The following is a 55444-nucleotide window of genomic DNA, read 5'->3' as shown; positions in this document are numbered from 1 at the left end:
CTCGACCACATCTCGTTCGAAGAGATGCTCGAGATGGCGGCGTGCGGTGCCAAGATCCTGATGCTGCGCTGCGTGGAATACGCGCGCCGATACAACGTTCCAGTTCATGTGCGCTCGTCGTACTCGACTAAGTCGGGCACCATCGTGTCCGGCTCGATGGAGGACATCCCCGTGGAAGAAGCAATCCTCACCGGCGTCGCTCACGACCGCAGCGAAGCGCAGGTCACCGTGGTCGGCATCGAGGACAAGCCCGGATACGCCGCCAAGGTGTTCCGTGCCGTCGCCGACGCCGAGATCAACATCGACATGGTGCTGCAGGGCGTCTCCGCCAGTGAGACCGGCAAGACCGACATCACCTTCACCCTCCCGAAGGAACTCGGCGAGGTCGCGGTCACCGAGTTGGGCAAGCTGCGTGACGAGCTCGGCTTCACCGAGGTCGTGCTCGACGACAACATCGGCAAGGTCTCTCTCGTCGGTGCGGGCATGAAGAGCCATCCGGGCGTCACCGCGACGTTCTGCGAGTCCCTCAGCGAGGCCGGCATCAACATCGAGCTGATCTCCACCTCGGAGATCCGCATCTCGGTGCTGGTCCGCGAGTCGGACCTCGACCACGCCGTGCAGGTTCTTCACGAAGCCTTCGGCCTGGGCGCCGAAGAGGACGCCGTCGTGTACGGCGGAACCGGACGATAGGAGTCGCGAAGATGGGTATTCGACTCGGAGTAGTCGGCGCCACCGGCCAGGTCGGCGGCGTCATGCGTCAGCTCCTCGAAGAACGGAACTTCCCGGTCGACGAGATCCGGTTCTTCGCCTCGCCGCGGTCGGCGGGCAAGAAGCTGCCGTGGCGCGGCGGGGAAGTAGTCGTCGAAGACGCGACCACGGCGGATCCGACCGGTCTCGACATCGCGCTGTTCTCGGCCGGCGGCACCATGTCGAAGGTCCAGGCCCCGCGCTTCGCGGCGGCCGGTGTGACCGTCATCGACAACTCGTCGGCGTGGCGCAAGGACCCCGACGTGCCGCTGATCGTGTCCGAGGTGAACGGCGAGCTCGCCAAGAACCCACCCAAGGGCATCATCGCCAACCCGAACTGCACCACCATGGCGGCCATGCCGGTGCTCAAGCCGCTGCACGACGCCAAGGGCCTGCAGCGTCTGATCGTCTCCAGCTACCAGGCGGTGTCCGGCAGTGGACTGTCCGGTGTCAAGGAACTCGCCGGTCAGGTCCGTGCGGGCGTCGAGGACGCTGAGAAGCTGGTCTACGACGGCCACGCGGTCGATCTCGGCGAGACGATCAACTACGTCGCGCCGATCGCGTTCAACGTGGTTCCGCTCGCGGGCAACATCGTCGACGACGGCACCGGCGAGACCGACGAGGACCAGAAGCTGCGCAACGAGTCGCGACGCATCCTGGGTATCCCGGAGCTGCTCGTCAGCGGCACCTGCGTGCGCGTCCCGGTCTTCACCGGTCACTCGCTCTCGATCAACGCGGAGTTCGCCGAGGCGGTGACCCCGGACGAGGCTCGGGCGATCCTCGCCGACGCCGCGGGCGTCCGCGTCGCCGACGTGCCGAATCCGCTCGACGCCGCGGGCGGCGACGTCTCGCTCGTCGGCCGCATCCGCCAGGATCCGGGAGCACCCGACGGTCGTGGGCTCGCGCTCTTCGTCTCCGGCGACAACCTTCGCAAGGGAGCTGCGCTCAACACGATTCAGATCGCTGAGCTGTTGGTGTAGCACCTTTCGCGGCTCGCGTCGTTCACCGGCGCTCCTCCGTGACCTACGCGTCCCCGTGACGGCACCTGCTGGACCATTCGTCCACGACTTGCTGTCACGGGGACGCTTGCGTCAGTACGTCGCGCACTGCCGACTCGAGCGGGCTTCTTGCAAAGTCACGGAATACCGGCTGAGTGGGCCTCGCATTGGTCAAAATTGGGACTTACCAACGGGTAACTTATGGCGTAGATTACTTGCGTGAGAAAAATTCGGGGATTCGTCTCGTCTAATCATTCATCCATCGCCGGGGGCGCGAAGCGCGTCGGTGCGATCGCAGCGGTCGGCGCCGTGGTGGCGACCGGTCTCGTGGCCGGCAACGCGACTGCGGCGCGCGACTTCTACCAGCCGCCCGCGCGCCTGTCCGACAAGCCCGGGTCGGTGGTCCGCACCCAGCCGACTGAACTCCTGCTTCAGATCCCGGGCGTCCGCAATCAGTGGCCGGGCACCGCGACGCGGATCATGTACACCACCACGCGTCAGGACGGTGCGCCCACCGCGGTGACCGGCGCCGTCGTCGAGCCGACCGCCGCATGGCGCGGCAAGGGTCCGCGTCCGACCGTCGTGTTGGCGCCGGGCACCGTGGGCCAGGGCGATCAGTGCGCGGGATCGAAGATGCTGTCGCTGCCGATGTCGATCGATCCGGCCAAGCCGAGCCTCGGCGTCAACTACTCGGGTCTCGAGATGAACCTCTTCCTGCTCAACGGCGTCCGCGTGGTGCTGACCGACTACGTCGGCATGGGCACCCCGGGCATCCACACCTACGTGAACCGTCTCGAGTCGGGCCGTGCCGTGCTCGACGCCGCGCGCGCCGGTCTCGCCGTAGCGAAGGCGCCGAAGGACGCGCCCGTGGCGTTCTCCGGATACTCGCAGGGCGGTGGCGCCGCGGCGTCGGCAGCCGAGCTGGCCTCCACCTACGCGTCCGACCTCAACGTCAAGGCCACTTACGCGGGAGCGCCTCCCGCCGATCTCAACAAGGTGATCGATCAGATCGACGGCACGTTCATCTCCGGTGCGATCGGCTACGCGATCAACGGTCTCGCCGCGCGCTACCCGGCGCTCGATCCGATCCTGGCTAAGGAGACCAACGCCACCGGCCGACAGGCGCTCAAGGAGGTGTCGACGCAGTGCATCGGTGACACCGGTTTGACGCACGGCTTCCAGCGGACCAGCCAGTGGACGCGCGACGGCAAGTCGCTCAGCGCCGTGATCAAGAAGTACCCCGAGGTCCAGAAGACGGTCGACGATCAGCGGATCGGCCGCCTGAAGCCGAATGCGCCGGTACTTCTGTCGACCGGTGTCAGCGACGACGTCATCCCGCACGGCCAGGTGGTCCAGCTGTACCGCGACTGGAAGAACCAGGGCGCGGACGTCCGGCTCGACAACGACTTCACGCCGCCGATCTTCCCCGGCATGGTCGTCAACCACGCGCTGCCGATGTTGTTCAAGATGCTGCCGGCGACGAGTTTCATCCTCGCTGAGTTGAACAGCTGACCAGTCTTTTGTCCGTGAGGTCTCGCGCGCGGAGTTGATCGTGTGATCGACTGATGCGCATGACTGTCTTCAAGCGTTTCCTGATCGCTGCCGCGGTGGCGGTCGTCGGGCTCGCCACGGTGTGTGAATCGACCGCCGTGGCGAGCCCTGCCGTTCCGAGCTCCGGCCCCGCCTGGACGTCACTGATGCATGGTGACCCGGAGTCGTCGGACAGCACGGCGTACCGCGGTCCGGGCAAGAACGGCCACGTGGTCGCCTCGAGCGTCCCCGGGGGAGTCTGTGCCGCGACCTTCGTCGGCTCCGACGGCTACCCGATCTCGTTGTGCACGGCGTACGTCGCCGGCACACCTCCGCAGTTCGCCACACCGGTCGTCACCATGTTCGACCCCCGCACGGCGCAGGTCGTCGCACGGCTGCCGCTGACCAAGGGCAAGCTGCTCGGCGGGGTGTACGGCTTCCTCGACAACGAGAACCGCGTCGTCGTCGCCGATGGCTCCGGTCGAATCCTGCGGGTCGGCCATCACCGGGCCGGTGCGGGCTGGACCCTCAGGATCGACGAGGCGACCGACGTCTCGAAGCAGATCGGCGGCGACGGCATCACCGGGCTCGCTCCCGATTACCAGGGGCGCACCTGGTTCGCGACCACCGGCGGTGTCATCGGAACCGTGCTGCCCGACGGTCGGATCGGCGCCACTCATCTGCCGAAGGGCGAGGAACTCGGCAACGGTCTCACGATCCGGCGATCGGGGGCGTCCGTGCTGACCACGCACGCTCTGTACGAGATGCAGGCCGACGCGAACGGCGTGCCGCGTACGGTGTGGCGCCGCGCCTACGACAGCGGTGCCGCCCGCAAACCGGGGCAGCTGACCTGGGGATCGGGAACCACCCCGACGTACTTCGGGCCGGGCGGCGACGGCTGGGTCGCCATCGTCGACAGTGCCGCGGTGCCCAATCTGATCGTCTACAACTCCGACGACGGCTCGCAGGTGTGCCGCACCCGCGCGTTCGCGGCGGCGAACCAGGGCACGGAGAACTCGCCGATGGCCTGGGGCGACAGCCTCGTCATCCCGAGCACGTACGGCTTCCAGTACCCGCCGATGGCGGTCAGCGGTGGCCCGAGCGATCCGGCGTTCGCGCCTTTCCGCGGGGGCATGACGCGCATCGACGTCCGTGACGGCGAGTGCAAGCGAGTCTGGGAGAACACCACCGACCGGATGGCCACCCTGCCGCGGCTCTCGCGCGCGGACGGCATGATCCACGGACTCGCGTACGGGCCTTATCTTCCCGTCCCGCAGCAGGTGGGCCCGGTGAACTACGTGGCGGTCGATTTCCAGACCGGCCGCCGGGTGGTCACCCGCCAGGTCGGCGTCGCTCCCGCGGACGAGCCGATGCAGCTCACCGGCATGATCGCCCCCGGCGGCGTGCTCTGGCAGGGCACCATCACCCGGATGCTGAAGATCGCGTCGTAGCCGCAGCGGGATCGTCTGCCATCATCGAGGGCATGAGCACTCCCGGACCGTTCGACGACCCCGACGGCGATCGGATCCCCACGCAGGCCGAACTCGACGCCGAAGATCTCGCTGAGATCGCACGCAAGTCGAAGGACAGCGATCTCACCAGCCGGTACCCGAGCCGCCCCGTCGACCCCGGGCCACCGCCCGTCGCGCTGACTCGCGACGCGCGGGTGGTCTGGGGGATCGGGGCCCTCGCCTGTGCCGCCTGGATGGTGTACGGGTTCGCGAATCTGTCGTGGCTCGAGGGTCTGATGGCGCAGCGTCTGCAGCCCGGACTGCAGACGCTGCCCGGGGTGGACCCGGAGGCGAAGGCGCTCTCGATGGCCTCCTTCTGGACACCTGCGCTGCTGATCGGCATCCCCGTGTTCACCGCGCTCGGCTACCCGCTGCTCTTCGGCATCGTCGCATCGCACAGCCGGAACCTGCGCAGCATCTACCTGTCGGTCATCACGGTGACCGTGCTCTTCACGATCGTCGGCGCCGACCTCCTGTTCCACTACGACGAGGTCTCACCGGTCCTGCGGGTGCTGGCGTGGGTGCAGTGCGGTGCGTTGATCCTGTCCGGACTGATCACCCTTCGACGGCCGGTCAACGAGTGGCTGCCGAAGTCGATGGCGATGAAGCCCTTCCGCCGACCGTCCGGCGAGTAGCTTGGAAAGGCGGGTGCGCGAATCGTGAGAGACGGTCCGCCCCGCCATCGAGCTGACAGAACCTAAGGAGAACGCAATGACCGTGTCCCCCGTGTACCACGTCTCGTCGACCTCTACCGGCGGCGGCCGCGACAGCGAGGTGGTGTCCGAGTCGGGCCGGATCGATCTGGTGCTCGCGCCGCCCGTGGAGATGGGCGGCAACGGCGACGGCAGCAACCCCGAGGAGCTCTTCTCCGCGGGATACGCCGCCTGCTTCATGGGGGCGCTCCGGCACGTCGCCAAGACCAAGGGCGCGACGCTGACCGATGAGACGGCGGTCAAGGTGACTGTCGGGATCGGCGGCGACGATGCCGACGGCGGCTTCGGACTCACCGCGGACATCGATGTCTACCTGCCGGGACTGGAGACCGCGGAGGCCGCCGAGCTCGCGCAGGCAGCCCACGGTTTCTGCCCGTACTCGAAGGCCACGCGCGGCAATATTGCGAGCACTGTCACATCGCGCGTGTGATTCGCGGCACGAGGCCCGGTACGGTGAACTCTCGTGAACAACTGGGCTATCGTCGCCGCGGCCGGAGTGCTGGCGGCCACCATCGCGACCATCGCATACGTTCGATACCGACAGAATGAGACCGTAGCGCTCAAGCGGGACACCGATCTCGCCGTGTCGTTGCGGGAGCTGGCGGGGGCCGACGCCGTCCGGCTGGCGGCTGTGGACGAGTTCGAGACCGCGGTCTACGAGCGACTGTTCTACACCCGGGCGATCGGCCCGCGGGTTCGATCGGCCGCGTGGGCGCTCCTGGGCGCCGTGCTGTCGGCGTCGGCGGTGCTGCTGCTCGACGGCGGCGACGCCACCGTCGGCGTCGTCGCCTGGGCGGCGTCCATCGTGCTGGCGATCGGGTTCACCCTCGCCGCTGTGGTCTACGCGGTGCTCGCCGTGTACGCGGCGCTCACCACGCCGCGCGTCTCCTTCGCCGATTCGTACGCCGCCGATTCGGAGTGACGCCGGTCCGGACGTCCGTCGGGTGAGAGACGTCAATCCGTCGAGACGAATTGTGGTGAGCTTCCTGTCGCGAACGTGATTCGGGTGGAAGAATTTTCACCGAGGACCGTCTCGTGTTCTCTCCGCGTCGGACCACGGAAACACCGTTCTGTTCCCTGGTGCCTCGCGTACCAATGGAAGGGGAGCAGTCATGACGTTGTCTGTCGATCAGTTGGCGGCCGTGCCGGAGTCGGCGGACCGCCGGGATCCGATGGAGATCCTCAAGACACAGGACCGGACAAGGCTGCAGGGGCTCGTTCCGGTGCGACATCATCGGATGGCGGAGACGCCGTTCACCTTCTACCGCGGTGCCGCCGCCGTGATGGCCTCCGACCTCTCGCTGACGCCCGACAGCGGTGTCATCACCCAACTCTGCGGTGATGCGCACCTGAGCAACTTCGGCATGTTCCGTTCGCCCGAGCGGGCGATGGTGTTCGATCTCAACGACTTCGACGAGACGCATCCCGGACCGTTCGAGGGGGACGTCAAGCGGCTCGCGGCGAGCCTCATGATCGGTTCGCAGGCGAACGGATTCGACGAGGCCACCGCGCGCGGAGCCGCTCGGCAGGGGGCCAAGGCCTATCGCAAGCGCATGGTCGCGAGCGCCGGGCGCACCGCGCTCGACTGCTGGTACGCCCGTGTCGACGCCGACGAGGTGGCGGCCGACCTGGGCGATCGGTTCGACACGGCCACGTCGTCCCACACTCAGAAGGTGCTGCAGAAGGCCCGGCACCGGGACAGCGCGCAGGCGCTGGAGAAGCTCTGCTACTTCGATCTCGCGGGCGCGCACATCAAGAGCGATCCGCCGCTGCTGGTGCCGGCGAACGAGGTGACCGTCGGAATGTCGAAGGCGGAGATGAACGCCGCGTTCATCGACGGCTTCGCGCGATACCGGGAGACCCTGCCCGGTCACGTCGCCGAACTGTTCTCGCAGTACACCTTCATCGAGGCCGCACGGAAGGTCGTCGGCGTCGGCAGTGTCGGGACTCGCTGCTGGATCGCGCTCTTCGGCGGCAAGCACGCGACGGATCCGCTCTTCCTCCAGTTCAAGGAGGCGTCGGAATCAGTTCTCGCGCCCTACGTTCCGGGGCACGAGTACGGGAACCAGGGGCATCGGGTGGTGTTCGGGCAGCAACTGCTGCAGGCTTCGAGCGACATCTTTCTCGGCTGGGTTCAGGCCGTCGCCTTCGAGGGCGCCACGGACACCGACTTCTACGTCCGGCAGTTGCGCGACGGCAAGGGGTCGGTGGTCGTCGAGGCGCTGTCACCGGAGGGTATGGAGTATTACGCCAAGCTGTGCGGCGAGGTGCTGGCGCATGCGCACGCCCGTACTGCGGCACGTCACGAGATCGCTGAGTACCTGTCGGGTGTCGGCAAGGCCTTCGACGCGGCGATCGCGGACTTCTCGGTGGAGTACAGCCGGATCAACCTGAACGATCACACGCGCCTCGTCGCGGCGATCGAGGACGGGCAGTTGAGCTCCGATGCGCTCGAAACCGCGTCCTGACCTGGCGATTTAATAGTTCGGCCACCTTCGTTGTAATCTATTCCAGGTTACACACGGGGTATGGCGCAGCTTGGTAGCGCGCTTCGTTCGGGACGAAGAGGTCGTGGGTTCGAATCCCGCTACCCCGACGCTTTGGTTGAGAAGCAGTAGAGGCCCCCGGCCTGCAGAGATGCAGACCGGGGGCCTCCTCGTATCGGTGGCGCGGACTTCCGCACGCGGCCGTCGCCATTGTGCCGTTGATGGTGACCACCAGGTGGTCACGCTCAACGGCATAAGCACCCGCGAGGTGGAAGAGGGCCCCGCGGAAGGCTGGGGAACGTCGAGAGTGTCCGAACTCCCATGACGCAAAGCGGACCGTGTCTTGTTTTGTTGTCACGGTCCTGATTGACTGGAGACGTCCGCCGCTAACTAATGCAAGCGGACGCCGCCCCGTCTGGCGGTTGCTCTGGGGAGGGTAGTGAACCGGACGGGCGCGAAGAGCGGTCCGTCCCGCTCCTGTCTAAGGGGAGGGAGCCGGACGGACCGCTGCCTCGTCTCGATCGGCCTCCACCGGCAACTGACGGATCACGCGCGCCGGATTGCCTGCGGCGAAGACATGGTCGGGCAGATCGCGAGTCACCACGCTGCCCGCTCCGACGACGGTGTTGCGCCCGATCGTCACGCCGGGGCACACGATCACGCCGCCGCCGAACCACACGTTGTCGCCGATGGCGATCGGTGCGGCGGACTCCCAGCGCGACCGCCGAGCCCGATGGTCGTCCATCGGGTGCAGGGCGGTCAGCAGCTGGACCCGCGGGCCGATCGAGCAGTCGTCGCCGATGGTGATCGGCGCGCAGTCGAGCAGGATCGCGTCGTAGTTCAGGAAGCTGTTGCGGCCGATGGTGATGTGCGTGCCGTAGTCGCACTGGAATCGCGGCATCACCCAGCTGTCGTCACCGAGGCCGCCGAGCAGTTCGCGGAGGATCTCGGTCCGTTGTGCGTCCTGATCGGCCGTCGTGGCGTTGAAGCGGTCGAGGAGTCGCTGGCAGGCTCTCCGTATGCCGACGAGTTCCGGGTCGCCGTCGGCGTAGAGCTCGCCCGACAGCATCAGTTCCCGGTTGGTCGGCACGCCGTCGGCGATCAGCTGAGCTGGCTCGCGAGCTGAGGCAGGGACTGCTGGACGACGTCCTCGTCCCCGCCGTTGGAGACCGCGGTGAGCGTCAGCAACGACGCCTCCGGGCGGCAGCAGAACCGCGCGGGAGCGTACGGCGACGTCCCGAGGCCGGCACTCACGTGCAGCTTCATCGTCGAGCCCCAGTTCGACACGCCCTTGACGCGGGAGCGGTCGAGGTGGCAGTTCGTCACCAGAGCTCCGTAGCCGGGAAGGCACAGCTGCCCGCCGTGCGTGTGCCCGGCCAGGACGAGGTCGTAGCCGTCGTCGGCGAACGCGTCGAGGACCCGCGGCTCGGGGGAGTGCGTCAGACCGAGACGGAGCTGGGCGAGGGGATTCGGCCGCCCGGCGACAGACTCGTAGCGGTCACGCTCGATGTGCGGGTCGTCGACACCGGCGGCGACGACCCGCACCGCGCCCACTTCGAGTTCGCGGACCGTATGGGTGGCGTCGAGCCATCCGCGCTCGGTGAACGCCGCACGCAGGTCCTGCCACGGCAGCGGTTCGCCGTGGGTGCGCGTGTGGTTCTTCTTGAAGTACTTGAACGGATTCTTCGGCTTCGGGCCGAAGTAGTCGTTGGAGCCGAACACGAACAGTCCCGGCCGCGACAGCAGGCCGCCGAGCGACTGAACCACGGCGGGCACCGCGCTGGGATGCGCGAGATTGTCGCCGGTGTTGATCACCAGATCGGGCTCGAGTCGTTCGAGCTCGGAGATCCACGCCTGCTTGAGATGCTGATTGGGCATCATGTGGATGTCACTGATGTGCAGAACGCGCAGCGGCGACGATCCGGGCTCGAGCACCGGCAGCGTCGCATGACGCAATGCGAACGCATTGCGCTCGATCACCGTCGAGTACACCAGACCGGCCGCAGCCGCACCGGCGGCACCGACCGCCACGCGGGCGAGGGTGGAGGAATCACGCGAGGCGGGCGACGACGCGCCGAATCCGGGAACTGAAGCCATGGGCTTCAGGATACGCGTCGAGCGGCGGCCGGGACCCGCGTGCGCTCAGCCTCCGGGAACCTCGATGACCACCGGTCCGACGCCCGGAACCTGCACAGTCTTCTCCGCCGGCTTCTGGTCGCCGCCGTCCGTGCCCGCGGTCTTGCCCCGGCCGTTGCTCACGTACATCGCGATGGTGCTTCCCGGCATCGCGCTGTCGGACGGCGCGGTGAAGACCACGGTGCCCTTGGGTCTGGTGCTGTCCACTTCGAGTTCGGTGACCTTGAATCCGGCCTCCTGGAGTCGGGAGGTCGCCTGACTGGCCGGCAGACCGCTGACTTGCGGGATACGTCCGCGGTCGCTGCCCGCCACGTACTGCGGATCCGTGGGCGGCATCGTCACCGGTCCGAACTTGGTGGCGATGGGACCGATCGCCGAGAACCATGTGCGCGCCGGCTCGTAGCCGCCGTACAGATTGCCGTCGTAGCACTGGCGCAGCGGGCCGGTGCAGATGCCGGCGGGGTGCGAGCCGTCGTTGTAGGTGTACACGGCCGCGGCCATCTGATTGGTGAATCCGACGAACGCCGCCGAGCGGTGCGCCTCGGTGGTGCCGGTCTTACCCGACAGCGGCAGCTTCCAGCCGGCCGCGGATGCCGCGGCCGCCGACGTGCCGCCGCCCTTGTCGTCCTCGCTCATCGCGTTCGCCAGGGTGTTGGCCAACCCGGATTCGACGACCTGCTCGCACTTGGGCGGGTTGAACGGAACGTTGACCATCGCCCGCTGACCGTTCTGATCCAGCACGGCGTTGCCGTACTGATCGCGCTTGACCTGCTGGATCGACGCGACCGGGTTGGGCGGGCACCAGGTTCCGCCGGAGGCGAGGGTAGCGGCGACGTTCGACAGTTCGAGCGCGTTGACCGCGAACGGACCGAGGGTGAAGGAACCGAAGTTGCCCTTCTTCACGTACTCGGCGAGGCTCTCGTCGCCGACCCCGGACGTGCCCGGCTCGTTGTACGACCGAAGCCCCAGTCGCACCGCCATGTCCACGGCGGGCTTCACGCCGACCTGCTGCAGCAGTTGGACGAACGTGGTGTTCGGTGAGGTGGCGAGCGCCTGGGTCACCGAGGCCGAGCCCGGGTACGCACCGGCATTCTTGACGCAGTAGGCGTTCACCGGACAGCCGAAGGCCCCGTTGCTGTCACCCATGCCGTACACCGCCACGTTCGACGGAATCGGCAGCACGCTACCGGTTCCCAGACCCTTCTCCATCGCGGCCGCGGTGGTGAACAGCTTGAAGACCGACCCCGCGCCGTCGCCGACGAGTGAGAAGGGCTGCGGCTGAACGGTCTCGTCGCGGCTGCTGTTGAGGCCGTAGTCGCGACTGGAGGCCATGGCGAGGACGTCATGGGAGTCCTTGCCGGGTTTGATGATGCTCATCACCGTGGCGATGCCGTCGGTGTCCGGCGCGGTGTGCTGCTGCGCGGAACGGACCGCGTTGGCCTGCACCTGGGGATCGAGGGTGGTGCGGATGAGGTAGCCGCCGCGCATCACCTGGGCGCGGGGGATCCCGTTGTCCGCGAGGTACTGCAGCACATAGTCACAGAAGAAGCCGTTGTTCTTCGCCGAGATGCAGCCCTGGACAGGGGTCTTCGGAGCGGGCAGCACGCCGAGCGGCTTCTGCTTCGCCGCCTCGAGTTCGGCGCGGCGCTCGGGGAAGTTCTCGATCATCGTGTCGAGCACCGTGTTCCGGCGAGTCGTGGTGGCCTGCGGGTCGGTGTACGGATTCAAGCCGGAGCTCGACTGCACCATGCCGGCCAGCATCGCGGCCTGCTCGACGGTCAGTTCCTTGGCGGAGTGCCCGAAGTAGGTCTGTGCAGCGGCCTCCACACCGTAGGCGTTGTTGCCGAACGGGACGACGTTCAGATAGCGGGTGACGATCTGCTTCTTCGCATCCTGTTTGGCCGCGGCGTCGTCCAGGCCCTTCTCCCGCTTGGCCTGGTCGGTCAGGGTCTGCTCCAGCGTCAGCGCCATCCGGACCTCGCGCAGCTTGCGCGCGGGCGTGGTCTCCGTCGCCGCCTCGCGCTCGGCCTCGGTCCGCGCCAGCACCAGCAGCTGATAGTTCTTGATGTACTGCTGATCGAGCGTCGAGGCGCCCTGCTGCACCTCGCCCGACGACGAGTTCTTCAGCGCCGCACGGATCGTGCCCTTCCAGTCGACGCCGTCGTGCTCGAGGAATCGCCGGTCCTCGATCGAGATGATCGCGCGGATCATGTCCTGCGAGATGTCGTTGTACCCCACCTGATAGCGGTACTGGTCGTACAGCACGGCTATCGGATCCCCGTTGACATCGGTCACCGTGGTGACTTCGGGGACGGTTCCGCCCAGCAGCTCGGACGACGAATTCTCCATCGTGGCGGCCGCGCGATTCGACAGCACGCCGATTCCGGTGGCGATGGGGAAGAGCAGTCCGGCCACGAGGACGGCGGCCATCACGACGGCGACGGCCAGGCCTGCGAGGTTCGAAGTCTTGCGCACGACCGCCAGGATACGTGTGATCCCCCACTGTGCGGCGAATCGACCTGCGGCAATGTTGCCCGGATCGGCGCGGAGCGCAGAACAATAGCCGACCGACTTGCGCTGTATCGGCCTCCTCAATAGATTGGAGACGTGAGCTACCTAACAAATGAACTCGTTGGTAGGTACGAGTCACAGCAGGATCTTATGCATGCACCGCATGTCGATGGGTTTGTGAAAGGCGGGAACGCGCAATGACTCTGGCGCCCTTGTCCACCGTTGATTCAGAAGCTCGACTGGCCTGGGTCTCTCAGGCACGTTGTCGTGGAGGCGACCCGGACGATCTCTTCGTCCGCGGAGCTGCTCAGCGGAAGGCCGCAACGATCTGCAGACACTGTCCGGTTCAGCTCGAGTGCGGTGCGGACGCGCTCGACAACCGGGTCGAGTTCGGTGTCTGGGGCGGAATGACGGAGCGCCAGCGGCGTGCTCTGCTCCGCCAACATCCCGAGGTGACGTCGTGGGCGGCGTTCTTCGAAGCACAGCGCCGTCGTCAGCGGCTCGGCGCCGTCCCCGACCAGAACTGACACGAAGAGCCCGGCACCAGCCGGGCTCTTCGTCGTAGGTGGGGTCGGGGGCCGTCAGCCGCGACTGGTGATCTGCTCGGCCACGGCGCGCAGGGCCGATGCGTCGGCCACCTCGAACGGCAAGGCCGGCACGCCGACCAGCGGCACGCTCGGATGCGACGACGTGAACCGCTGAAGCAGGTGCACTTCACGCTTGGCGGTGGCGGCTCGTTCCACGTGCACTCGCAGCGCGCCGCGAGTCAGGTCGTCGTCGACCGTGGCCAGGGCGTTCTCGGCCGCGGCCGCACTCAGCGACGTCAACGTCGGGTGAGTGCGGTTGACGATCAGGCCGGTCAGCGGCATCGAGTCCTTCGACAGTCGTTCCACGAAGAACGACGCCTCGCGGAGGGCATCGGGTTCGGGTGCGGCGATCACGACGAACTCGGTCCCCGGCTGCTTCAACAGCTCGTAGGTGCGATTGGCGCGCTCCTGGAATCCGCCGAACATCGAGTCGAGGGACTGCACGAACGTGGCGACGTCGCGCAGGATATCGCCGCCGACGATGGTCGAGATGCCGCGCATGGCCATGCTCATCGCCCCGGTCAGCACCCGGCTCACACCCCGGCCGCCGCCGACGAGCATCTTCATCAGACGACCCGACAGGAACGAGCCGAGACGGGCGGGCGCGTCGAGGAAGTCGAGCGCGTTCCGCGACGGCGGCGTGTCGACGATGATCAGGTCCCAGCGGTCCTCGTCGAGGAGCCGGCTCAGCTTCTCCATCGCCATGTACTCCTGCGTGCCGGAGAACGACGAGGCCACGGTCTGGTAGAAGCTGTTGTTCATGATCGACTCGGCGCGCTCGGGCGTCGAATGCTCGATGACCATGTCGTCGAACGTGCGGCGCATGTCGAGCATCATCGCGTCGAGAGTCCCGACGCCCGCCTCACCGGCACGGTCGAGCGGGACCGGCTGCGGCTCGTTGGTCAGTTCGTTCATCCCCAACGACTGCGCCAGCCGGCGAGCCGGATCGATGGTGAGTACCGCGACCTTGCGGCCGTGCTCGGCGGCGTGCAACGCCATGGATGCCGCGGTCGTGGTCTTGCCGACACCGCCGGAACCGCAGCACACCACGACGCGGGTCTTCGGGTCGGCGAGCACCGAGCCCATCTTGAGGTCGGGCATCACGCACCAGCTTCCTTGAGCACGGCGGACAGTTCGTAGAGCGCGCCGAGGTCGACGCCGTTCTCGACCGTCGGCAGTTCCACCTGGGCGGCCTCGACGTCGTCGAGCTCGGCGCGCGCGATGTGCTGCGCCTGCAGCCGGGCCGCGTAGTCGATGGTCTCGGTGAGCAGCCCGGCGAGATCCTCCTCCGACAGCCGGATGCCGGCGTCGGCGAGGCTCTTCTCGATACGCGCCGAGTCGATGCGGCCTTCGGCGATCGCGTCGGCCTGATCCTCGGGAAGGTACGGCGGATTGGCGCGGTTGACGACGATCGCGCCGATGCGCAGGTCCTTCGCCCGCAGTTCGGCGACGGCTTCGATCGTCTCCTGCACCGGCATGGCCTCGAGCAGGGTGCAGAGGTGCACCACTGTCTCAGGGGAATGTAGGAGTGCGGCAACACCTTCGGACTGATTGCGGATCGGCCCGCTCTTCGCCAGGTCGCGCATCGCAGTCGTCACGTCGAGGAAGTTGCCGATGCGGCCGGTCGGCGGCGAGTCGACGACGATCGCGTCGTACGTGCGTGCGCCGCTCTTGTCGGCGGCGATCACGCGTTCCTTGATCTTGCCGGTCACCAGAACGTCTTTGAGGCCGGGCGCCACGGTCGTGACGAAGTCGATGGCGCCGACCTTCTTGATCGCGCGGCCCGCGAACCCCAGGTTGTAGAACATGTCGAGGTATTCGAGCAGAGCGTGCTCGATCTGCAGCGCGAGAGCCCAGACCGATCCGCCGCCGTCCATCGCGACCAGTTGGGTGTCGGTCGGCGGAAGCGGTGGGACGTCGAAGAGCTGGGCGATGGCCTGTCGCTCCTCGCATTCGACGAGCAGCACCGTCTTGCCCTCGGAGGCGAGGGTGAGCGCCAGGGCGGCGGCCACCGTCGTCTTGCCGGTGCCGCCCTTGCCGGACACGAAATGCAGACGAGCGTCGCGTGCATCGTCCGGCCACATCCCGGAGCCGTCGCTGTGAACTTCGTTGACCACGTCGATCACCTTATCGACCGTGTCTACCGAGTCCGCGTTCAACCGTTAAGGTTGGCACCATGAGTGAAGTCACCGCCTGGGAATACGTCACAGTTCCTCTCCTCACGCACGCGACCAAGCAGATCCTGGATCAGTGGGGCGCGGACGGCTGGGAACTCGTCAGCGTCCTGCCCGGTCCCACCGGTGAGCAGCACGTCGCGTACCTCAAGCGGCCGAAGGCCTGACCGATGAGCGAACAGTGGTCACAGCGTCTCGCTGAGCTCGGCATCGAACTGCCCGCCGTGGTCAAGCCGGTCGGCAGCTACACCCCGGCGCTGCGCGTCGGCGACCTCGTCTACACGTCCGGCCAGATCCCGGTCACCGATGGACAGGTCAGCATCACCGGCAAGGTGTCCGAAGGTGCCGAAGGCATCGTCACTCCCGAGCAGGCGAACGCCGCGGCGCGGCTGTGTGCGCTGAACGCGCTGGCCGCGGTCCACGCCGAGGTGGGCATCGATTCGGTGGTCCGGGTGGTCAAGGTGGTCGGATTCGTCGCCTCCGCACCGGGATTCACCGGACAGCCCGGCGTCGTCAACGGCGCGTCCGATCTCCTCGGGGAGATCTTCGGTGACGCGGGGGTGCACGCGCGCTCCGCGGTGGGTGTCGCGGAGCTGCCGCTGGGCGTCCCCGTCGAGGTGGAGATCGTCGTCCAGGTCAAGTGATCCGGTGACCACGGGAGCCCGCCGGCTGCGGACGTCAGCGCCGCCGGAGGAGCAGGAGGCGACCATCCTCGCCTGCGCTCGTCGCGAGTTCGCCGAGGTCGGAGTCCGCCGGGCCAGCATGGACGCGGTGGCCCGGGCCGCCGGAGTCTCCCGCAGCACCCTCTACCGGCGTTTCCCGAACAAGGACGCCCTGCTGGCGAAAGTCGGTGAGGTGATCGGTTTCGAGACGATCCGGCACCTCGCCGGCGCAGTCCGCGGGCTCTCCGCACGCGATGCGGTGGTCGAGGCGTTCGTCGAGTACACCCGGATCTTCGACGAGGATCCGCTGGTGCGCAGGCTCCTCGTCGAAGAACCGGACGTCGCCGAGGTGCTGGTCAGTCAGACGTCTCGCACGGCCGGAGACTTCCTCGAATCCTCGAGCGCGGCGGTCGCGAGCACCCTGCGGCGCGCCGGTGCGACTATGTCCGACGACGACCTGGCGCTGGCCGCCGAGCACTTCGTGCGTATCGCCTTCTCGCTCGCCCAGATCCGGACCCGACGTCTCGACCTCGGTGACGTACAGGCGATCCGCGACTACGCGACGAGGTTTCTGGCGCCGATGGTGTCCTGACCGGCCGATCCAGACGGCGACCGAACGTCTGCTCGGTACTGTGGGGGAATGTCTGCGAGTACGTCCGCTCCGGTCCCCGAGAATCCCGTGCACCCCGCATACGGTGTGCCGCGCGAGGTCACACCGTTCGCCTCGGTGGTGCTCTGTGACAATCCGGGATCGTTCGAACTCGACGGCACGAACACCTGGATTCTGCGGGCGCCCGGATCACCGACCGCCGTGGTGCTCGACCCCGGGCCGGCCAAGCACGGCAAGCACGTGAAGAAGGTGGCCGAGGTCGCAGGCGAGGTCGAGCTCGTCTTGATCAGCCACCGGCACCACGACCACGTCGGTGCCTGCAAGAAGATGCGCAAGCTCAGCGGCGCACCGCAGCGTGCGTACACCGACGAGTACTCCGTCGGCGCGCCGAGGCTGCGCGACCGCGAGGTGATCGAGGCGGCCGGACTCACCATCACCGTCCTCCACACTCCCGGGCACACAGCGGACTCCACGAGCTTTCTGGTCGAGTGGGAGGGGCAGCGGGCGCTCCTGAGCGGCGACACCATCCTCGGCTTCGGCACCACCGTGCTCGATCCGACCGACGGCACCCTCGCCGACTACTTCAACTCGTTGAACCGGCTGATCGTCGAGGCCTCAGACGCGGCACTGCTGCCCGCGCACGGGCCCGACCACCCCGAGCTGGGACCGATCGCCCGGTACTACAAGACGCATCGCGAGGAACGGCTCGCCCAGATCGTGGCCGCGCTCGACGACCTCGGCGTCTCGCCGGAGAAGGCCAAGCCGATGAAGGTGGTCCGGTCGGTGTACGCAGACGTCGACAAGAAGCTGTGGCCGGCGGCCAAGATGTCGGTGAAGGCGCAGCTGGAGTATCTAAGGGCGTTGTAGCGCGACGGCGCGACGGAGTCGCGGGTTGAGCCGATTCACGAGGCCGAAGGCCGAGAATCGGTCGAAACCACGTGAGGTGCGCTGGGAGTCCCGTTGCCGAGACAGATAGTGAGGTGCGCTGGGAGTCCCAGCGCACCTCACTCATCTATATCTCTGCGGCTTCCAGCGTGTCTCACCAGGTTTCGACCGACGCCTCGGCCTTCGGCCTCGGAAGTCGGCTCAACCCGCGACTCCGTCGCGAATCCGCGACTCCGTCGCGCCGTCGCGTCAGCGGGCCCGGCGCGCCAGACGCTCGGAGTCCGCGATGAGAACGCTCTTGCCCTCCAGGCGGAGCCAGCCGCGCTGGGCGAAGTCGGCGAGCGCCTTGTTGACCGTCTCGCGCGAGGCGCCGACCAGCTGGGCGATCTCTTCCTGGGTCAGGTCGTGGGTGACGCGCAGTGCGCCGCCCTCCTGCGTGCCGAAGCGCTGAGCGAGCTGCAGCAGCTGCTTGGCGACGCGACCCGGAACGTCGGTGAAGATCAGGTCCGCGAGGTTGTTGTTGGTGCGTCGCAGGCGACGCGCCAGAACGCGGAGGAGCTGCTCGGCGATCTCCGGGCGGTCCTTGATCCACTTGCGCAGCGCGTCGCGGTCCATCGTGACGGCGCGGACCTCGGTCACCGTCGTCGCCGACGACGTGCGGGGACCGGGGTCGAAGATCGACAGCTCGCCGAACATGTCCGACGGGCCCATGATCGTGAGCAGGTTCTCGCGACCGTCCGGGGAACGGCGGCCGAGCTTCACCTTGCCGGACAGGATGATGTAGAGACGGTCGCCGGGCTCGCCCTCGTGGAAGATCACATGACCGCGCGGAAACTCGACCGGCTGAAGTTCCTTCGCCAGAGCAGCGACGGCGGTGGGTTCGACACCTTGGAAAATGCCTGCCCGTGCTAGTACTTCTTCCACCTAAAGAACCTCTCTCAATTACATTTGCCGCGTCCAGTGACAAAGACTACGTGAAAAATCATAGATGTTGGATTGGTCACTGTACGTATTAGTAGACAACTACCGCGCGTCGTACGTGCAGGCGGGTGCGGTGAACATGCCTCCGGAACCCGGCGACGACCGTCAGGAGGCGCGGGTGGTCTCCGATTCGTCGGATTCGAGGGGCGGGCTGTTGCGGCGACTGCGGAGCTCGTCCAGCGCCGCAGGCAAGCCGTCCTTCGCGAGATTGCTCACCGCCGCGTCGTCGGCGGACTCGAGGAACTCCTCGACGTGTGCGGGTCCCACCGAGAGACGATCCAGGCTGTCCTGCACCTTCTCCATCGCGAGTGCGAAGAGCATCAGCACAGCGGGGAAGAGAAGTCCGGCCAGTCCTTGCATGAGAAACAGTAAACACCGGGCCCGTGGGGGTCTACCAAACCGAGAAGGCTCTCGTCACCGAGTTGTGACCTGCGGTTACGCGAGGTCGCGGGTTCGGCACGGCCCGTCTTTCCGCGCACGACGGCTAACCTGGTCTGTTGTGAGTGGACGCAAGGAGGAGACCAGGCTGGGCCTGGTCCGGCGGGCGCGGCGGATGAACAGATCGCTGGAAGCGGCCTTCCCGCACGTCTACTGCGAATTGGATTTCACCACGCCGCTCGAACTGTCGGTCGCGACCATCCTCTCTGCGCAGTGCACCGACGTCCGGGTCAACCAGGTCACCCCGGCCCTGTTCGCTCGCTACCCCGACGCGCGGTCGTACGCCGAGGCCGACCGCACCGAGCTCGAGGAGATGATCCGATCCACCGGTTTCTACCGGAACAAGGCGAACTCGATCATCGGACTCGGACAGGCTCTGGTCTCGCGATACGGCGGCGAGGTTCCGAACCGGCTCAAAGATCTGGTGACGCTGCCCGGATTCGGGCGCAAGACCGCGAACGTGGTCCTCGGCAACGCGTTCGGAGTCCCCGGAATCACCGTCGACACGCACTTCGGACGACTGGTGCGGCGCTGGAACTGGACGCAGGAGACGGACCCGGTGAAGGTGGAGCGGGAGATCGGCGAGCTCTTCGAGAAGCGCGACTGGACCGACCTCTCGCACCGGATCATCTTTCACGGCAGGCGGGTGTGCCATGCGCGCAAGCCCGCCTGCGGAGTGTGCGTTCTCGCGAAGGACTGCCCGTCGTACGGGGAGGGCCCGACCGACAAGCATCAGGCCGCGGCGCTGGTGAAGGGGCCGGAGACCGAGCATCTGCTCGAACTGGCCGGAGTGACTGCTGGAGTGACTGAGTGAAGATCCTGAAAGAGCCTGCCGCGAGGGCAACGCTGGCGTTCGTCATCGTCGCGGCCGCGCTGATCGTGGCGCTGTGGCCGCGCAGCGGTCCCGGCGACACGTCGTCGGGCAGCGGTTCGCCCGCGGCGTCGTCGACCCAGGGGATCACCGATCAGCAGGTCTCGGACGACGAACTGAGCAAGGCACGCGCGGCGGCGGCGCTCGCACCGTGTCCCGACGGCCCCGGACCGGCGGTGCCCGATGCCGTCCTCGCGGGCGTGACCGTGCCCTGCATGGCCACCGGGGCTCCGGTGGACCTCGGGGTCACCACCGCGGGCAAACCACTCGTCATCAACATGTGGGCGGTGTGGTGCCTGCCGTGCCGCCGCGAACTGCCGATCTTCGACGACTTCTCCAAGCGGGCCGGCGACAGTCTGAACGTCCTCGCGGTGCATGCCAGAGAAGGCGGTGACAAGCCCTATTTCGTGCTCAAGTTCCTTGAGGAGGTCGGTGTTCATCTGCCGGTCGTCACCGATCCGGACGGTGCGGTCGCCAAGGCGATCGGGGCGCCGCGGGTGTTCCCGTCGACGGTGATGATCCGGGCCGACGGGACGGTCGCCAAGGTGCTCCCGCAAGTCTTCGAGTCGGAAGCCGAACTGGCCGAGGCGGTTCGGGAGAACCTCGGTGTCGACGTCGGGGCCGCTCAGTGAACCGGGTGCCGGTCGGGGCGCTCGTCGCCCGGGAACAGATCCCGCCGTGGCTGCGTCGGGTGACCGACGATCCCGAGGTGGTCAACGAGAAGGTCCTGAACCGTGGCGGCGGCCGGGCACGACTGGTCGCCGGACTGCGCGGCCAGCGAGCGGCCGCCGTACTCGTCCTGTTCGCCGGATCCTTCGACGCCGACCCCTACTCGGCGGGCGGACTGCCCGCCGACGCGGACGTCCTGCTCACCGAACGGGCGGCGACTCTCCGCACCCACGGCGGCCAGATCGCGTTCCCCGGAGGGAGCCGCGATCCCGGCGACGACTACCCGGTCGGCACCGCCATGCGGGAGGCCTGGGAGGAGACCGGACTCTCGGACGACGGCGTCACCGTCCTGGCCAACCTGCCGGCCTTCCCGGTGCCGTCGGGCTTCGAGGTGCACCCGGTGCTCGCGCACTGGGAGCGGCCCAGCCCGGTCTACGCCGTCGACCACGGTGAGACCGCCCGGGTCACGCGAGTGAACCTCCGGGAACTGCTGGCGCCCGAGAACCGTTTCCAGGTCAGCCGATCCCTGGTCGGCGCGACCGTCTACAAGGGACCTGCGTTCCTCTACGACGGCATGCTGGTGTGGGGATTCACCGGCGGGCTGATCGCTGCGATCAGTGAGGCCGCAGGCTGGGACGTCCCGTGGGACACCGATGACGTGCGCCCGCTGGAGCAGATGATCGCGGAGACCGGTGGTCGGCAGGTGTCGGGGTTCCCCACCCCGCCGGACGGCGATGTGGCCGCTGACGTGAACGGAGACCGATGAGCGGATCGGTGTGGGTCGACCTGGTGATCCTCGGCGTGGCCCTGCTGGCCGCGATCAGCGGATACCGCCAGGGTGCGGCGGCGTCGGCCCTGGCGTTCCTGGGAGTCGTGCTCGGTGCGGTGGCCGGGATCCTGCTGGCGCCGGTGGTGATCGAGCGGTTCGACGACCAACGGCTACGGCTCCTGATCGGGGTGCTGCTGATCGTCGTCCTCGTGGTGATCGGCGAGGTGGCGGGCATGGTCCTCGGGCGCGCGGCCCGCAGCAGTATTCACTCGCCGAGCATTCGGCGCGTCGACAGTTGGGTCGGGTCGGTCCTGCAGGCGGTCGCCATCATCATCGCGGCCTGGCTCCTGGCCTTCCCGCTCCGCAGTTCGGAGGAGTTGAGCATCTCCTCGGCCATCGACGACTCCGCCGTGATCCAGACCGTCGACAAGGTGGCACCGCAGTGGGTGCGGAATCTGCCGGACGAGTTCACCAGTCTTGTCGAGAGCTCGGGGCTGAAAGAGGTCATCGGGCCGTTCGGGCAGACGCAGGTCGCGAACGTCGGGCCGCCGGACACCGGTCTCGCGGCGCAGCCGGCGGTGCGCTCGGTGCGTCCGAGCGTCATCAAGATCACCGGCGTCGCCCACAGCTGCGGTCAGGCGCTGGAAGGCAGCGGATTCGTCGTCTCTCCGGAGCGCGTGATGACGAATGCGCACGTGGTCGCCGGCACGGACACGGTCAGCGTGCAGACCTCGAACGGCAGGGAACTGGACGCGACCGTCGTCTGGTTCAACTCGCGCAACGACATCGCGGTCCTCGACGTGCCCGGACTGCGGGCGCCCGCGCTCAAGTTCGCGTCGAATCAGGCGCAGACGGGCGACGACGCCATCGCGCTCGGCTACCCCGAGAACGGGCCGTTCACGGTCACGCCCCTGCGAGTCCGGAACACCGTGGAGTTGAACGGACCCGACATCTACCAGAGTGCCCGGCCGGTCCAGCGTCAGGTGTACACCGTGCGCGGCAACATCCGGTCCGGAAACTCCGGCGGCCCGATGATCACCCCGGACGGCGAAGTGCTCGGCGTGGTCTTCGGCGCGGCAGAGGATCCGACCGAGGACACCGGCTTCGTTCTGACCGCCGCGCAGGTGCAGAGCGACCTCGCGGCCTCCGAGCAGAACGACTCCGAGGTGAGCACGAAGCAGTGCGTGTCCGGGTGATCGGTCGACGCAGGCGGAGGCCGGCGGCAGCATGACCACCTTCCGGCCGCGACCTCACGTTCGGCCGATGCGGACCGTCTACCGAGCATCACCATGACTGCCGCAGACCTGCCCTACGTCCTGACCGCTGCCGACGGCACCGGTTACCGATCTGCGGTGAAGGGTGTCTGGGGCGGGCACCGCCGCGGAAAGATCTACGGCCGCCTCGACTGCTCCGCCGCACTGCGGGCCATCGCCCGCGGCGGATACGTCAGTCACCGCGTCTTCTTCATCGACGAGCAGACCGCGATCGCCGCAGGCTATCGGCCGTGCGGCGTCTGCTGTGTCGACGAGTACCGCCGATGGAAGGCAGCCCGGCGGACAGGCCGATGACGGCGACTCCGGCCACCCGCGGGCATCGCGGAACTACCGCTCGAGCAACTCCAGCAGCATTGCGTTGAATTCGTCCGGAGTCTCCTGGTGCGCGAAATGGCCGGCGCCGGTGATGGTCCGGTAGTCCATGTCGGCGGCCCAGCGGCGACTGCCCGCCATCAGCGAGTCGAGGATGTAGGCGTCATCGTGGCCGCGGACCGCGAGGAGCGGGACCTCGAGGCGCTCGTCCATCAGGTCCATGAACCGCCAGCCGTCGTTGCGGAACTGCGAACGGAAGGCCCAGCGGCGGTACTCCAGACTGCAGTGTGCGACGCCGGGGATCTGGATGGCGAGGCGATTGCGGGAGACGGCCTCGGCGAAGTCGCCGGTGGTACGCCAGTGGGCTCCGGAGCGTTCGCGGAAGTACTCGTCGACGAAGGCGCCGTCGCCGCGAGTGAGGCGGCGTTCGCCGATGCGCGGCAGCTGATTGTGCAGGAAGGGCGCCAGGAAGGCCGACCGCTCCTCGGAGTTGAACAGCACGCCTTGTTTGAGGGCGCGGGGATGCGGCGACGACACGACCGCGACTCGGTCGACCACCGCCGGATGCAGCGTCGCGGTGGCCCAGCAGACCAGGCCGCCGTCGGCGTGGCCCACCAGGGTGGCGTTCGTGTGGCCCAGTGCGCGGATCAGCGCGTTGGTGTCGCCGGCTAGCGTCCATCCGTCGTAGCCGCGCGGCGGCTTGTCGGAATCGCCGTAGCCGCGGAGGTCGACGGCGACCGCGCGGTAGCCGGCCTCGGTCAGCGCCGCGAGCTGATGCCGCCACGACCACCAGAACTCGGCGAAGCCGTGCAGCAGCAGCACCAGCGGACGATCGGCGACGAACCGCTGCGTCTCCACGGCGTGGAAGCGGAGCCCGTTCGCGCGGACGTCGAAGTGCCGCCACGGCCCGTCGAAGCGGACCAGGGTCGGATCGGGGGGAACGCTAGTCAATCTGGCAGAGGATCGATCAGCCGCGCATCGGATCGCGCGCAGGCGGAATCTGCGGATGCGCCATCCCGCCGGTCGACTCGTGGTGGCCCGGAAGCACCGTCGCCAACTCGTTGACGGATTCGATGGTCTTCTCCGGCGCCTTGAGACGTTTGAAGAACACGTATCCGACGACGATCAGGACGATCGACACGATCAGCAGCAGCAGGAAGACGATGCCGAACGCGGCCCAGGTGGGGAGCCACACGTCGAGCAGGAAACCGAGGAAGACGAAGAAGAAGAGGCTCGCGTACAGCAGCAGGACGCCGGCGACGATCATCAGACCGCTGCCCGCACCGGCCTTCTTGGCCTCGCGGACCAGTTCGGACTTCGCCAGGGCGATCTCCGCGCGGAACAGGGTCGACGCGCTCGCGGTCGCATCCTTGACCAGGTTGCCGATCGTCGGCTCACCGCCCGGGCCGAGGTTCGCGTCCGACATGGGGATCGACGGAACGCGGGGAGCGTTGCTCGGTTCACTCGGCCAGGTGTCGGAATTTCCGCTCACGAATACTCCCTTGAAGATCGTTGGTCGGTCTCATGTTGCCACGTCGGGTCGTAGCGCGAAACGACACCGCCGACCCGGGCAGGTCGGCGGTGTCGTCAGAGGTGTCCTCAGAAGTCAGTTCTTGCGTGCGCGAATGGCTTCGAACACCGAGGGATCGACGAGCGTCGACGTGTCGCCCAACTCCCGTCCCTCCGCGACGTCCTTCAGCAGTCGGCGCATGATCTTGCCCGACCGGGTCTTCGGCAATTCGGGGACGATGTTGATCTCGCGGGGCTTCGCGATCGGCGAGATGTCGACCGAGACCTGCTCCCGAAGCTCGGCGATGAGCGTGTCGCCGGAGGCGTCCGCGCCCTCCATGAGGATGACGAACGCGACGATGCCCTGACCGGTGGTCTCGTCCGCCGCGCCGATCACGGCGGCTTCGGCGACCGCGGAGTGCGCGACGAGTGCGGATTCGACCTCCGACGTGGAGATGCGGTGCCCGGACACGTTCATCACGTCGTCCACGCGGCCGAGGACCCAGAGTGCGTGGTCCTCGTCGTACCGGGCGCCGTCGCCTGCGAAGTACCAGCCCTGATCGGCGAACCGCGACCAGTAGGTCTCCTTGAAGCGCTCCTCGTCGCCCCAGATGCCGCGGAGCATGCCCGGCCACGGCTTGTCGAGGACCAGGTAGCCCTGCTCGCCGTCGGGTACCGCGTTGCCCGCGTCGTCGACCACGTTGGCGCTGATGCCCGGAAGCGGCCGCATGGCCGATCCGGGCTTGGTCTCGGTGACGCCGGGCAGCGGCGAGATCATGATGCCGCCGGTCTCCGTCTGCCACCAGGTGTCGACGATCGGGCAGCGACTGCCGCCGATCACCTCGTGGTACCAGCGCCAGGCCTCGGGGTTGATCGGCTCGCCGACGCTGCCGAGCAGGCGCAACGACGACAGGTCGTGGGCGTCGGGGATCTCGCGTCCCCACTTCATGAACGTGCGGATCAGCGTCGGCGCGATGTAATAGGTGGTGACGCCGTACTTCTCGATCACCTGGAAGTGGCGGTGCTCGTTCGGTGTGTTCGGGGTGCCCTCGTAGATGACCTCGGTGGCACCGTTCGAGAGCGGCCCGTAGACGAGGTAGGAGTGGCCGGTGACCCAGCCGATGTCGGCGCCGCACCAGAAGACGTCGCGACCCTCCTTGTGGTCGAAGACGTTGTGGAAGGTGTAGCTGGCCTGCGTCAGGTAGCCGCCCGACGAGTGGACGATGCCCTTCGGCTTGCCGGTGGTGCCGGAGGTGTACAGCAGGAACAGCGGATGCTCGGCGTCGAAGGCCTCGGGCTCGTGGTGCGGCGACGACTCGCCGACGGTGTCGTCCCACCAGACGTCACGTCCCTCGACCCAGTTCAGATCCGGGTCGTGATTGGTACGGCGGACCACCAGCACCTTCTCGACGGACTTCGCCGCGTCCGCGCCGGTGCCGAGGGCCTCGTCGACGGCTTCCTTGAGCGGTGCGGGCTTACCGCGCCGGTACTGGCCGTCGGTGGTGACGACGACCTTGGCCTCCGCGTCGTCGACGCGCGAGCGGAGCGCGGTGGCGCTGAAACCGGCGAACACCACCGAGTGCGTGAGTCCGAGGCGGGCGCACGCCAGCATCGACACGATGGCCTCGGGGACCATCGGCATGTAGATCGCGACGCGGTCGCCGGTCTGCAGACCGATCGAGGCGAGGTAGTTGGCCGCGCGGGAGACCTCGTCCTTGAGCTGGCTGTAGGTGATGTCGCGGGAGTCGCCGGGCTCGCCGACCCAGTGGATGGCGACGCGGTCGCCCTTGCCCGCGTCGACGTGGCGGTCGACGCAGTTGTAGGCGACGTTCAGCTTGCCGCCGACGAACCACTTCGCGAAGGGGGCGTTCGACCAGTCGAGCACCTCGCCGAACGGGGTGTCCCAGTCCAGCCTGCGGGCCTGCTCGGCCCAGAACTCGAGTGGATCGGCCTCGGCGCGGTCGTACATCTGGGCCGTGGCGTTCGCATTCGCGGCGAAATCGGGAGACGGCGGGTAGACCTGGTTAGCGCTCGAGGACATCGTCGTTTGCCTTTCCTGTATTCGGTCGGTCGAGGTCTCGGTACGAGACCGGCTCGGTCTGCGAGGACGCAGAGACTTCTAGTGTGAAGGTAATCACGGTCGTCCGACAGTGTGACGGCGAGACGGTTGCATGCGGGTTGCGCGCGATGAACGGTCGATCGTCAGCGGTCGGCGGCAGTCGTGAGTGAGCGTACGACGCCGACGCCGCCGGGGACGGTCGGATGACCACCCACCGGACTACTCTTGACCGAGTGAGTTCAGATCCGCTGTCGCCGCTGCTCGACCTCCCCGGTGTCCGGGAGGCGTCCGATCGGGCCCGTGATGCCGTCAGTGCCGCGCACCGTCACCCGATCAACCTGCGGCAGTGGGACAAGACGTCCAGGGAGGCCTCGTGGCGTGCGGGCCGGGCGTCGGCGGCCATCGACGGCGGAACCACCGACATCTCCCGCGACGACCTCGGCGATCCGATCGCGGCGGGCGCGATCCGCGTGGCCCAGTCGCTCGACAGCGACGCCATCGATCAGGCCGTCGCCGTCTTCCGCCGTGCGCCGGCTCAGGCCCTGGCCCGCCTGCACACCCTCGCCGCCTCGGATCTGGTGGACGATCCGGAACTGCTCGGGCGACCGCGCGCCGAGCCGCACATCGCGCAGCGCCTGGATCTACTCGGACAGCTCATCACCGGCGGCACCGCGGCGCCCGCGCCGGTGCTCGCCGCGGTGGTCCACGGCGAACTGCTGGTGCTGGCGCCCTTCACCGAGGCGAACGGCGTCGTCGCGCGGGCCGCGTCGCGGCTGGTCTCGGCGATGACCGGACTGGATCCGCACCTGCTCGGCGTCCCCGAGGTGACCTGGCTCAAGCGGCTCGGCGAGTACCGGGAACTCTCGGCGCAGTTCGCGACCGGCGACCCCGACGCCATCGCCGCGTGGATCGTCCTCTGCTGTGACGCGATGGAGGCGGGCGGCGCGGAGGCGACGTCGATCGCGGACGCCGCGCGCGGCTGAATCGGCCGTCGGAGCGACTGACTTGGGTCGACTGACCCGCACACATATTTGCGGGCGGCCTCCCGACCCGGATCAACCGGTTCGGATTGCCGCCCGCAAGCACGGACTCAAGTGACCATGGCGTGCATATGTGGGTTGTGTGACTCGCCTCGGCGAGGGACTGCTGGCATCTCGACGTGAATCGTGAGGTTCGGGTTGTCGGTCCGAAGGAGATTTCACAAATGATGTCTGCAATGTCGCAGGCGCACAACACTTCTGCCAATGCGGCGCGCTCCGCGTGGGTGCTTGCCGCCCGTGCTGGGAACTTGCCGATCCGGGGGCTTCGACCCTTCTCTTCCGGGAGAAGCTGTTGCCGTTCGGGGCTCCGTAACTCATTTGTACATGGTGATCGGCATCACATCAAGCCCTTCCGGAAAATTCTTACGCGGCTTCTGACCTGGTGTTTCTCGTGTGTCGCAGTTGGTAGACGAGGGCCGCTGCGGCGACTGCCCCAATTCCGGTGGCACACAATGCGGTACGGGTCAGCACGGGCTTCGAGGCCCACGGCGCCGGGGTTGTCGGACTGGGGAAATCGAGTATCTCCCAACCGTTTTCGATCGCATGGTGGCGCAGTGAGCGATCCGGATTGACCGCCGCCGGGTGTCCGACGGCGCTCAGCATCGGCAGGTCGGTGCTGGAGTCGGAGTACGCATAGCACTCGTCGAGGCGGTAACCGCGTTCGGCGGCTAGCTCGCGCATCGCGACGGCCTTGTTCTCGCCGTAGCAGTAGAAGTCGAGGTCGCCCGAGTAGTGGCCGTCCTCGATGTGCATGATGCTGGCGCGGACGACGTCGACGCCGAGCAGCGCGCCGATGGGCTCCACCATCTCGATGCCGGACGCGGAGATCAGCACGATCTCGTGGCCGGCCCGGCGGTGCTCGTCGATCAGCACGGCGGCCTCGCTGAAAATGGCGGGTCGGACCACCTCGTCGAGCGTCTCGGAGACGATCTCGCGTACCTGGGCGGCGTCCCAGCCCCGGCTCATGTCGGTGACGTGCTTGCGCAGTCGTTCCACTTGCTGAGCTTCGGCGGAGGTGAGCAGGAACTGGAGCTGCGCGACGGCCGACCGCAGCATCGCCCGGCGCGTGAGGAGGCCGCCCTCGAAGAACGGGCGGGTGAAGGCGAGGGCGCTGGACCGCGCGATCACGGTCTTGTCGAGGTCGAAGAACGCCGCGATGGGACGGGATGACGTCGAGGTCACACGCCGAATCCTACGACGGCCGGATGCCACGGATCGGTGTGACCTAGAAAACACTGGAAGGAGATAGTTGGTATTGCAATGTTCGCGTCAGCGCGTGTAGCTTGTAAGTATCCGGTTCACGCCGGTAGCTTTCAGCCCGACCCCCCGGGGCTGAAACGCTGATGACCCCGGCCTCCTCCCCCCTGGCCGGGGTCGTCCTATATCTGCAGGAAGTTCTGTTCCGGCAGGTCCGCACGTGAGTGCGTAGACGAATCTCTCCAAGTGTCTCACGATCCGCACCTTTCCGTAGTAGCTTCAGACCACCATGCATCCGATCGGATGCGCGTCGTCTACGAGTTCGGAATCTGATGAAGCGAATCGGACGCCTCGTCCTGTTGTTCTGTGCGGTGCTCCTCGGAGTGTCTGTCGCGGTGTCGGCCCCCGCGGGAGCCGAGCCCAAGCTGCCGGAGAACTACAACTTCTTCGGTGGGATCCCGTACGAGTTGCAGCATCCCGGTGGCTCGCTGCCGGGTTCCAACGACTTCGGCTGCAAACCCACCGCGGAGCATCCGCGACCCGTGGTCCTCGTCCACGGGACCGGTGGCGCACGGACCACCAACTGGGGCTCGTACGTGCCGATGCTCAAGAACCGCGGCTACTGCGTCTTCGCGCTGACCTACGGGGCCCTGCCCGGGATGCCGTGGCCGTTGACCGCGGTCGGCGGCATGGACCGGATCGACGTCAGCGCCGGTCAACTGCAGAAGTTCGTGGCGAAGGTGCTCTCCGCGACCGGCGCGAAGACCGTCGATCTCATCGGGCACTCGCAGGGCACCTATATGCCGACGTACTACCTCAAGTACCTCGGCGGCGCCGACAAGGTCACCAATTACGTCTCCCTCGCCCCGCTGTGGAAGGGGACCGGGTCGGTGAGCCCGGCGATGAACCAGCTCGGTCGCCTGCTGGGCGACGTCCCCATGCCGATGTGCATCGGCTGCGGCGGGATGCTGCAGGGGTCGTCGATGCACAAGAAGATCTGGTCCGGCGGAAGCCCGTACGTCAAGGGCGTCCGCTACACGAACATCATGACGAAGTACGACGAGTTGGTGGTGCCGTACACCGCGGGCTACGTCCCCGGACGAGCCGGCGAGACCGTGCGCAACGTCGTCGTGCAGGACACCTGCGCACAGGATTACAGCGACCACCTGGCCATCGCAGGATCCAGGCGGGCCGCCTACATCGCGCTCAACGCTCTCGATCCGGAGCATCCGGTGACGGTGCCGTGCGAGTTCGTGCCGCCGTTCACCGGACAGTCGTGAGCGACGGGCCGTCGGTGCCGGAACCTGTGGACAGCGTGCTTTCCTGATCGACGGGCGCGGGCCAGGCTCGGTGCATGACCGATGTGCTGCTGGTGCTGGCCGACGAGAGCCTCCACGACGATCTCGCGCGCTGCAGTGCGGCGGCCGGGTACACGATGGTGCTCGGCGATCCTCGGCAGTGCAGGCACCAGTGGCTCCGGGCGGGTGCGGTCGTGGCCGACTCCGATGCGCTGGGGGTGCTTGCGCACCTCGACCTGCCTCAGCGGGGCGGACTTCTCGCGGTCGGCTCCTCGGACGGTGACGCACGGCTGTGGCGGTCGGGCCTGACGCTCGGCGCGGACGGCGGATTCCTGCTGCCGGACGACGAGGCGGGGCTGGTCGCCATGCTGTCCCGGGCGCGGGAACCGCGTCGGCATCCGGCGCGGGCCGTGGCGGTGGTGCCCGGGCACGGCGGAGCCGGCGCCAGCACCCTCGCCGCGGCGGTCGCGCTCGTCGCCGCACAGACGTCGAATGTGCTGCTCCTCGACGTCGATCAGGCGGGACCGGGCGCCGATCTGATGCTCGGAGTCGAAGCCGAGCCCGGTCTGCGATGGTCGGACGTGAACGGCGAGACCGGGTCGATCGGGGGCGCCGCGTTGCGGTCGGCGGTACCGCGGACCCGGGGTGTCGGGGTGCTCGCGTGCGACCGCTCCGGCCGCACACCGTTGCGGTCGGACACCGTCCTCGCGGTGCTCGACGCCGGACGCGGAGCGGGTGACGTCGTCGTCGCCGATGTCGGTCGCGAGCCCGGACCGGTGACGGCGGGGATCGTCGATTCGGTGGATCTCGTCGTCGTGGTCACCACGGCCACGGTGCCCGGCGTCGCCGCGACCCGCCGCACGGTGGCGCGGATGCTGCACGAGCGGTCGTCGCTGCTGATGGTCCGGGGTCCGTCGCCCAGCGGGCTGACGGCGGAGCAGGTCGCGTCGTCGATCGGCGTCGAGTTGCTCGGCAGCTACCGCGCCGACGCCGCGCTCCCCGGACGTTGCGAGGCCGGCGGGCTGGTGCTGAGATCGCGCGCACCATTGGCCCGTGCGGCCCGGTCCGTGCACGACCGACTGCGGGCCGGGACCCGATGACCGGCGTCGACGCGGACCTGCTCGAACGCGTCCGGAGACGACTGGCGGTGGAAGCGGGTGCGGGGACGGCCTCGCCGGGCCCGGCGGTGATCGCCGACGCGATCCGGGCCGAGTCCGCGGGGCTCCTCGGCGACACCGACCTGCTCGCCGCATTGCGCTATCTCCAGACCGAGATGGTGGGCGTGGGACGACTCGAGGTGCTGCTCGCCGACCCCGAGGTGACCGACGTTCTGGTGGTCGGGCCGCGCGTGTGGGCCGATCGCGGTGACGGACCGGAACTGACGGACGTGACGTTCGACGACGAGGCGAGCGTGCGTCGACTCGCCGCGAGGCTCGCATTGGGCGCCGGCCGTCGCCTCGACGACGCGCAGCCCTGGGTGGACGGCAGACTCGCCGGGGTCGGGCGCAACGCCGCTCAGGTGCGCCTGCACGCGGTGATTCCGCCGCTGGCCCCCGACGGTACGTGCATCTCGCTGCGCGTGCTCCGCAGCGCGACGCACGACTACCGGGCGTTGGTCGACAGCGGGTCGATCGCCGCAGAGGTCAGTCGGCTCGTGGCCGACGTGATCGCCGCCCGCCTGGCCTTCCTGGTGGTCGGCGGCACCGGCGCCGGCAAGACCACGGTGCTCGGCAGCCTGCTGGGGCTGGCGGAGCCGACACAGCGGATTCTGTGCGTCGAGGACGCCCCGGAGCTCGACCCGCGCCATCCGCATGTGGTTCGGCTCGTCGCTCGCGCCGCGAATGTCGAGGGAGTGGGCGAGGTGACGGTGCGAATGCTCGTCCGGCAGGCATTGCGGATGCGCCCGGACCGGATCGTCGTCGGTGAGGTCCGGGGTGCCGAGGTGATCGACCTGCTGACGGCCTTGAATACCGGGCACGAGGGCTGCGCGGGGACCCTGCACGCGAATTCGATCGCCGAGGTGCCTGCGCGCATGGAGGCGCTCGCCGCGCTCGGTGGGATGGGCCGCACGGCCTTGCACAGCCAGCTCGGTCCGGCGATCCAGGTGATCCTCGGCGTGGCGAGAACCGCGGGCGGGCAGCGGCGGCTGGCCGAGATCGGCGTCGTGGAGCGGGACGATTCCGGGCTGGTCCGGGTGGTTCCGGCCTGGTGCGCGGACGGTGGGTTCACCGATCGTCGAGCATCGTTGGAGCGCCTCGTCGGACGTCGGTCATGACGGCCGCCGCGGTGCTGGTGGCGCTGGCCGCGGTGCTGCTCTGGTGGCCGGTGCCCGAGGCGTATCGTCGTCTCGCCGGGCTGGTCGCGGAGGAGCGGGGAATGGCCCGGAGGATGGATCCGTGGCTCCTGGTCTGGGTGCTTCCGGCGGCGGCCCTGCTCGTCTTCGGCGTGGCGCCGGGCGTCGCCGGGGCGCTGGTGGCGGGTCTGGTCACCAGGCAGCGTCGGCGGTCGTGTCGGGAGGCGTTGGCGGACCGGGACTCTCGGCAGTTGATCGCCGCACTCGCGGTGATGTCGGCGGAGCTGTCGGTCGGGGCGCCGGTGGTGCAGGCGTGCCGGGCCGCTGCCGCCGATCTCGCGCGTATCGACCACGACGGGGCCGTGGGACCGGAACTCGCGCGGATGGCCGCGCGTGCCGAACTCGGCGGCGACCCGGGACCGGAGTCGGCGACCCGGGCGGGCCCGGTCCGCAGGCTGGCGCGGTCGTGGGCGGTCTCGCTCGAATACGGACTGCCGGTGGGGGACGTGCTGGCCGCGCTCCGCGAGGACTTGGTGTCGCGGCAGGACTTCGCCGCCCGGACCCGGGCGGGGCTCGCGGGTCCGCGCGCCACGGCGGTCGTACTGGCGGGACTGCCGGTCGTCGGGCTGGTGCTCGGCCAGGCGATGGGCGCCCACCCGGCGCGAGTGCTTCTCGAGAGCCGGATCGGCGGCGTGCTGCTGGTGGTCGGCACCGCGCTGTCGGTGGCCGGGGTGGTGTGGGCGGACCGCATCGCGGACCAGGCGGTACGACGGTGAGCCTCGCTCTCGTGCTGATGGCGGCGGCGCTGCTGATCCTGCCGCCGCGGAGCCGGTCGCTGGCGAGGGTGGCGCAGGCGCCGGTGACGGAGGCGATCGCGGCAGATGGCGGGCCACCCGATCCGTTCGACGTCGCGGCGGGGTACGACACCCTCGCGGTGTGCCTGCGCGCCGGCCTCCCGCTGGCGACCGCCGCGGCGGTCGCCGCCGAGACGGCGCCGCCGGAACTGCGCTCGTCGTTCACTCGAGCTGCGGACCTGTTGGCACTGGGCGCCGACCCGGACCAGGCCTGGGCGCCCGTGGACGCCGATTCCGTCGACTTCGCCGAGCTCGCCGCGTTGATCAGTAGGGCGTCGCGAGCGGGGTCGGCCCTCGCCGACTCGGTCGGCGGATTCGCTGACGCCACGCGGCGTCGCGCCGAGAACGCGTCGCTCGAAGCCGCGGAGCGGGCGGGCGTCAAGATCAGCGGTCCGCTGGGACTGTGCTTCCTCCCCGCGTTCGTCTGCCTGGGCATCGTGCCCGTCGTGATCGGTCTGGCATCGAGTCTGCTGATCGGTCTGTGAGGACGGCGGCGTCGAGCGGGTCGTCGCGCGTCGGTCGCGCGCCGACGATCTCGAGACCCGGTGCCGTGGGTTCCGCCTCTCGCCTCAGCGGTCATTCAGACGGCAGAACCTGGTCGCAAGCGCTTGGCGCGGCACGTATCCCGCGCGCACGCTGCTGTACATGGGCAAGCAGACGATCTATCGATGGTCCGCCGTAGCCGCGGCGGCGCTAGCGGTGAGCGGGATCTCCGCATGCGATCGAGGCGTCGACACCACCGTGAGTTCGAGCGCATCACCCTCGGTGGTCACGGTGACGAAGTCGGTGGTGCAGGCATCCGACGGCGGGTCGTCGACGGCGACGGTTGCACCGACGGTGTCTGCGGAGAACCCGCCGTCCGATGTCGAGGAGACGCCGCGGTCGGATCTCGCGCAGTACTACGGCGAATGGACGGGTCATGGTCGTGACCTGGTGCTCGATTCAGACGGGACGGCGACCGTCTCGCTGGCAGCGGGCGCCGCCGACGTCGAGAAGTGGACGGCCACCTGGGGTGCGCACGGCAACGGGATCGTGGTGACGCTCTCGACGATGACCTGGCACACCGGTGAGCCGCTCGGAAATCGGCCGGGTCAGTCCTGGACGGGGATCCTGCGCCCCGCCGACGAGGACGGCGTCACGGTCCTGCACATGCCGGGATTCACCGATTGGTGCTCGACTCGATTCGGGCGGTCGGTGGTCTGCGGAGCCTGACCCGCGACACGCCGAGGGCCGTGGAACCGGCTGCCGCTGTGGTGCGTCTAAAGGAGTGCAAGGGTTCGACGATCCGAGAACGACGAAGGGGGACGTCATGTCGGTGGGGAGAGTGTTCGTCCAGCGGTGGCGCGAGATCGGCGACGCGGCACTGCGATTGGCCGTGGACGAGGAAGGGATGAGCACCGCCGAATACGCGATCGGCACGATCGCCGCGGCGGCGTTCGGAGCTCTGCTGTACACGGTGGTGACCGGGGACTCGGTGGTCAGTGCGCTCACCGGGATCATCGGCAAGGCGCTCAGCACCTCGGCGGGATGAGGTGTGCTGAGGCTGCTCGCTGCACTGGGTCGTCGTCTGGGGCGCGACGAGTCCGGCATGGTGACGGTGGAGGCGGCGTACGCGATGGCGGCGATCGCGGCATTCCTGCTCCTGGGGGTGGGAGCGGTGGCGGGCGCGTCGGCGCAGATCCGGTGCACCGACGCTGCTCGGGAGGTGGCGCGGTTGACGGCGGCGGGCGACTCGACCGCCCGCCGCGTGGGTACGGCGGTCGCGCCGCGCGGTGCGGAGATCGAGGTGCGAGGTGACGGCGACGAGGTGGTCGTCCAGGTGTCGTCAGGGGTGCCGCTTCTGCCGTTGGTCACGGTGTCGGCGACGGCGGTGGCGGCGCGCGAGCCGGAGGCGGTCGGGTGACGAGGGGTTCTCGACCGTCGCCGGGGCGGCGGTGATCGCCGCGCTGGCGATGCTGCTGGTCGCGGCTTTGTACGTCGGCGCGGCGGTGGTGGCCCGGCACCGAGCGCAGTCGGCCGCCGATCTCGCGGCGCTGGCGGGGGCGGCAGCGGAGTCGAGCGGGCAGGGCGACGGATGTGGGGAGGCGAGGCGGCTGGCGGCGAGACAGGAGGGAGCGCCGCGGGTCGTCGGCTGCTCGGTCGACGGAGGTGATGTGCAGGTGCGGGTCGCGGTGCGGATCAGCTTGGGCCGGTACGGGATTCGGGACGCGGTGGCCGCGGCCCGAGCGGGGCCGGTGGAGACGGCCGGCTGATTGAGCGGAGACGGCCGGCTGATCGAGCGGTGACGGCGCGGATTACGGACTGGGTCGTGACCGGGCCTAGCGCTGCAAGCGGCCGATCAGGCGGAGGAGTTTGATCGCGTGCTCCTTGTCGAGCGGCTCGTTCCCGTTGCCGCACTTGGGGGATTGCACGCAGGAGGGACAACCGGAGGTGCAGCCGCAGGACGAGACGGCCTCGTCGGTGGCCGAGATCCAGTCGGTGAAGGCCTCGTAGCCGCGGTCGGCGAAGCCCGCGCCACCGGGGAAACCGTCGTAGACGAATACGGTCGGGAGTCCGGTGCCGGGGTGCATCGCGGTGGAGAGCCCGCCGATGTCCCAGCGGTCGCAGGTGGCGACGAGGCCGAGCATGCCGATGGCAGCGTGCTCGGCGGCGTGGAGGGCGCCGGGGAACTTGTCGAGGGCGATACCCGCGTCGATCATCGCCTCCTGCGTGAGGGTGTACATCACCGCACGGGTGGTCAGGGTGTGCTCGGGGAGGTCCAGGGGGACCGAGTCGAGGATCTCGCCGGACAGCGCCTTGCGGAGGTAGCCGACCACCTGGTTGGTGACCTCGACGGACACGCTCGCGACGGTGAGCGGACCGAAGGTGCGTCGGTCGTGCGTCTCGATGATGGTGACGTCACTGACTTCGCGGGCCGACGTGGTCCAGTCGGGTTCCTCCGGGTGGGTCAGGGCGAGCCCGTCGTCGAGGTCGAGCTCGTCGACGACGAAGCTCTCGCCCTGGTGGAGATACACGGCGCCGGGGTAGACCGACGTCATCGCCCGAGCGGTGTCGACGGTGCCGAGCAGTCGCGAGGTGGTGGCGTCGACGATCAGCACCTGACCGCCGATTCCGCCGCGAATGTCGATGTCGCCGTGCGGATCGAGGCCAGGTGCGGCGTACCACCCGGCCTTGCGGCGCTTGAGCTTGCCTGCGGCGGTGAGCTCGGCGACGACCTCGCCGGCGGAGAACGCGGCCACCTCCTCCTCGGTGAGTGGGAACTCGGTTGCGGCGCACAGCATGTGAGGGCCGAGGACGAAGGGGTTGGTCGGGTCGGTGACGGTGGCCTCCACCGCCCGCTCGAGCAGGGCCTCCGGATGATGCACGAGGTAGGTGTCGAGCGGGTCGTCGCGGGCGATCATCACCACGATCGAGCCCTCGCCGCGTCGTCCCGCACGACCGGCCTGCTGCCAGAACGAGGCGACGGTTCCCGGATAGCCGGCCACGACCACCGCGTCGAGCCCGGAGATGTCGACGCCGAGCTCCAGTGCATTGGTGGTCGCGACGCCGAGGAGTTCGCCGTCGGAGATCGCCTGTTCGAGGCGTCGGCGGTCGTCGGCGAGGTAGCCGGCGCGGTAGGCGGCCACGCGGTCGACGAGGTCGGGCGCGGCGTCGGCGAGGATCTGCCGGGCCCGCACCGCAGTGACCTCGACGCCGCGCCGGCTCCGCACGAAGCAGAGGGTGCGGGCGCCCTCGATGACGAAGTCGGCCAGCAGACGGGCGGCCTCCGAACCGGCGGATCGGCGGACCGGCGCGTCGTTCTCGCCGGTCACCTCGTCGAGGAAACCGGGCTCCCACATGGCGACAGTCCGCTCTCCGTGGGGTGAGGCGTCCTCGGTCACCGCGACGACGTCCTCACCGATCAAGCGGGAGAGCGCCTGCGCGGGATTGGAGACGGTGGCGCTTGCGCCGATCACGACCGGGTCGGCGCCGTACTTGCGGGCGATCCGCAGCGTCCGTTGCAGGACGAGCGCGGTGTGCGAGCCGAAGACGCCTCGGTAGTGGTGGCATTCGTCGACGACGATGTAGCGCAGCTTGGCGAAGAACGCGCGCCATCGGGGATGGGTCGAGGTGATGCCGATCTGCAGCATGTCCGGGTTGGTGAAGATCCATCGCGAGTGCATGCGCGCCCACTGCCGCAGTTCGGAGTCGGTGTCGCCGTCGTAGGAGCACGGTTGCAGATGGGCGAACTCGGGCCGGCCCGCGATCAGTTGGGCCACGGATCGCAGCTGATCGGTCCCGAGGGCCTTGGTCGGTGAGAGATACAGCGCGGTCGAGTTGTGGTCGTCGGCGAATGTGGTGAGCACCGGCAGCTGGTAGGCGAGGGACTTGCCGGACGCGGTGCCGGTGCACACGCAGACGTGGCGGCTCGAGGCGGCGAGCGAGGCCGCCTCGGTCTGGTGCCGCCAGGGCCGGCGGACGCCTCGTTCGACGAAGGCGTCGCGGACGGCGGGGTGGACCCAGTCCGGCCATTCGGTGACCTCGGCCGACCGGGAACCGATGACGGTCATGTGGGTGAGCGGACCGGGATCGTCCGAGGTGCCGGCGAGCGTGCGCGTGAGCAGCTCGCCGCCGTAGCTGAGCTCGGACATGCGATCGTTCGCCTCACAGTGGTCGAAAAGAAGTCGAGTGAATCACCCATGGTACGCAGGGACTTTCGGCCCGATTCGGCGTGTCGGCAGACAACCTGCCGGATCCGGGTGTCAAACACGTGTGGAACGTGATTAGCTTAGGGCGGTCGCTCGCTCCGATTGACTCGGAGTACGTTGCGGTCGGTGTACTGCAGTTGGTTCCATCGCCACCCGGCGAGGCTTGTTGAAGTATGGCGGTCGGAACAGGCCACCGTCGCGGCTCCGCTGCGTCGGGTGATGCAATGCAATGTAAAGGAATGCAGTAAATGGCACAGGGAACTGTGAAGTGGTTCAACGCGGAGAAGGGCTTCGGCTTCATCGCGCCTGACGACGGCGATGCCGATGTTTTCGTGCACTACTCCGAGATCCAGGGCAACGGCTTCCGTACCCTGGAAGAGGACCAGCGCGTGGAGTTCGAGGTCGGTCAGGGCACCAAGGGCCCGCAGGCCACCGGCGTTCACGCCCTTTAGTCTCCACTGAGTCCGTCAGGACTCGACCAAGACTTCCACCGGACTCCCGGACCGCGTCAGCGGCCGGGAGTCCGGTCTTTGTCGTGTCGGCCGGAGACCGAACTGTCACATGCGGGTCGTACGATGGTCATGTGAGTCAGATGTCGCTGTTCTCTGCGGAGATCGAGGATCCGGCCATCGCGGACCTCGCCGGATTACTTGCGGCACAGGGTCAGTCGGTGCATACCAGCTGGGGTGCGCGCGTGTCCGTCGTGGTCGCCGATGAGTGGCGCGCGGAGGAGATCTGCGCGGAGATCCGGGGTGCGGGTCTGGAAGCGGAGATCCTCACGTCCGAGGAGGGCCGCCCACTGGCGCGCACCGAGGCCAACCCGCGGATCACGGCGTTGCATCGAGCGTGGTCGGCAGGTGCGGTGAAGGCCGTGCCCGAGGGGTGGACGCCCACTCCGCACGCGCTACGGCTGTGGACGCTCGCGTCGGGGCGACCGGACGGCGCGCACTATCTGCTGGGCCTGGACCCGCACGCGCCGGACACGCATGCGCCGTTGTCGACATCGTTGATGCGGATCGGAATCGCGCCGACGCTCGTCGGCGTCAAAGGCGGCGCCCATGCGCTGCGGGTCTCCAGCCGGAAGCGGATCACGCGACTCGCCGAGACCGTCGGAATCGCACCCGAGGGCGCTCCCGACGGCGTCTGGCCGGCGTCGTGACAGTGCGCGACCTGGCCGGATCCGACGCGGTAGGAACCGTTCGGGCGACACTCGTTGTCGCAGCTGGGGACTAACGTCCCTACCGTCACTATCTGAGGTGACGTGCAGAAGACGCGTTATATAAGGTACAACGGCATCGAGCAGCAATTCTCTGAACTGAAGGGCACCCGTGGCCGCCACCGACAACGCATCCTCAGCCGTCCGGCGTCTCGTCATCGTGGAGTCGCCGACCAAAGCTCGCAAGATCGCGGGATATCTCGGCGGGAACTACGTCGTCGAGTCGTCCCGGGGACACATCCGCGACCTCCCGCGCGGGGCCGCCGACGTGCCCGCCAAGTACAAGGGGCAGCCGTGGGCTCGTCTGGGTGTGAACGTCGACGACAACTTCGAGCCGCTCTACGTCGTGTCGGCCGACAAGAAGTCGACCGTCTCCGAGTTGAAGTCGTTGATGAAGGACGTCGACGAGCTCTACCTCGCGACGGACGGTGACCGCGAGGGAGAGGCGATCGCCTGGCACCTCCTCGAGACGTTGAAGCCGAAGATCCCGGTCAAGCGCATGGTGTTCCACGAGATCACCGAGTCGGCCATCCGTGCCGCCGCCGAGAACCCGCGCGAGCTCGACATGCCCATGGTCGACGCCCAGGAGACCCGCCGCATCCTGGACCGGCTGTATGGCTACGAAGTGTCGCCGGTCCTGTGGAAGAAGGTCATGCCGAAGCTGTCGGCAGGCCGTGTCCAGTCGGTGGCCACGCGCATCATCGTCGAGCGTGAGCGTGAGCGCATGGCGTTCGTCTCGGCCGACTACTGGGACATCGCCGCGACGATGGACGCCGGTGAGTCGGCGTCTCCACGGACCTTCGCCTCGCGTCTGGTCAACATCGGCGACGATCGCGTCGCCACCGGCCGTGATTTCGGTGCCGACGGCAAGCTGAAGAAGGCTGCGGGTGTCACCGTCCTCGATCAGGCGCGGGCCACCGCACTGTCGGCCGCGCTCGAGGGCGCCTCGCTGTCGGTCACGTCGGTGGAGGAGAAGCCCTACACCCGCCGCCCGTACGCGCCGTTCATGACCTCGACGCTCCAGCAGGAGGCCGGCCGCAAGCTCCGCTTCTCGTCCGACCGCACCATGCGCATCGCGCAGCGGCTGTACGAGAACGGCTACATCACGTACATGCGTACCGACTCGACCACGCTTTCCGAGTCGGCGATCAATGCCGCCCGCAGCCAGGCACGACAGCTCTACGGCGACGACTACGTCCACCCGACGCCGCGTCAGTACACCCGCAAGGTGAAGAACGCGCAGGAGGCGCACGAGGCGATCCGCCCCGCAGGCGACTCCTTCCGGACCCCCGGCCAGGTCGCATCCGCGCTCGACACCGACGAGTTCCGGCTCTACGAACTGATCTGGCAGCGCACCGTCGCCTCCCAGATGTCCGACGCTCGCGGCACCACGATGAGCCTGAAGATCGGCGGCCGCGCGTCGACCGGTGAACAGGTGACCTTCGCCTCGTCCGGCCGGACCATCACGTTCCCCGGCTTCCTGTCGGCGTACGTGGAGACGGTCGACGCGCTCGCCGGCGGCCAGGCCGACGACGCCGAGAACCGACTGCCGAATCTGCGTGAAGGCCAGGCCCTCACGGCCGCGTCGCTCACCGCCGACGGACATTCGACCAATCCGCCCGCCCGCTACACCGAAGCGTCGCTGGTCAAGGTGCTCGAAGAGCTGGGCATCGGTCGCCCGTCGACCTACGCCTCGATCATCGGCACCATCCAGGACCGCGGCTACGTGGTGAAGAAGGGCAGCGCGCTGGTCCCGTCGTGGATCGCGTTCGCGGTGGTGGGACTGCTGGAGGGCTACTTCAACAGTCTCGTCGACTACGACTTCACGGCGTCCCTGGAAGACGATCTGGACCAGATCGCGTCGGGCAACGCCGACCGCACCCGCTGGCTCAGCGAGTTCTACTTCGGCGCCGACGCGGACGCTCCCGATGTCGACGACGATGACGACGCGGCCGGGGCGATGGCCCGGGTCGGCGGTCTGAAGAAGATGGTCGGCGTGAACCTGGAGGGCATCGACGCCCGAGAGGTCAACTCGATCAAGCTCTTCGACGATTCGCAGGATAGGCCGGTGTTCGTCCGCGTCGGACGGTATGGCCCGTATCTGGAGCGCAACGTCGCAGGTCCGGACGCCGAGCCAGATCTGCAGCGAGCCAACCTCCCGTCGGACATGACGCCGGACGAACTGACCCTGGAGGTCGCGGAGAAGCTCTTCGAGACCCCGCAGGAGGGTCGCGTGCTGGGCGTCGACCCGGCGACCGGCCACCAGATCGTGGCGAAGGAGGGCCGCTTCGGCCCGTACGTCACCGAGATCCTTCCGTCCGAGGACGACGAGGCCGACAAGGACGGCGGCGAGGATCCGGGAACGTCGGCGCCGGTGCCGACCATCCCGGCCGGTCCCACGCCGCGCGGCGGCGGCGAGGAGGTCGTCGCGCTCGACGACGTCCCGAGCGGCGGCTCGGGGTCGGTCGCGACCGCGACGTCGACCACCACCGCGAAGAAGACCGCCAAGAAGACGGCCAAGAAGGCCGCGAAGAAGGCCGGTCCCAAGCCTCGCACCGGGTCGCTGTTCAAGGGCATGGAGATCTCGACCGTCACGCTCGACGATGCGCTGAAGCTGCTGTCGTTGCCGCGGGTCGTCGGCGTCGATCCGGAGAGCAAAGAGGAGATCACCGCGCAGAACGGGCGCTACGGTCCGTACCTCAAGAAGGGCAGTGACTCGCGGTCGCTGACCAGCGAGGAACAGCTGTTCACGGTCACCCTCGACGAGGCGCTGAAGATCTACGCCGAGCCCAAGCGCCGAGGCCGGGCGGCTGCTGCGCCCCCGCTCCGGGAACTCGGCAACGACTCGGTCAGCGAGAAGCCGATGGTCATCAAGGACGGCCGCTTCGGCCCGTACGTGACCGACGGTGAGACCAACGCCAGCCTGCGCAAGGGGGACGAGGTCGCCACCATCACGCCCGAGCGCGCGATGGAACTGCTCGCCGACCGTCGTGCCCGCGGCCCGGCCAAGAAGGCCGCGAAGAAGACGGCCAAGAAGACCGCCGCGAAGAAGACGACGGCCAAGAAGACGACGGCGAAGAAGACCGCAGCGAAGAAGACGACCGCGAAGAAGACGACGCCGAAGAAGACGACGCCGAAGTCGGACGACTGAGTCCCCTCTGCTCCGAGCGTGGTGACCGCTATACGGTCACCACGCTCGCCAGGAGCGGTCCGCGTGCGCGCGTGCGGTCAGTCCAGGGTCGTGGTCGGCTCGGCGACGTCGATGTCGGGACGAGCCAGCAGGGTCTCGATTCCACGGCCGCGGAGCTCGACGCCTTCGCCGATCCGCCAGTGCTCGGCCTCGTCGTCGCCGGCGAGGAACACCGCCCGCGCCGAACCGAGGACGCGGGTCGGTTCGTCCTTGGCCAGCTCGGTCAGTCGGGCGGCCTCGTTGACCGGGTCGCCGATGACCGTGTACTCGAGCCGCTGTTCGGAACCGATGTGGCCGGCGACGGCCTTGCCCGCGGACACCCCGATGCCCATGTCGACGTCGCCGAGCCGTCGCGCCAACTCGACCCGGAGGTCGCGGGCGGCCGCCAGCGCGGACCCGGAGAAATCGGCCTGATCGAGCGGTGCGCCGAAGATCGCGAGCGCCGCGTCGCCCTGGAACTTGTTGACGAAACCGCCGTGCCTGCCGACCACGTCGACGACCACCTGGAAGAAGTCGTTGAGCAGCTCGACCACTTCGCGCGGCGGCCGGTTCACGGCGAGTCGCGTCGAACCGACGATGTCGACGAACAGGACGCCGACGTAGCGTTCCTCGCCGCCGAGCTCGGTCCCGGTCTCGATCGCCCGGCGGGCCACGTCCTCGCCGACGTAGCGGCCGAACAGATTGCGCAGCTCCTGCCGCTCGCGGAGGTCGGCGACCATCTCGTTGAAGCCGGCCTGGAGCAGGCCGAGATCGTTGCCGTCGTAGATCTTCACGGCGACGTTGAGATTGCCCGCGCGGACCTGGTTCAGGGCGACGCGCATCTGCTTCACCGGATCGGTGATCGAACGGACGAGCCGGGTGATCGCCAGCAGTCCGAACACCACGGCGGCCGCGGCCATCCAGAGGATCGGTCGCTCCAGCCCCTCGGCGTCGGTGTCGATCACCCCGAAGCGCTGCAGCAGGACGAGCGCGGCGATGACCGACATCGGTACGGCGACCGAGACGATCCAGAACACCGTGATTCGGGTGGCGATACCTGGGGCGTTGGAGTTGTCCGGGTCGTTGGCCATGGCGGCGACGGTGATCGGCCGCAGCACCTTCTCGGCCTGCATGAAGCTCAGCACCGCGGTCACCATCGCACCGATGAGGCTGGCGATGATGACGACGACGAAGTCCTTGATCGACGTCCGCAGGTTGATGACCGCCAGGATCACGCCGCCGACACCCCACAGGCCGAGGTTCACCAAGGTGAGCAGGGTGGGCAGATTGAGCGCGCGCTTGCGGGCCGCCTCGTCGTCGAGTCTGGTCCGGCGGCGATGCCAGATCAGGACCGGCATGCTCAGCTGGATCGACAGGTAGGCGCCGACGACGATCGCGATCACCAGGTAGAGACCGAAGGCGGCCTGGTTCTGCGCGTTGAACTCGCTGATGGAGATCGAGTCGACCCGCGGCATCCCGAAACGGAGGAATGCGAACGTGAACAGGGCGCCGATCAGGTTGGCGCGGAGCATGTCGAGCGCCAGGACGGGCCATGGCGTATGTGCCAGCCAGCGCAAGGTGTGCGCTGCCCGGGACATCCCAGACCGTCGTTTTACCATGTCATCCAAGGTAGCGGGATGCTTGCAATTGTTAAACACCCCGGAGAGTTCGTGTTGTCTGAGCAGGGCTTTAGGCTGGCTGATGTGACAAATGTCTTTGACCGGATGATCGGCCAGCACGGACTCGTCGACGAGCTCCTCACCGCGGCGACCTCCGCACGTTCGGCGGCCGCCAGGTTGGACGAGGCGGACGACGGTGCGGTGTCGATGTTCGCCGACGAGCCCGCGGCTGAGGTCGAGACAGTGGTGCGGGAGTCGATGACCCACGCGTGGCTGTTCACCGGGCCGCCGGGAAGCGGCCGGTCGGTGGCCGCGACGTGCTTTGCGGCCGCGCTGCAGTGTCACGCGCCGGACGAGGTCGGGTGTGGCGAATGCCGGGCCTGCACCACCGTGCTGGCAGGCACGCACGGCGACGTCCGGCACATCGTTCCCGAGGGACTGACCATCTCCGTCGCACAGATCCGTGGCATCGTGCAGCTCGCCGCGCGCCGGCCGACCACCGGCCGGTGGCAGATCGTCGTCGTCGAGGACGCGGACCGTCTCACCGAGCAGGGTGCGAACGCCTTGCTCAAGGCCGTGGAGGAGCCGCCGGATCGCACGATCTTCCTGCTCTGCGCCCCGTCGGTCGCACCCGAGGACATCGCGATCACCCTGCGCTCGCGATGTCGGCACGTCGGTCTCACCGCACCCGCCGCCGCAGGCATCGCGCGGGTGCTGATCGATCGCGACGGGATCGAGGCCGACCGCGCGGAATGGGCGGCGTCCGTCGCCGGCGGGCACGTAGGCCGGGCCAAGCGGCTCGCCACCGACGCCTCGGCGCGACAGCAGCGGGACCAGGCGCTCGGCCTCGCCCGCGCGGCGACTCGCGATTCGACGGCGTTCGCGGCCGCCGAGACCCTCGTGAAGACAGCGACCGACGCGGCGAACCAGATCAGCGCCGAGCGCGACGCCGCCGAGACCGAGGAGCTGATGACCGCGCTCGGCGCGGGAGGCACGGGCAAGGGCACCGCGCGACCGCCGCGCGGCACGGCCGGCGCGGTCAAGGAACTGGAGAAGCGGCAGAAGTCACGGCGGACGCGGACGATGCGCGACGTGCTCGACCGCGCGCTCGTCGACCTCGCCGCGTTGTTCCGCGACGGGCTGTCTCTTGCGATGGGCGCGCAGGTCACCCTGATGCACCCGGACAAGGCCCAGGATCTCACCGGTCCGATGTCCCGGCATGCGTCGCCGGAACAGTTGTTGCGGTGCATCGAAGCCGTCCTCGATTGCCGGGAGGCCCTTGAGACCAACGTGAAGCCGAAGTTCGCCGTCGATGCGATGGTGGTTCAGATCGGCAGGCAGCTGTCGCACCGCTGAGGGGTGAATCGGGGCTGCCGCGAGTCGATTCTCTCCGGACCGGAGAAAATCTCCATCGCTTCTGAACTGCGGTTTCAGTGGGTTTCGCGCGTCGTCGAGTTGGTGACCCTCGCGCGTGCGCGTGAAATGGTCTCCATGCTCACAGCGAAGAACTCGGAGGCTCGGATCGGCCGGTCCGGGGCGGTCGTGTCCAGACTGATGCTGGCAACGATCCTCTACTACGCGGTCTCGGTGCTGTACCACGGCACAGTCGGATACACCGGCGGCGACGTCTTCGTCCAGCCACTGGTGGGGACCGCGATCTTCGCGGGCATCATGTGCGTCCCGGTCGCGGCCGGGTGGTACGTGAGCCGGCGGTTGGGGGCCGCGGGCGACGCGTAGCGATCAGTCGGTCGCTTCGGCGGCTTCCGGATCGTCGGGCTCGGCGAACGGATCGTCGCCTCCGGCGCCCTCCAGCACCGTCAACTCGTTGTCGATCGCTGCGGAGACCGCTTCGGCCTTCTCTTTGATCTTGTCGATGAACTCAGACATGGGGTCTCCTCGGACGGTGCGGAACCTGCCTCAACTATAAGTCGGGCGCAGATGAGGGAAGTGAGCGAGTCGTACTCTTTCGATATCGAAGGCGAAGGAGTCCGGGTGGTGGAGAAGGAGATCCTGGCGGCGATCGGTTGGGTGTTCGTCGGCGGAGTGGCGGGTACCGCGGTGCGGTGGCTCGCCGAAGAGATGTGGCCCGCGAACGACGGCCAGTGGCCGTGGGGGACGTTCGCGGTGAACCTCGTCGGGGCCTTCGTCCTCGGCGCGCTGTTAGAGGGGTTGGCGCGGCTTGGACGCGACGTCGGATGGCGGCGTCGAGTGAGATTGGCAGTGGGTTCGGGTTTCTGTGGAGCTCTGACCACCTACAGCGCGTTTGCGCTGGAGATCGATCTGCTGGGTCGTGGCGAGCACTATGGCCTGGCGATCGCCTACGCGGTCGTCAGCGTGGCAGCCGGTGTGCTGCTCGCACTGTCGGGGATGCGAGCAGCGCGCCGGCTGCTCCCGTTGCGGAGCGGGCGCGCATGATCTTCGGTGTGACCGTGCTCGCCGGAGCACTGGGCGCCGTCGCCCGTTACCTCGTCGACTACTACAGCCGTCGCCGATGGCCGTCGGCATTCCCCGGGCCCACGTTCGCGATCAACCTCGGCGGGTCGCTGCTCATCGGCTTCATCGCCGGCCTGGTGATGTTCGCCGGGGTCGGGCACGGCTGGCAGGTGGTCATCGGCACCGGGTTCTGCGGTGGGTTCACCACCTTCTCGACAGCGGCGGTTGAGACCGTCCGAGCCGAAGGACGACGCGCCGTCGTCTACGGCGTCGGGACACTGGTCGGCTCGGTGGTCGCGTGCGGCATCGGGATCTGGCTCGGCGGGCTGGTGTAGTTCGAAACACGGCCCAGCCGGCGATCATGCGCGGATCGGGCGATGCTGCAGCCGCGTCACGGTGAGGGCGGCGGCGAGGATCCGCGAGTCGTGCGGATCGGCGGGGTCGAGGCCCGTCAGCTCGCCGACCCGTCGAAGCCGGTAGGTGAGGGTGTTCGGATGGACGAACACCTCGCGTGCCGCCTCCTTCCGATTGGCACCGTGCTTCAGGTGCGCCTGCAAGGCGTCGAGCAGGTGCGGTTGCTCGAACAGCGGACTCACTCTCGCCGCGAGGCGATCGCGCGCCGGGCTGGGCCGGGTGATCTGGTATTCGAGCAGCAGATCGTCGAGCCCGTACGCTCCGGCCGGACGGCCAAGGGCAGCGGCGAGCTCGGCCAGTTCGCCACCGTCGGCGACGGCCGCGGGAAGATCCTCCGGCGCGACGTCCGGAGTCACGATGACATGCACATCGGCGCCGAACTGCTCGGTGAGGCGGTCGGCGAGCATCTGCCACCGCTCCTGGCGGTGAGCGGTGGCAGATGCGTATCCGGCGATCAGCGCGGTGCCATGCACACCGTCGAACAGTGACGGGGTGGTCTCGGTCGTCAGCTCGTCGAGGGCGCGCTGGAGCAGTCGCATCCGGCGCCGGGTGATCAGATGCGCCGCACTCACCGGGCTGTCGTCGACGTCGAGCCGGATGCTCAACACCGAATAGGAGTCGGCGACCGCGGTGTCCGCGCGTGCGGCGAGGCCGGCGGCGGGACGCCCGGCCACCAGGGCTGCGCACAGCTCGCGCCGGGCCTCTCGCTCCGCGTGATAGATGGACTGCTCCACCTCGGTGTAGGTGGACACCACCGTGATGTTGATGTTGCTCAGGAGCGTCAGGAGACGCTGCCCGAAGGTCACGAGTTCGGCGAGGTCGGCCGGGCCGGCGAGCGCCGCGGCCTCCGCCAGCAGGATCTGTGCGGAGTCGGCGATGCCGGTCAGCAAGGTGCGCAGCGGCAGCCGGTCCTCGGCGTGACGCTCGGCCACCGGGGCTGCGAAGGCGTGCACCTCGTCGTACGACAGCGCGCGGTCGTAGGCGAGCGCCTCGAACGCCGCGTTCCCGCAGAGGATGATCGCGGGGAGGACCTCGTCGTTGAAATGGTCCTCCGGCAGACCGCTCGGCACGGTGGCCGCGATTCCGCCGCGGAGCATCTCGGCGGCGATCCGCGGCCACTGCGCCCGCAGGCGCGGCAGGAACCCGGATTCGTCCGGAATCTGTTGGGGCATGCAGACATTCTGATGGATCCCCGATGCGGTCCGGCCGGTGCCACCGGGGTTTGTCTCCGGTGACGAAATCCGGCCCGGAATCTCTCTCCAGAGCGCAGTGACCGGTGCCGTCGGCGTTCCTACGGTGAGAGATCGTGACTGCATCCATCCGACCACCAGAGCTGGACCACTTCTATCGATTCCCGGACGACCCGGACGACCCGGTCGGCGTCGCGCCGGGCTCGGTCCTTCGTCGACGGTCGGTGAACATCGGGTCGTTCGGCGGACCGGCCCTGCCGATCCGCGCCGATCAACTCCTCTACCGGACCTCGGATCGTCACGGCGTCGCCGAGTGCGCGGTCACCACGGTGCTCCGTCCGAGTGCGCCCGCGGTGGGCGTGCTGTCGTTCCAGTGCGCCGTTGACGCGGTGACGCCGCGGGCCCTGCCGTCGTACGGGCTGCGGTCTGGATCGCGGGCCGCCGGGAGTCTGGCGCATCTGGAGTTGCCGCAGATCGTCGCGGCGCTGAGACGCGGCTGGACGGTGTCGGTGCCCGACCACTGCGGTCGTCGCGGTCGGCTCGGTGCGCCGCGGGAGCCCGGCCATCGTGCGCTGGACGCGGTGCGGGCGGTCTACGCGGACGACGCCGCGGGCAGTCTGCCGCCGCACGTCGGACTGTGGGGGTACTCGGGCGGCGGTCTGGCAACGCTCTGGGCTGCCGAGACCGCGCGGATCCACGCGCCGGAGCTCACCGTGGTCGGGGCGGTCGCGGGCGCTCCGGTCGGAGATCTGGCGGCGACCTTCAAGCGACTGAACGGCGGCCGGTTCGCCGGCTTCGTCATGGTCTTCCTCGCCGGGCTGTTGCGCGCGTACCCGGAACTCGATGCGGTCGTCGACGACCACGCCCGCCCGGAACTGCGCACCTCACTGAGCGTGGCCGCCACGCTCACCCCGCTCGCGGCGCTCATGCGGTTCGCCCTCTTCGACGTGGGCGATCACCTGGAATACGGGTTGGACGGCCTGCTGCGCGATCCGCGGCTGGCCGCGGTCCTCGCCGAGATCCGGCCCGGCGAGTCGGCGCCCGCGGTGCCGCTGCTGGTGCAGCAGGGCGAGCGGGACGAGGTGATCGCGGTATCGGACGTCGCGGCGCTGGTGGGCCGGTACCGCGCACTCGGCGTCGAGGTGGAGTACCAGCGGTCACCGTTCGGGTGGCACCTCCCGCTGTCGTTCTGGACCGCCCGCGCGGCACTCGACTGGCTCGGACACGCCGCCGCTGCCGCGACGGCATCCGCGGCCTGACCATCCTTCGATGAGAGAAGAGAGAATGAAGATTCGCAAGACTGCCCTGCTGTGTGCGGCGATCGCCCTCACCGCGCTGCTCCCGGCCGCTCCCGTGTCCGCCGAACCGCGAGCGCTGCCGTCGATACCCGGAACCGTCGGCACCGGTCCAGCTCAGCAGGGGTTCTGGGCCGGCTACGCGTACGCCCAACTGCACCCAGACCAGGCGCCCCCGGGGGCCGACGACTTCGGCTGCCGGCCGAAGCCGGGACAGAATCCGGTGGTGCTGGTCCACGGGACCTACGAGAACGGGTATGACAACTGGGCCGGCCTGTCACCGGTGCTCGCGAAGGCCGGGTACTGCGTCTTCGCTCCCAGCTACGGCCGCACCGACGTCTTCGACCAGGGTGGCGTCGCCACCCTGCTGCCCGCGGCGAACGGCGTGGCCGGAATCGCCCGATCGGCCGCCCAACTCGGCCACTACATCGATCGTGTCCGCACGGCGACGGGCGCCGCGAAGGTCGACGTCGTCGCGCACTCCCAGGGCGGGCTGGTGGTCCGGCAGTGGATGAAGCACGACGGCGGTGCCGACGCGGCGGATCCGGCCAAGACGAAGATCGGCCGGTTCGTGATGCTCGCGACGCCGAATCACGGGACCACGCTCGACGGAATGGCGTGGATCGGCAGACAGATCAGCGATGCCGGACTCGACGTGATGGGGTTCTACGCCTGGCTGACCGGCACCGGCGCGATCGAACAGTCGGTCGGATCGTCGTTCATCGAGAAGCTCAACGCCGGGCGAACGACGTTCCCGGGCGTCGACTACACGATCGTCGCGAGTCGATACGACGAGGTGGTGACCCCGTACGACAGCGCCTTCCTGCGCGCTCCGGGGGTCCGGAACGTCACCTTGCAGAACGGCTGTGAGCAGGACACGTCGGACCACCTGTCGATGGTGTACTCGCCACGAGCGATGTCGATCGTGCTGAATGCGCTGCGGGGAGATCGGACGTCGAGGGCGGCCTGTGCCGCGAACCCCTGGCTGTTCAGCTTCTGACGGCGTCGGTCCCGGGGTCAGCTCACCACGATGCTGCGCTTGGCCAGGCCCATCCAGAATCCGTCGATCGGCTCGTCGGGAACGGCGTCGATCGTGGTCGAAGCGCCGAGCGTCACGAACAGCGGCGCGAAGTGCTCGGTGCGCGGATGCGCGTACGGCATTCCCGGCGCGCGATGGGCGAAGTCGAGCAACCCGTCGACGTCGCCCGCGGCGAACCGCTCGTGCGCCCATTGATCGAAGTCGACGGACCACGACGGCGGAGTCGCAGTCGGTGACGGATCGTCGAGGTAGGGCAGGCCGTGCGTGGTGAAGCCCGACCCGATGATCAGCACCCCCTCGTCGCGTAGCTCGGTGAGTCGCTGCCCGAGCTTCAGGAGCCGCTGGGGGTCGAGCGTCGGCATCGACACCTGCAGCACCGGGACGTCGGCATCCGGATACATCACGGTGAGTGGGACGTAGGCACCGTGGTCCAGGCGGCGCTCGGCGTCGTGGTGCACCTCCTCGCCCACGGGCATCAGCCGGGCGATGCGGTCGGCCAGGTCCGGTGCACCCGGCGAGTCGTAGGTGGTTTCGTAGAAGCGGTCGGGGAATCCCCAGAAGTCGTAGGTCAGCGGCACCCGGGAGTCGGTCGCGCCGATGGTCAGCGGCGCCGCCTCCCAGTGCGCGGAGACGATCAGGATCTGCTTCGGCCGCGGGAGTTCGCCTGCCAGCCGCTCGAGTTCGGCGACCCAGCGTTCGTCGTCCACCAGGGGTGGGGCGCCATGGCTGAGGAACAACGCGGGCATCGTCATGACTCCACATTCTCGTCCGTGCCGGCGGCGTCTGCGGCGCGAACCCGGAGATCAGCAGTGTTCCCCGTGACCCGCAGCGGGTCACGGGGAACACTGCTGAGTGGGGAGGGTCAGGAACCGTTGCCGAGGAGGGAGAAGATGGCCAGAATGTCGGCGATACCCGCGCCGGACTGCATGGCCAGGCTGCCGAAGTCGATCACCGGGCTGATGCTGCCGACGCCGTCGGGCACGATCACGGGCCGCATCGTCACGCCGATGTTGCTCGGGTCGAGAGCGGTGTTCAAGCCGCCGCAGGTCCCGAAGTACAGGTAGACCCCGTCCGGGACCGTGACAGTCTTGGTGTTCGAGTTCGTTCCCGGGCTGAGCAGGCTGTTCGACGCGGCGGGACCGAGCGGGCTGTGCGACGCGGCGATGATGCGCAGCAGTTCCAGGTAGTTCTGGGCGTTGAACGCGACGAATGCCTGAAGCGCCTCGGTGCCGTTCATCAGGATGGAGGTGCAGGAGCTTCCGCCGAGGACGCCGGTCGGGACGTTCGGATCGGTGAGCGTCAGGCGCAGGTTCTTCCCGGCGAAGTCACCCTGTTCGGCTTTGAGCGTCGGGCCGTCGTAGCGGGTCGCAGCGGCGGCCTGACCGGGGGAGACGAGGGTGAGACCGGCCACCAGGCCCATCGTGGCGACTGCGACGATCAAGAACCGTCGGAAGGTGCGGAGCGTCATGTGGAGTGGTCCTGTCGATCGATGCCTCGGATGGACCGGACGCTATTGATGTGGGCCGGCGAGATCGTCGGAATGACGACTAATCGGACGTTCGGGTGACAGTTCGGTGTCTGGAGTGCTTTCCGGACGGTGAGTGCGGCGAGGATGCCGCTCAACGAGAGATGAGCCGCGACATCGCGATTAAACGATGTCGCGGCTCATCACATGGAGCCGCCTGGGGGAATTGAACCCCCGACCTATTCATTACGAGTGAATCGCTCTGCCGACTGAGCTAAGGCGGCGTGCTGTCTCGCGACAGCGCTCATGATCGTACCGAGTCGCGTGGCCCACAGGCAAAACGGGTGCTAGGAGCCGGTTTCGGTGGTGCGATCGGTCTCCGCCGCGATGACCGCGGCGCGGTCGTCGTTCTTCAGTTCGATGCCGAATACGTCGGCGAGCAGATCGGGGAGCTCGGCAGGCGAGAGCTGCCGGCTCTGGGCGGTGCCGTCCGGAGACTCGGTGGTCCAGGTGGTCCCGTCGAGGGTCTGGTGAACGTGTTCGTCGAAGTACTGGACGAAGGTCCGGGCGGTGAACGGGGATCGCGGGGACGTCGAGACGAAGTGGTTGCCGACCGCGTAGTCGATCGGGAACTGCGGGTGCAGGGTGAACGAGGCCCGGCCGACCCACTCCTCGCCGAGTTGCCACAGTGTCCAGTGCTCGCTGGCGAAGAGATCGCCGACCGGAGACGTGGACAGCCGGAACCGCCAGCCGCCCTGATTCACCTCGGCGCCGTCGATGAGCGGGAGGGGTTCCAGCGGGCCGCGCCCGAACCCGACGTCGCATAGGTACCGGGTGCCGTCGTCGAACTCGACGACGAGCAGCGCGTGGGTGGCCGGACGGGTCTCGGGGGCGCCGTCGCCGAGGATCACCCGGCCGGACAGTGCGGTGAATCGGAAGCCGAGTCGCTCGAGTGCGGCCGCGAGCAGGGTGACGTGTTCGAAGCAGTACCCGCCGCGGCGTCGTGTGACGAGCTTGCGCTGCACCGATTCGAGGTCGAGAAGGATCGGTCGGCCGGCGATGATCTCGAGGTTCTCGAACGGGATCGACGTGACATGCGCCCGATGGAGGTCGCGCAGGGTGTCGGGAGTGGGTTCGAGGGATCCGGCGAGACCGAGCTTCGACAGGTACCGGGCGAGGTCGAGGTCCTCGCTGTGCCAGAGGGTCATGCGTCCCAGTCTGCCGCCTGGCGCCGGGGTCGGCCATCCGTCGGGCGGCAGGTGTGAGCGCAGCGAGTCGAGTCCGCGTGGGGGCGGGGTTTCGACTCGCTGCGCTCGCTCGACCGCGGGTGAGAGGGCTAGCCGGTGACGCCCTCGGCGTGGGCGGCTTCGGCGACGGCCTTGGCGACGGCGGGAGCGACGCGGTCGTCCAATGGACTGGGGACGATCTTGTCGGCGGCGAGGTCGTCGCCGACCACCGAGAGGATGGCCTCGGCGGCGGCGATCTTCATGCTCTCGGTGATGCGCCGAGCGCCCGCGTCGAGGGCGCCGGCGAAAACGCCCGGGAACGCGAGGACGTTGTTGATCTGATTCGGGAAGTCGCTGCGTCCGGTCGCCACGATGGCGGCATGCTTGGCCGCGACGTCCGGGTGGATCTCGGGGTCCGGGTTCGACATCGCGAACACGATCGCATCGGCGGCCATCGAGGCGATGTACTTCTCGTCGACGGTGCCTGCGGAGACTCCCAGGAAGACGTCCGCGCCGTCGAGGGCCTCGGCGATGCCGCCGGTGAGACCACGCGGATTGCTCCAGGCGGCCAGCTCGTTCTTGTACTCGACCATGTCGGTGCGCCCGGCGTGGACGATGCCCTTGGAGTCGAGCACCACGATGTCGTCGATGCCCGCGGCCTTCAGGATCTTGGCGCACGCGACACCCGCGGCGCCGGCGCCCGACACGACGACCTTCAGTCCGGCGAGGTCGCGGCCGAGATGCCGGACCGCGCCCTTGAGTGCGGCCAGGACCACGATGGCGGTGCCGTGCTGGTCGTCGTGCATCACCGGGCAGTCGAGGGCCTCGATGACCCGGCGCTCGATCTCGAAGCAGCGCGGAGCGGAGATGTCCTCGAGATTCACCGCGCCGAAGCTCGGGCGCAGGCGGATCAGGGTTTCGACGATCTCGTCGGGGTCGGTGGTGTCGAGCACCAGCGGAATCGAGTTCAGGCCGGCGAAGGTGCGGAACAGTGCGGCCTTGCCCTCCATCACCGGAAGCGACGCGCGCGGGCCGATGTCGCCGAGTCCGAGAACGGCGGTCCCGTCGGAGACCACGGCGACCAGCCGCTCGGTCCACGTGTACTTGTCGACGAGCTCGGGCTGCTTGTGGATCGCGCGGGAGACCTGCGCGACGCCTGGTGTGTAGGCGATCGACAGATCGCGCTGGGTGTCGATGGGCGCGCGCAGTTCGACGGACAGTTTGCCGCCTTCGTGCGCCGCGAAGATCTCGTCGTCGGTGATGGGCATGTCGGTGATCTCCGGCTCCCTCGATGCAGCGATGCTCTCGTCTGCCTTGCTGGTCACTGTCTCTCCTCGATGCGGACGACGCTGTCCGCGATCAGATCTGCTCTGCGAAAACTGCCCGCGCCTAAGCGGACGAGGGCGGCTGCGAGCTGTGTGCAGCGTATTCGTCGGTGTGGCGTGGCGGTGCCGAACGGCCGCGTCGTCGTGGAGATCACATCGCGGCCAGGGGTGGTCCCGGTCTGGCGACAGTGGCGTCGGCGGCGTCGAGGAGGATGGTGTCGACGTGGCACGGATTTGATTCTGCCACCGGCTCGGATGAAGAGTCCAAACGCCGGTGACATCGGTCTCCGGGTGCGCTCCGGGCCGACTTCCACTGCTAGTGTGCAACTTGTGTCTATGACGTACTCATCGTCGGATCGGGTGTACGACGAGGTCAAGGAAATGATCCTGACCTGTGAACTCGATGGTGGCGAGATGATCAGTGAGGGAACGATCGCCAGCCGATTCGAGGTCAGTCGCACGCCGGTCCGCGAGGCCTTCCTCCGCCTGGCCGCGGAGGGCTGGATGCGCCTATACCCCAAACGGGGAGCACTCATCGTGCCGATCGGCGACAGTGAGGCTCGCGACGTCCTGGATGCGCGGGTATTGCTTGAGACTCATGCCCTGGGCTCGGTGGTGAGCGATGCGACCGCCACCGCGGGGCTGGTCGACCGGCTGGAGGAGAACCTCGCCCGTCATCGCTTGGTGAACCGTGCCGACGCGGCCGAGTTCGCGCGGTTGGACGCCGAGTTCCATCAGCTGATCGTGGCGGCCGGACGCAACGGTCTGCTGGCCGGCTTCTACGTCTCCCTGGGTGAACGGCATCGACGGATGACCGCCGATCGGTTGCGGCGCGACCCGGCGATCACCGAGCGGATCGTCGCCGATCACGCCGAACTCGCGCGGGTGGTCGGAACCGCCGACGCCGAGCGATTCGCGAGCCTGTTGAGCGCCCATCTCGACGGCGTCCACGGGATGAACGGAACCGGGCGATGAACGCCGCAGCGCGTGCGCGGGCCGCTGTCGCCGGATGGCCCGCGGTGTCGCTCGCGGTCTTCACCGCGGCCTGGGGCGGCAACGAGTTCACACCGCTGCTGGTCATGTATCGGACTGCGTCGCACATGTCGGCGGTGGTCGTCGACGCGCTGCTGTTCCTCTACGTGCTGGGGATCGTCCCGGCGTTGCTGATCGGCGGCCCGCTGTCGGACCGGCTCGGACGGCGCGCGCTGATGCTCCCGTCGCCCGTGATCGCCGCCGCGGGATCGATCCTGC

58 protein-coding genes and 2 tRNA genes (2 of these 60 only partly in view) are annotated in these 55444 nt (G+C 68.4%); 40 read left to right on the top strand and 20 right to left on the bottom strand.

Annotation, left to right across the window (positions count from 1 at the left end; translation table 11 throughout):
* The 9 genes from SCNU_RS11115 to SCNU_RS11075 form a co-directional block, all read left to right on the top strand.
* Window positions 1-690 carry the 3' portion of an aspartate kinase gene (locus tag SCNU_RS11115; protein WP_009679468.1) on the top strand. It extends 576 nt beyond the left edge of the window, so the window shows 690 of its 1266 coding nt (coding positions 577-1266); its start codon lies off the left edge, out of view; its stop codon occupies window positions 688-690.
* Between the two features lie 11 nt (window positions 691-701).
* A complete protein-coding gene (locus SCNU_RS11110) occupies window positions 702-1727 on the top strand; it encodes an aspartate-semialdehyde dehydrogenase (RefSeq protein ID WP_009679467.1) in 1026 nt (341 codons plus the stop codon).
* A gap of 237 nt (window positions 1728-1964) precedes the next feature.
* On the top strand, window positions 1965-3257 hold the full coding sequence (locus SCNU_RS11105; RefSeq protein WP_009679466.1) for a lipase family protein: 1293 nt from the start codon (window positions 1965-1967) through the stop codon (window positions 3255-3257).
* Between the two features lie 59 nt (window positions 3258-3316).
* Complete coding sequence (locus SCNU_RS11100; protein WP_009679465.1) at window positions 3317-4726, top strand: hypothetical protein; 1410 nt, start codon at window positions 3317-3319, stop codon at window positions 4724-4726.
* 32 nt (window positions 4727-4758) lie between these two features.
* The gene (locus tag SCNU_RS11095) at window positions 4759-5421 is read left to right on the top strand and encodes a hypothetical protein (protein ID WP_009679464.1); all 663 of its coding nucleotides are present in this window, start codon (window positions 4759-4761) and stop codon (window positions 5419-5421) included.
* Window positions 5422-5497: 76 nt separating this feature from the next.
* Window positions 5498-5929: an Ohr family peroxiredoxin gene (locus tag SCNU_RS11090; protein WP_009679463.1), complete on the top strand. Its 432-nt coding sequence runs from the start codon at window positions 5498-5500 to the stop codon at window positions 5927-5929.
* Between the two features lie 33 nt (window positions 5930-5962).
* On the top strand, window positions 5963-6421 hold the full coding sequence (locus tag SCNU_RS11085; RefSeq protein WP_009679462.1) for a hypothetical protein: 459 nt from the start codon (window positions 5963-5965) through the stop codon (window positions 6419-6421).
* Window positions 6422-6611: 190 nt separating this feature from the next.
* On the top strand, window positions 6612-7967 hold the full coding sequence (locus tag SCNU_RS11080; RefSeq protein ID WP_009679461.1) for a DUF2252 domain-containing protein: 1356 nt from the start codon (window positions 6612-6614) through the stop codon (window positions 7965-7967).
* A 54-nt stretch (window positions 7968-8021) separates the two neighbouring features.
* A tRNA-Pro gene (locus SCNU_RS11075) sits at window positions 8022-8095 on the top strand.
* Between the two features lie 371 nt (window positions 8096-8466).
* On the opposite strand, the gene SCNU_RS11070 is transcribed toward SCNU_RS11075, so the two are convergent.
* Genes SCNU_RS11070 through SCNU_RS11060 form a run of 3 tightly spaced genes read right to left on the bottom strand, consistent with a single transcriptional unit; the run spans window position 8467 to window position 12551 of the window.
* Window positions 8467-9054, bottom strand: a complete 588-nt coding sequence (locus SCNU_RS11070) for a sugar O-acetyltransferase (RefSeq protein ID WP_040518239.1) — start codon at window positions 9052-9054, stop codon at window positions 8467-8469.
* 32 nt (window positions 9055-9086) lie between these two features.
* The gene (locus SCNU_RS11065) at window positions 9087-10082 is read right to left on the bottom strand and encodes a metallophosphoesterase (protein WP_009679459.1); all 996 of its coding nucleotides are present in this window, start codon (window positions 10080-10082) and stop codon (window positions 9087-9089) included.
* Between the two features lie 45 nt (window positions 10083-10127).
* Window positions 10128-12551 carry a penicillin-binding protein gene (locus tag SCNU_RS11060; protein ID WP_050792815.1) on the bottom strand — a complete coding sequence of 808 codons (2424 nt, stop codon included), beginning with the start codon at window positions 12549-12551 and terminating at the stop codon, window positions 10128-10130.
* Between the two features lie 278 nt (window positions 12552-12829).
* Here SCNU_RS11060 and SCNU_RS11055 point away from each other — a divergent pair, with 278 nt between their 5' ends.
* Window positions 12830-13159, top strand: coding sequence for a WhiB family transcriptional regulator (locus SCNU_RS11055; RefSeq protein WP_040518222.1), 330 nt, complete (start codon window positions 12830-12832; stop codon window positions 13157-13159).
* 54 nt (window positions 13160-13213) lie between these two features.
* On the opposite strand, the gene bagB is transcribed toward SCNU_RS11055, so the two are convergent.
* Both bagB and bagA read right to left on the bottom strand, forming a co-directional pair.
* Window positions 13214-14320, bottom strand: coding sequence for an ArsA family ATPase (gene bagB, locus SCNU_RS11050; protein ID WP_009679456.1), 1107 nt, complete (start codon window positions 14318-14320; stop codon window positions 13214-13216).
* Window positions 14320-15303, bottom strand: a complete 984-nt coding sequence (gene bagA / locus SCNU_RS11045) for an ATPase BagA (RefSeq protein WP_050792814.1) — start codon at window positions 15301-15303, stop codon at window positions 14320-14322. The genes bagB and bagA overlap by 1 nt, the downstream gene beginning before the upstream one ends.
* A 92-nt stretch (window positions 15304-15395) precedes the next feature.
* Between bagA and SCNU_RS20340 the strand changes: the two genes are divergently transcribed.
* From SCNU_RS20340 to SCNU_RS11030, 4 genes are read left to right on the top strand one after another with little or no spacing between them, the layout of a single operon-like run.
* Entirely contained in the window at window positions 15396-15560 is a 165-nt protein-coding gene (locus SCNU_RS20340) for a Sp36 family protein (protein ID WP_009679454.1), read from the top strand.
* Between the two features lie 3 nt (window positions 15561-15563).
* Window positions 15564-16037, top strand: a complete 474-nt coding sequence (locus SCNU_RS11040) for a RidA family protein (protein WP_009679453.1) — start codon at window positions 15564-15566, stop codon at window positions 16035-16037.
* Between the two features lie 4 nt (window positions 16038-16041).
* A complete protein-coding gene (locus SCNU_RS11035; RefSeq protein ID WP_009679452.1) occupies window positions 16042-16647 on the top strand; it encodes a TetR/AcrR family transcriptional regulator in 606 nt (201 codons plus the stop codon).
* A 48-nt stretch (window positions 16648-16695) separates the two neighbouring features.
* Window positions 16696-17532, top strand: a complete 837-nt coding sequence (locus tag SCNU_RS11030) for an MBL fold metallo-hydrolase (RefSeq protein WP_040518220.1) — start codon at window positions 16696-16698, stop codon at window positions 17530-17532.
* Window positions 17533-17799: 267 nt separating this feature from the next.
* Here the strand turns inward: SCNU_RS11030 and SCNU_RS11025 are convergent, their stop codons facing one another.
* Together SCNU_RS11025 and SCNU_RS11020 are read right to left on the bottom strand one after the other, a co-directional pair.
* Window positions 17800-18474: a Crp/Fnr family transcriptional regulator gene (locus tag SCNU_RS11025; RefSeq protein WP_006897367.1), complete on the bottom strand. Its 675-nt coding sequence runs from the start codon at window positions 18472-18474 to the stop codon at window positions 17800-17802.
* Between the two features lie 162 nt (window positions 18475-18636).
* Window positions 18637-18891 (bottom strand): hypothetical protein, encoded by a 255-nt coding sequence (locus SCNU_RS11020; RefSeq protein ID WP_009679450.1) that lies wholly within the window; start codon window positions 18889-18891, stop codon window positions 18637-18639.
* A 193-nt stretch (window positions 18892-19084) separates the two neighbouring features.
* Here SCNU_RS11020 and nth point away from each other — a divergent pair, with 193 nt between their 5' ends.
* From nth to SCNU_RS10995, 5 genes are all read left to right on the top strand, one after another.
* Entirely contained in the window at window positions 19085-19783 is a 699-nt protein-coding gene (gene nth, locus SCNU_RS11015; RefSeq protein ID WP_238526429.1) for an endonuclease III, read from the top strand.
* The gene (locus tag SCNU_RS11010) at window positions 19780-20472 is read left to right on the top strand and encodes a TlpA family protein disulfide reductase (protein WP_009679448.1); all 693 of its coding nucleotides are present in this window, start codon (window positions 19780-19782) and stop codon (window positions 20470-20472) included. The genes nth and SCNU_RS11010 overlap by 4 nt, the downstream gene beginning before the upstream one ends.
* Complete coding sequence (locus SCNU_RS11005; protein WP_009679447.1) at window positions 20469-21275, top strand: NUDIX hydrolase; 807 nt, start codon at window positions 20469-20471, stop codon at window positions 21273-21275. Before SCNU_RS11010 ends, SCNU_RS11005 begins: the two co-directional genes overlap by 4 nt.
* Window positions 21272-22474, top strand: a complete 1203-nt coding sequence (locus SCNU_RS11000; protein ID WP_009679446.1) for a MarP family serine protease — start codon at window positions 21272-21274, stop codon at window positions 22472-22474. The genes SCNU_RS11005 and SCNU_RS11000 overlap by 4 nt, the downstream gene beginning before the upstream one ends.
* A gap of 93 nt (window positions 22475-22567) precedes the next feature.
* A complete protein-coding gene (locus tag SCNU_RS10995) occupies window positions 22568-22846 on the top strand; it encodes an Ada metal-binding domain-containing protein (protein WP_009679445.1) in 279 nt (92 codons plus the stop codon).
* A gap of 33 nt (window positions 22847-22879) precedes the next feature.
* Here SCNU_RS10995 and SCNU_RS10990 read toward each other — a convergent pair whose 3' ends face one another.
* The 3 genes from SCNU_RS10990 to acs form a co-directional block, all read right to left on the bottom strand.
* Entirely contained in the window at window positions 22880-23815 is a 936-nt protein-coding gene (locus tag SCNU_RS10990; protein WP_009679444.1) for an alpha/beta fold hydrolase, read from the bottom strand.
* 16 nt (window positions 23816-23831) lie between these two features.
* A complete protein-coding gene (locus SCNU_RS10985) occupies window positions 23832-24356 on the bottom strand; it encodes a phage holin family protein (RefSeq protein WP_040518219.1) in 525 nt (174 codons plus the stop codon).
* Window positions 24357-24470: 114 nt separating this feature from the next.
* Window positions 24471-26414, bottom strand: a complete 1944-nt coding sequence (gene acs, locus SCNU_RS10980) for an acetate--CoA ligase (protein WP_009679442.1) — start codon at window positions 26412-26414, stop codon at window positions 24471-24473.
* 251 nt (window positions 26415-26665) lie between these two features.
* On the opposite strand from acs, the gene SCNU_RS10975 reads away from it, so the two are divergent.
* Window positions 26666-27415 carry a Fic family protein gene (locus SCNU_RS10975; protein ID WP_009679441.1) on the top strand — a complete coding sequence of 250 codons (750 nt, stop codon included), beginning with the start codon at window positions 26666-26668 and terminating at the stop codon, window positions 27413-27415.
* Window positions 27416-27835: 420 nt separating this feature from the next.
* On the opposite strand, the gene SCNU_RS10970 is transcribed toward SCNU_RS10975, so the two are convergent.
* Entirely contained in the window at window positions 27836-28654 is an 819-nt protein-coding gene (locus tag SCNU_RS10970; RefSeq protein ID WP_009679440.1) for an HAD family hydrolase, read from the bottom strand.
* A gap of 347 nt (window positions 28655-29001) precedes the next feature.
* Between SCNU_RS10970 and SCNU_RS10965 the strand changes: the two genes are divergently transcribed.
* The 9 genes from SCNU_RS10965 (at window position 29002) to SCNU_RS10925 (ending at window position 35366) form a co-directional block, all read left to right on the top strand.
* On the top strand, window positions 29002-29949 hold the full coding sequence (locus SCNU_RS10965) for an esterase/lipase family protein (RefSeq protein ID WP_009679439.1): 948 nt from the start codon (window positions 29002-29004) through the stop codon (window positions 29947-29949).
* Window positions 29950-30023: 74 nt separating this feature from the next.
* Window positions 30024-31067, top strand: coding sequence for a septum site-determining protein Ssd (gene ssd, locus SCNU_RS10960; protein ID WP_009679438.1), 1044 nt, complete (start codon window positions 30024-30026; stop codon window positions 31065-31067).
* Window positions 31064-32242 carry a TadA family conjugal transfer-associated ATPase gene (locus SCNU_RS10955; protein ID WP_009679437.1) on the top strand — a complete coding sequence of 393 codons (1179 nt, stop codon included), beginning with the start codon at window positions 31064-31066 and terminating at the stop codon, window positions 32240-32242. Before ssd ends, SCNU_RS10955 begins: the two co-directional genes overlap by 4 nt.
* Window positions 32239-33036 (top strand): type II secretion system F family protein, encoded by a 798-nt coding sequence (locus tag SCNU_RS10950; protein ID WP_009679436.1) that lies wholly within the window; start codon window positions 32239-32241, stop codon window positions 33034-33036. The genes SCNU_RS10955 and SCNU_RS10950 overlap by 4 nt, the downstream gene beginning before the upstream one ends.
* Entirely contained in the window at window positions 33033-33599 is a 567-nt protein-coding gene (locus SCNU_RS10945) for a type II secretion system F family protein (protein WP_009679435.1), read from the top strand. Before SCNU_RS10950 ends, SCNU_RS10945 begins: the two co-directional genes overlap by 4 nt.
* Window positions 33600-33759: 160 nt before the next feature.
* Window positions 33760-34326 (top strand): hypothetical protein, encoded by a 567-nt coding sequence (locus SCNU_RS10940; protein ID WP_040518217.1) that lies wholly within the window; start codon window positions 33760-33762, stop codon window positions 34324-34326.
* Between the two features lie 97 nt (window positions 34327-34423).
* The gene (locus SCNU_RS10935; RefSeq protein ID WP_009679433.1) at window positions 34424-34645 is read left to right on the top strand and encodes a DUF4244 domain-containing protein; all 222 of its coding nucleotides are present in this window, start codon (window positions 34424-34426) and stop codon (window positions 34643-34645) included.
* A 57-nt stretch (window positions 34646-34702) separates the two neighbouring features.
* Entirely contained in the window at window positions 34703-35017 is a 315-nt protein-coding gene (locus SCNU_RS10930) for a TadE family type IV pilus minor pilin (protein WP_050792813.1), read from the top strand.
* Window positions 34908-35366 (top strand): Rv3654c family TadE-like protein, encoded by a 459-nt coding sequence (locus tag SCNU_RS10925; RefSeq protein WP_083812591.1) that lies wholly within the window; start codon window positions 34908-34910, stop codon window positions 35364-35366. Before SCNU_RS10930 ends, SCNU_RS10925 begins: the two co-directional genes overlap by 110 nt.
* A 66-nt stretch (window positions 35367-35432) precedes the next feature.
* On the opposite strand, the gene SCNU_RS10920 is transcribed toward SCNU_RS10925, so the two are convergent.
* Window positions 35433-37745, bottom strand: a complete 2313-nt coding sequence (locus tag SCNU_RS10920; RefSeq protein ID WP_009679430.1) for a DEAD/DEAH box helicase — start codon at window positions 37743-37745, stop codon at window positions 35433-35435.
* Between the two features lie 305 nt (window positions 37746-38050).
* Here SCNU_RS10920 and SCNU_RS10915 point away from each other — a divergent pair, with 305 nt between their 5' ends.
* The 3 genes from SCNU_RS10915 (at window position 38051) to topA (ending at window position 42169) form a co-directional block, all read left to right on the top strand.
* On the top strand, window positions 38051-38254 hold the full coding sequence (locus SCNU_RS10915; RefSeq protein ID WP_009679429.1) for a cold-shock protein: 204 nt from the start codon (window positions 38051-38053) through the stop codon (window positions 38252-38254).
* Window positions 38255-38385: 131 nt separating this feature from the next.
* A complete protein-coding gene (locus SCNU_RS10910) occupies window positions 38386-38961 on the top strand; it encodes a hypothetical protein (protein WP_009679428.1) in 576 nt (191 codons plus the stop codon).
* 169 nt (window positions 38962-39130) lie between these two features.
* Entirely contained in the window at window positions 39131-42169 is a 3039-nt protein-coding gene (gene topA, locus SCNU_RS10905) for a type I DNA topoisomerase (RefSeq protein ID WP_009679427.1), read from the top strand.
* Window positions 42170-42246: 77 nt separating this feature from the next.
* Here topA and SCNU_RS10900 read toward each other — a convergent pair whose 3' ends face one another.
* A complete protein-coding gene (locus tag SCNU_RS10900) occupies window positions 42247-43785 on the bottom strand; it encodes an adenylate/guanylate cyclase domain-containing protein (protein ID WP_009679426.1) in 1539 nt (512 codons plus the stop codon).
* A 105-nt stretch (window positions 43786-43890) separates the two neighbouring features.
* Between SCNU_RS10900 and SCNU_RS10895 the strand changes: the two genes are divergently transcribed.
* Both SCNU_RS10895 and SCNU_RS10890 read left to right on the top strand, forming a co-directional pair.
* Window positions 43891-45162 carry a DNA polymerase III subunit delta' gene (locus tag SCNU_RS10895; protein WP_040518216.1) on the top strand — a complete coding sequence of 424 codons (1272 nt, stop codon included), beginning with the start codon at window positions 43891-43893 and terminating at the stop codon, window positions 45160-45162.
* A 135-nt stretch (window positions 45163-45297) separates the two neighbouring features.
* Complete coding sequence (locus SCNU_RS10890) at window positions 45298-45543, top strand: hypothetical protein (RefSeq protein ID WP_040518234.1); 246 nt, start codon at window positions 45298-45300, stop codon at window positions 45541-45543.
* Window positions 45544-45546: 3 nt separating this feature from the next.
* On the opposite strand, the gene SCNU_RS20610 is transcribed toward SCNU_RS10890, so the two are convergent.
* Window positions 45547-45693, bottom strand: a complete 147-nt coding sequence (locus SCNU_RS20610) for a hypothetical protein (protein ID WP_009679423.1) — start codon at window positions 45691-45693, stop codon at window positions 45547-45549.
* A gap of 60 nt (window positions 45694-45753) precedes the next feature.
* Between SCNU_RS20610 and SCNU_RS10885 the strand changes: the two genes are divergently transcribed.
* Together SCNU_RS10885 and SCNU_RS10880 are read left to right on the top strand one after the other, a co-directional pair.
* Window positions 45754-46221: a fluoride efflux transporter FluC gene (locus SCNU_RS10885; protein ID WP_009679422.1), complete on the top strand. Its 468-nt coding sequence runs from the start codon at window positions 45754-45756 to the stop codon at window positions 46219-46221.
* On the top strand, window positions 46218-46574 hold the full coding sequence (locus SCNU_RS10880; protein ID WP_009679421.1) for a fluoride efflux transporter FluC: 357 nt from the start codon (window positions 46218-46220) through the stop codon (window positions 46572-46574). Before SCNU_RS10885 ends, SCNU_RS10880 begins: the two co-directional genes overlap by 4 nt.
* A gap of 24 nt (window positions 46575-46598) precedes the next feature.
* On the opposite strand, the gene SCNU_RS10875 is transcribed toward SCNU_RS10880, so the two are convergent.
* Window positions 46599-47825 (bottom strand): PucR family transcriptional regulator, encoded by a 1227-nt coding sequence (locus tag SCNU_RS10875; RefSeq protein ID WP_009679420.1) that lies wholly within the window; start codon window positions 47823-47825, stop codon window positions 46599-46601.
* 134 nt (window positions 47826-47959) lie between these two features.
* Between SCNU_RS10875 and SCNU_RS10870 the strand changes: the two genes are divergently transcribed.
* Together SCNU_RS10870 and SCNU_RS10865 are read left to right on the top strand one after the other, a co-directional pair.
* Complete coding sequence (locus tag SCNU_RS10870) at window positions 47960-49102, top strand: lipase family protein (RefSeq protein WP_009679419.1); 1143 nt, start codon at window positions 47960-47962, stop codon at window positions 49100-49102.
* Between the two features lie 25 nt (window positions 49103-49127).
* Window positions 49128-50138, top strand: a complete 1011-nt coding sequence (locus SCNU_RS10865; RefSeq protein ID WP_009679418.1) for an esterase/lipase family protein — start codon at window positions 49128-49130, stop codon at window positions 50136-50138.
* Window positions 50139-50155: 17 nt separating this feature from the next.
* On the opposite strand, the gene SCNU_RS10860 is transcribed toward SCNU_RS10865, so the two are convergent.
* The 5 genes from SCNU_RS10860 to SCNU_RS10840 form a co-directional block, all read right to left on the bottom strand.
* A complete protein-coding gene (locus SCNU_RS10860) occupies window positions 50156-50929 on the bottom strand; it encodes a dioxygenase family protein (protein ID WP_009679417.1) in 774 nt (257 codons plus the stop codon).
* A gap of 110 nt (window positions 50930-51039) precedes the next feature.
* Window positions 51040-51645 carry a hypothetical protein gene (locus SCNU_RS10855; protein ID WP_009679416.1) on the bottom strand — a complete coding sequence of 202 codons (606 nt, stop codon included), beginning with the start codon at window positions 51643-51645 and terminating at the stop codon, window positions 51040-51042.
* Window positions 51646-51850: 205 nt separating this feature from the next.
* Window positions 51851-51926 (bottom strand) — tRNA-Thr (locus SCNU_RS10850).
* Window positions 51927-51989: 63 nt separating this feature from the next.
* A complete protein-coding gene (locus SCNU_RS10845) occupies window positions 51990-52850 on the bottom strand; it encodes an arylamine N-acetyltransferase family protein (RefSeq protein ID WP_009679415.1) in 861 nt (286 codons plus the stop codon).
* 128 nt (window positions 52851-52978) lie between these two features.
* Complete coding sequence (locus tag SCNU_RS10840; RefSeq protein ID WP_050792812.1) at window positions 52979-54136, bottom strand: NAD(P)-dependent malic enzyme; 1158 nt, start codon at window positions 54134-54136, stop codon at window positions 52979-52981.
* Window positions 54137-54529: 393 nt separating this feature from the next.
* Between SCNU_RS10840 and SCNU_RS10835 the strand changes: the two genes are divergently transcribed.
* Complete coding sequence (locus tag SCNU_RS10835; RefSeq protein ID WP_009679413.1) at window positions 54530-55168, top strand: GntR family transcriptional regulator; 639 nt, start codon at window positions 54530-54532, stop codon at window positions 55166-55168.
* A protein-coding gene (locus SCNU_RS10830) for an MFS transporter (RefSeq protein ID WP_009679412.1) crosses the window boundary here: on the top strand, window positions 55165-55444 show its 5' portion. Its footprint extends 980 nt past the window's final position; 280 of the gene's 1260 nt are visible here — the first part of the coding sequence; its start codon is at window positions 55165-55167; its stop codon lies off the right edge, out of view. The genes SCNU_RS10835 and SCNU_RS10830 overlap by 4 nt, the downstream gene beginning before the upstream one ends.

Source organism: Gordonia neofelifaecis NRRL B-59395, from assembly GCF_000192435.1.
Lineage (GTDB): Bacteria > Actinomycetota > Actinomycetes > Mycobacteriales > Mycobacteriaceae > Gordonia > Gordonia neofelifaecis.
This window is presented reverse-complemented; position numbering and strand designations above follow the sequence as displayed.

What these genes read in the sequence shown, in the direction of transcription:
- SCNU_RS11110 (WP_009679467.1), top strand. Translation starts at nt 702, where the DNA reads ATGGGTATTCGACTCGGAGTAGTCGGCGCCACCGGCCAGGTCGGCGGC.
- SCNU_RS11100 (WP_009679465.1), top strand. Translation starts at nt 3,317, where the DNA reads ATGACTGTCTTCAAGCGTTTCCTGATCGCTGCCGCGGTGGCGGTCGTC.
- SCNU_RS11095 (WP_009679464.1), top strand. Translation starts at nt 4,759, where the DNA reads ATGAGCACTCCCGGACCGTTCGACGACCCCGACGGCGATCGGATCCCC.
- SCNU_RS11090 (WP_009679463.1), top strand. Translation starts at nt 5,498, where the DNA reads ATGACCGTGTCCCCCGTGTACCACGTCTCGTCGACCTCTACCGGCGGC.
- SCNU_RS11080 (WP_009679461.1), top strand. Translation starts at nt 6,612, where the DNA reads ATGACGTTGTCTGTCGATCAGTTGGCGGCCGTGCCGGAGTCGGCGGAC.
- SCNU_RS11070 (WP_040518239.1), bottom strand. Translation starts at nt 9,054, where the DNA reads ATGCTGTCGGGCGAGCTCTACGCCGACGGCGACCCGGAACTCGTCGGC.
- SCNU_RS11065 (WP_009679459.1), bottom strand. Translation starts at nt 10,082, where the DNA reads ATGGCTTCAGTTCCCGGATTCGGCGCGTCGTCGCCCGCCTCGCGTGAT.
- SCNU_RS11060 (WP_050792815.1), bottom strand. Translation starts at nt 12,551, where the DNA reads ATGGCCGCCGTCCTCGTGGCCGGACTGCTCTTCCCCATCGCCACCGGA.
- SCNU_RS11055 (WP_040518222.1), top strand. Translation starts at nt 12,830, where the DNA reads ATGACTCTGGCGCCCTTGTCCACCGTTGATTCAGAAGCTCGACTGGCC.
- bagB (WP_009679456.1), bottom strand. Translation starts at nt 14,320, where the DNA reads ATGCCCGACCTCAAGATGGGCTCGGTGCTCGCCGACCCGAAGACCCGC.
- bagA (WP_050792814.1), bottom strand. Translation starts at nt 15,303, where the DNA reads ATGTGGCCGGACGATGCACGCGACGCTCGTCTGCATTTCGTGTCCGGC.
- SCNU_RS20340 (WP_009679454.1), top strand. Translation starts at nt 15,396, where the DNA reads ATGAGTGAAGTCACCGCCTGGGAATACGTCACAGTTCCTCTCCTCACG.
- SCNU_RS11040 (WP_009679453.1), top strand. Translation starts at nt 15,564, where the DNA reads ATGAGCGAACAGTGGTCACAGCGTCTCGCTGAGCTCGGCATCGAACTG.
- SCNU_RS11030 (WP_040518220.1), top strand. Translation starts at nt 16,696, where the DNA reads ATGTCTGCGAGTACGTCCGCTCCGGTCCCCGAGAATCCCGTGCACCCC.
- SCNU_RS11020 (WP_009679450.1), bottom strand. Translation starts at nt 18,891, where the DNA reads ATGCAAGGACTGGCCGGACTTCTCTTCCCCGCTGTGCTGATGCTCTTC.
- nth (WP_238526429.1), top strand. Translation starts at nt 19,085, where the DNA reads ATGAACAGATCGCTGGAAGCGGCCTTCCCGCACGTCTACTGCGAATTG.
- SCNU_RS11000 (WP_009679446.1), top strand. Translation starts at nt 21,272, where the DNA reads ATGAGCGGATCGGTGTGGGTCGACCTGGTGATCCTCGGCGTGGCCCTG.
- SCNU_RS10995 (WP_009679445.1), top strand. Translation starts at nt 22,568, where the DNA reads ATGACTGCCGCAGACCTGCCCTACGTCCTGACCGCTGCCGACGGCACC.
- acs (WP_009679442.1), bottom strand. Translation starts at nt 26,414, where the DNA reads ATGTCCTCGAGCGCTAACCAGGTCTACCCGCCGTCTCCCGATTTCGCC.
- SCNU_RS10965 (WP_009679439.1), top strand. Translation starts at nt 29,002, where the DNA reads ATGAAGCGAATCGGACGCCTCGTCCTGTTGTTCTGTGCGGTGCTCCTC.
- ssd (WP_009679438.1), top strand. Translation starts at nt 30,024, where the DNA reads ATGACCGATGTGCTGCTGGTGCTGGCCGACGAGAGCCTCCACGACGAT.
- SCNU_RS10955 (WP_009679437.1), top strand. Translation starts at nt 31,064, where the DNA reads ATGACCGGCGTCGACGCGGACCTGCTCGAACGCGTCCGGAGACGACTG.
- SCNU_RS10950 (WP_009679436.1), top strand. Translation starts at nt 32,239, where the DNA reads ATGACGGCCGCCGCGGTGCTGGTGGCGCTGGCCGCGGTGCTGCTCTGG.
- SCNU_RS10940 (WP_040518217.1), top strand. Translation starts at nt 33,760, where the DNA reads ATGGGCAAGCAGACGATCTATCGATGGTCCGCCGTAGCCGCGGCGGCG.
- SCNU_RS10935 (WP_009679433.1), top strand. Translation starts at nt 34,424, where the DNA reads ATGTCGGTGGGGAGAGTGTTCGTCCAGCGGTGGCGCGAGATCGGCGAC.
- SCNU_RS10930 (WP_050792813.1), top strand. Translation starts at nt 34,703, where the DNA reads ATGGTGACGGTGGAGGCGGCGTACGCGATGGCGGCGATCGCGGCATTC.
- SCNU_RS10920 (WP_009679430.1), bottom strand. Translation starts at nt 37,745, where the DNA reads ATGTCCGAGCTCAGCTACGGCGGCGAGCTGCTCACGCGCACGCTCGCC.
- SCNU_RS10915 (WP_009679429.1), top strand. Translation starts at nt 38,051, where the DNA reads ATGGCACAGGGAACTGTGAAGTGGTTCAACGCGGAGAAGGGCTTCGGC.
- SCNU_RS10900 (WP_009679426.1), bottom strand. Translation starts at nt 43,785, where the DNA reads ATGTCCCGGGCAGCGCACACCTTGCGCTGGCTGGCACATACGCCATGG.
- SCNU_RS10890 (WP_040518234.1), top strand. Translation starts at nt 45,298, where the DNA reads ATGCTCACAGCGAAGAACTCGGAGGCTCGGATCGGCCGGTCCGGGGCG.
- SCNU_RS20610 (WP_009679423.1), bottom strand. Translation starts at nt 45,693, where the DNA reads ATGTCTGAGTTCATCGACAAGATCAAAGAGAAGGCCGAAGCGGTCTCC.
- SCNU_RS10880 (WP_009679421.1), top strand. Translation starts at nt 46,218, where the DNA reads ATGATCTTCGGTGTGACCGTGCTCGCCGGAGCACTGGGCGCCGTCGCC.
- SCNU_RS10875 (WP_009679420.1), bottom strand. Translation starts at nt 47,825, where the DNA reads ATGCCCCAACAGATTCCGGACGAATCCGGGTTCCTGCCGCGCCTGCGG.
- SCNU_RS10865 (WP_009679418.1), top strand. Translation starts at nt 49,128, where the DNA reads ATGAAGATTCGCAAGACTGCCCTGCTGTGTGCGGCGATCGCCCTCACC.
- SCNU_RS10860 (WP_009679417.1), bottom strand. Translation starts at nt 50,929, where the DNA reads ATGACGATGCCCGCGTTGTTCCTCAGCCATGGCGCCCCACCCCTGGTG.
- SCNU_RS10855 (WP_009679416.1), bottom strand. Translation starts at nt 51,645, where the DNA reads ATGACGCTCCGCACCTTCCGACGGTTCTTGATCGTCGCAGTCGCCACG.
- SCNU_RS10845 (WP_009679415.1), bottom strand. Translation starts at nt 52,850, where the DNA reads ATGACCCTCTGGCACAGCGAGGACCTCGACCTCGCCCGGTACCTGTCG.
- SCNU_RS10840 (WP_050792812.1), bottom strand. Translation starts at nt 54,136, where the DNA reads ATGCCCATCACCGACGACGAGATCTTCGCGGCGCACGAAGGCGGCAAA.
- SCNU_RS10835 (WP_009679413.1), top strand. Translation starts at nt 54,530, where the DNA reads ATGACGTACTCATCGTCGGATCGGGTGTACGACGAGGTCAAGGAAATG.